Below are 57,671 nucleotides of genomic sequence, written 5' to 3' on the forward strand. Positions count from 1 at the left end.
GGATTCCACAGGATTATAATGTAAGTAGTCTAAATTCTTTTGGATCGCTTTATTGCTCCACAGTTCAATAGGCTTGTTGTGATGCTGCCAGAACTGCATTTTGTTCTGAGTTGTAGCATTTCTTTTTGCTGCCAACTCCATAAACCAAATGTATCTTTCCCTTTTACTTTCTTGTGGATGCCTTTTGATGAGTTCAACCAGTTCTTTTGCTGTTGAGCTTTTAAAGCTTTGTAGCAACCTTTGCGGGTTATTTTCCTTAGCAGAGAATATCAGGTGAATATGGTTGCTCATAATGATCCGGGCTCCCAACACCATTCCTTTTGCTTCAATACAAAATTTTAAATGTTCAACAATACAATCTTTGTAGATTCTTCTGGTAAAAACGCTCAACCAAAAAACTGTGGCGAAACTCACGAAATACTATCCATCAGGATTTTGAAACTTATAATTCCTACTCATAGGAACCTAAAATAACAATCTCTGTCCAATTAAACCACCATGCAAAGCATGGCGGGAACGGAGGGTACTATTCTATTCAATACTATGCCCATAGCCACCTGTGGCATCGTCCAACACTCGTTTAAATCACATTAATCCGCTTCCTAAGAATTAATCTCCAGCCTATCTTGGATTAACGTGGATTTAAACGCTAATTTGTTATCGGCAATCCCTGCCCAGTACAATCATGATCAAGTGGCTTAAGTACATATGGAACGAAACTGGCAAAACTAGTTTCTTGATTCGCTTTCTAATACCAATCTTCGGAGCAATTTTCACATGGCGATTTTTCGGACTAGTCTACGTAAACAACCTTGAACTTTCTGAATTCCAAAAATCAACTGGGACCGTATCCAATATCTGGATCGCAGCTGAAGAAACAATTGGAAGATTCAGCAGAACTGAACACAACCTCAAAATAAAGCTTTCCGACAGTGATGAAGAATTTCGAATCTATGACCGTTTTGAATACAGGTTCGATGAACTCTTTGAAAAATTGCCAATTGGAACAACGGCAACAATTTACCATTTAGACCATGATGAAGCAATGTTCTCAATGTTGAAAGCTGAAGACTTATATCGAATTGACTCGAACGGAGAGACACTCTTCAAATTTGAGTGGATGAAGTATAAGCGAACACGCGATATGAACTCCTTTGCTTTTCTAACTATAGCATGCTGGGCTGCATTTGGAATCTACATCTACCAAGAACGAACTAAGAAAAAGAAAGCCGATAATAGTCGCTAGCACGAATGCGCCAACTGCCACTTTACAAACTTCAGTGCGAACATCCCCTTGTAACCTTGTTACCGCCATGCTTCGCATGGTGGTAAGCGACTGGCTCACACCATTAAATTAACCTCTAGCATTCCCTTTCCTCCAACATAATCAATCGCTGAACTATAAAGATAATGCTCCGGCTCTGCTACCTCTCCAGATTCCACAGGATTATAATGTAAGTAGTCTAAATTCTTTTGGATCGCTTTATTGCTCCACAGTTCAATAGGCTTGTTGTGATGCTGCCAGAACTGCATTTTGTTCTGAGTTGTAGCATTTCTTTTTGCTGCCAACTCCATAAACCAAATGTATCTTTCCCTTTTACTTTCTTGCGGATGCCTTTTGATGAGTTCAATCAGTTCTTTTGCTGTTGAGCTTTTAAAGCTTTGAAGCAACCTTTGCGGGTTATTTTCCTTAGCAGAGAATATCAGGTGAATATGGTTGCTCATAATGATCCAGGCTCCCAGCACCATTCCTTTTTCTTCAATACAAAATTTTAAATGTTCAACAATACAATCTTTGTAGATTCTTCTGGTAAAAACGCTCAACCAATAAACTGTGGCGAAACTCACAAAATACCATCCTTCAGGATTTTGAAACTTATAATTCCTACTCATAGGAACCTAAAATAACTATCTCTGTCCAATTAAACCACCATGCAAAGCATGGCGGGAACGGAGGATAGGGCATGTTAGATTTATTTTTCATCAATTGGAGTTATCGTATATCTAAAATCTTGCATTCGCACATGTGCTTCATTAGCTTTCTTCAAGTCTTCATCAAAAAAGAAGATTATAGGAAGAGTGTCCTCAGGTTTTCCTTTTTTGAGTAGAGTCTTTCTTGGCTGTATAATATTGTTGATCAAATTAGATGCAACATGAGTTAGAGCCATATCTCTTTCAGGGTCAAACTGTTTTGTTAAAAATTCTCTGACACCAGTTTTCTTGTTGTGGCTGTAAATAGTGACAGAATCGTCCATGTCGAATTTAATCTTTTCTTTAAAAGTTTCAGGTTCCGCCAGAATCAGACTTTTCATAAATGGAATGCTCCTTAGTCCATGCTTATAACTGTTCAATTCTTCTCTATTTGACAGTTCCTGAGCGAGTATTCTTAGAGCATCTTCAATGACTGGTAAGCTTTTCTCAACGGACTCAACTATCTCATCTTTCCATAAGCCGAAATAAAAAATATGACGCAAGAAAGGTGCTTTTCGACCATTATTGAAGTTGATGTTTTTTTTAAGCCAATCAAGTTTACTTTTTTCTTTCTTGTTGAATTTTCTGATTTCTTCATAATATGGCTTCTTCTCTACCAGTCGATATATTAGCGTCGCATCATTGATTTGATTTTTTTCATTGGGCAAAAGGCTAAATATTAATTCAAAAAGAGTTTCAATTGACAATAGGAAAGTTAGCCTAATGTCGCCCTTGACACTCCGTAAAAATTCTTCTTTTGACCCATTTACAACAGGTTGAATTAGCTTTTTGATTTCTTCATCAGGTAAGTTGAGTAGAAACCTATTGTTCAGCTGTTTATAATCAAAATGGCTTACTTGAAACCCATGATAAAATTCTTCAGGTCTATACATCATGAGTGGTAGAAATTAAATCTAACGCCAAGCTAGCAGGAGTGCGCCCCGAGCCTAGCAAGTTCCGATAAAACTAATGAATATGCCGGTGCTTCCAAAGTGTGTAAGTGGCACTGCGTTCAGAAAGTCACCCATCCTGCGTAACTCACTCAGCAGATAAACACTCCCTTTCCCAGGGCTGACTTAGTGGTCAAGTTGCAGATAAAATGGCTCGAAAGTAGTATAAAGGCCATTCGTCTCTATCCAATGTTATCTGTCGTCCTTAATTCCCTAAGCGAAAAGGTATCGGTACAGAGATTTTTGATTCGATTAGCCTAGGTTTTTCACCTTCTCGTGCAATTGTTGCAGGAATCCAAGTTGGCGATTTCTTTATAAGTCGAATAGCCTCTTTGTTAAGGAGTTCGCTGGATGACTTTACAACAGTTACTGAGTTTTCGTTAACAGTTCATCAGTGAGAATTTCAAAAGATACAATTACTTTCCCTTCAATACCGGCAGTTCTAGCGGCAATTGGATAATTTAAGTTTTTCAGCAGGTATTTGTAAAATGCTACTTGACCGCCTGGAAACTGGGGAGTGGTTTCCACGTATGTCTCAGAGACAGAGAAAGTATCTGATGGTAAGAGAGAATCTAATTCTACAAAGAGTTTATCCAATTCAGTTGTATCTTCATCTTGTGCATATATGCTACACGTAGAAAGCAAAAGAATCAGTAAAGTGATGAAATTTTTCATTGCGCTGATGCCAGATAACATCCAAATAATAATGCATTTATACACTATAACCTATTGTACCCTTCGAAGGTAATGGTTTTTGAACAATTGCAAGTACCTAAACTATTAAACCAAAGCAGGACCAAACCCGGCCTTGTATACTTCACCTGGGATTAATGTAATCCAGGTAAAGTGCAATTAGGATTATCATTTATCATTGTAAACCATTATTAGAATTAAGTAAAAACCTGTCAAGTAATTTTAGGACGGGTCCATGCACGAGTGTAAAACTCAATTGCACGGGTGTTAAAGTCAATTGTACGGGTGTAAAAGCCGATTGCACGGATGTAAAAGTCAATTGCATGGGTGTAAAAGTCAATTGCACCAGTGTAAAAGACGATTGCATGGGTGTAAAACTCAATTGCACCAGTGTAAAACTCAATTGCACGGGTGTAAGACCTTAATGCACGAGTGTAAGACCTTAATGTACGAGTGTAAGACCTCAATGCACGAGTGTTTACCTCCACTTTGGGATGACCCAAGCCATCCCCCCTACCAGCTCCTAATCAAATGCCACAGTCAGGGCGTCACCCTGGAAGTCTACCGTTTTAGTAGTGCCTCCGATCATTTCTACCTCAAACGTCATTGGCGCCTGAGCCAGGTCCAGGTAGTCACCCGCACCTTTTTGGATGGTCAACGCTTTTTTAGTTTCGTCATACGAAAGCGCTATTTCTGAAAAAGCCCCTTGCTCATAAGCATAGCTCAGGTTGTCGTCATAGTACAGCGTAAATGTGGCATCCGCTCCCGGATAGATTTTGAGTGTGGTAGGTGCGTCTGTCTTCTGAGTGGCATACTGCACCTTCGGGCCAAATGGCACAATGGAGCCCGCTTTCACAAAAAGTGGGGTTTCGTCCAGAGGTGCATCCACAGTAATGTTTTGCGCACCCGATACCTGCTCGCCAGTCCAGTAGTTGTACCAGCTGCCAGCCGGCAAATACAGCGCTTTTTCACGCTCCTGATATTCTGTCACTACACCTACCAGCAGCGACTCACCAAAGAAAAACTGATCTTTGACAGCCCAGGTATTGGGATCGTCCGGATAGTGGTAAGCCAGCGGAGCCATCAGCTGACGGCCATTTTGTGTGATCTGCCATGCCTGCGAGTAGATGTAGGGCATGAGCTGGTAGCGCAGGTCGATAAACTTGCGTGCGGTGTTTTCAAACGCCTCATTGTATCGCCAGATTTCGGTCTCCGACACATAGCCATGGATTCTGAAAATAGGGCTAAAGGTGCCAAATTGAAACCAGCGTGTGAGCAGCTCAATAAACTCCGGGTTGGTATACTGGCTGTCAAAGAGGTTGTTGATGGACTTTGAATCTCTAAAAAACCCACCGATATCATGCGTCCAGTAGGGTACGCCCGCCATGGTGAAGTTGAGGCCGGCGGCTATTTGCTCTTCCAGCTGCTCCCAGGAGGCCTCCGTGTCGCCCGACCAGGACGTAGCCCCATAGCGCTGCTGCCCAGCATATGCCGAACGAGTCAGATTAAATACCCGCTCTTCTGGAAACTCTGCCCGCCTGCCTTCATATACCGCACGGGTCACCTCCAGCGAATAGGTGTTGTGCACCACTTCAAATGGCCCCACTGCTGTCATGGCTTTTGCGTCTTTCACACCTTCCGGCTCGGTACCATCCAGCCAGATGGAGCTTACCCCCCACTGAAACATGGAGTCACTCAGCATCTGGTAAAACCGATCCGCCACACCTTCATCATAGATATCGATGTAATTGCTGCTCGGTATTTTGGTGAGCGCATATTTTTCTTCCAGCCCTTTGTTTTTCACCTCTGGCCAAACGGATACCATCAGCTTCATGTTCAGGTCGTTCACTTCTTTGACCATCGCCTGTGCATCCGGGTATTTGTTGCGATCCCACTCCGGTCCTTTGGTGCCCTTGGGCCAGTAAAACCAATCCTGTACGATGTAGTCTACAGGGATTTCTCTATTGCGCATTTCGCGGGCATTTTCCAATAGCTCCGCCTGATTGTGATACCGCTCTCTACACTGCCAGAAGCCATAAGCTTTCTTGGGAAACAGTGGCGTTTGCCCCGTCAGCACGTGATTTTGGGCAATAACCTCACCAGGGTTTTCTCCGGCAATAAAATAATAGTCGATGCTGCTGCCCACAGCACTGCTAAAGACGGTTTTGTTGTAATCCGGCTCATTGTAAAAAAGCCGGCCGGGAATCCTGGCACCACTGTTTTGAAAAACCACTTTATAGGTTTTGCCTCCTTTGAGGTATTTCCTACCCGAATACCTTCTCGGCATCCAGATGGTAGAGTAGTTGATCACCTCATCGCCATCTATGCTCACGATGATCTCCCCACGCATACGACCGTCATTGTCACTCAAAGCCAGAAAGGTGTATTCTCCTGTTTTCTCGGGTGTAAAAGTCGTTTCGCGGATGTTCTTTTTCTCGGCTTCTTTGCTGGCATAGGCTGCCACATTTTCTTTTTCACCTCCCTCGGGTACCACCTGCTCCTCGCCTCCCGTAGCTACTTCTGCTTTGGTAGCAAACTGTATCTCATGCTGAGGTTCGTTGATATCCGTCAGGCTGTAGTTGTGCCAATAGATTCCATATCCTTTGGTAGACACCAAAAAGGGAATCGCGATCTCCTGGTTGTACTGCTGCAAGCGAATGGGTACATTTTTCCAGTTCATAATGCCGCTCTGAAACTGTCCCAGTCCATACAGTGCCTCCTCTCCTGCCACAAATGCCTGCGACACGTCATTGCCCTCAGCACCCGGTACTATGTAAGTCTGCTCCCGGGTTTCGGCGAGCAGCTCATTACCATCAGCGTCCGCATACCGAATGATCCCAGCGCTGTTCACCACCACTTTCATTTTGGAAGTAGCCAGGGTGAGCGCATCGGCAGATTCGGTCACCTCCCACGCCACGTCCTGTGGCTCCAGCACCGTTACATAGTCGGGCAGCTTGGACTCAGTACCCCTTTGTGGCGTTTTAGTCACATGAATGATGGCTTCATTCATCACGGTAAGCTCTATGGTGAGGCTGTCATGGTAAATAGTAAGCCCATTTTGGCCCTTATTATACTTCAGTGAGTAAGATTGCCCACAGGCGCTGAGCGCCATCAACATACAAATGCCAACAGCAGCACACAGGTTTTTCCAGTTAGGTTTCATGTGAATGGTGTTAAACTCGATAAATGTTTACTCGTCTACTTTCGTCAGACGGTACACTTTAAAGTTGTCCAGGGTCATGTGGTTGTGGACGGTTCGTAGCCCAAAGTGGCCTTCGGTATAAGGGTTGGGGTCACGATAATCGTAGATCAGCTCGCCGTTTCGGTAGTACTGAATGACACCATCGTAGGCCACCAGGCGAATTTGCTTGAGCTGGTTTGGGGTGATCAGGTATTTAGGATCAGAAAGGTCATGTTCCGGGAGCAGCGGCTTTTCGCCATTACCAGAGTACCTTCTAAAGCGGGTCTTGGTATTGAAGTGCCCACCCATGCCCGTGTAGTACAAGCTCAGCGAATTGTAATTGGTAAACTTCCCAGACCGGCTTTCGGAGTTGGCAAAAAGGTTGTCCGGGTTTTCGCTATCAGTAGCCATCCAAAAGCAGTTGAGATCCGATGCCCGGTCATAGATACCGTCTTCTTCCTCGCTCTTGGTAGTATCCTGAAGCACCACCGCATCGTATTCGATCATGATGGGCCCCTCCAGCTTTTCTTTAAACCACACCGTACACCCACGCCAGTCATTTACCTCCAGTTTTCCATCCTTATGGTACACGCTCCCTTTGGGCATTTGCTCCACTTTCCAGTTGGAGATGCCTTCCGAAAAATCGTCACTATGAATCAGCTCCGCTTTCACTTTCAGGTCATCCGTAAGCTGGATGATCCGTGCCTCTTTTTGCTCTTGGCAGCCTATGGCAAAAAGGGCTACCAGGCTCACAGTCAGTGTACAAAATTTTGTTCTCAGCGTTGAATAAGGTGTCATTGCTTTTTTTGGTTTTGACTAAAACGATAAAGTGATTTTTTCTATGATGGGTTTGGAATCGTTTTCGGTAGCATCCGTGATCATTACTTCAAACTGGAATCCGTAGCCTTCGGGCAGGTTGCTTAGGTCCAGGCGGGCGGGTGTTTTGGCTACTTGCTTCGAAAAACCCTCTACGTAATCGTAGGATTCTTTCACAGGTTTCCACGCCGACCAGTAGTCAGCCAGCCCGTCGTTATCCGTATCTATGCCTACGCGGATGTCTACATTTTCCACCCATGGTCCCGGGCTCACAAAATCCAGGCTTTGCTGTGTGGCCAGGTAAAACTGGCCTTCTGCGAACATGATATCCGGATCGGGATGCCCCTGACCGATGTTTCCACAAAAGGTAAAAGGCTCGTTGATATCCGATGAGGTAAACCATGCCACGCTCATGTCCTTGTTGCCATGCCCCTCTGCCGGATCAATATCCCCAAACAAATAATACTGCCCTCCGATGGAGATAGCCGCCCAGTCGCCGAAAGCATGCTGAGCGGGCTCGTGTATTTCATACTTTCCAAAAGCGCGCTTCTGGCCCTTTTTAATCCTATGCTGAGGGACATCCTCTTTAGCTTCCCTGGCGGGAAAGCGATCCGGCGCCTCTGCGTGCCAGTGCGGGTGTGGATATTCGGCAAACTCACCCGTAGGTGTGGTGCGCTCGTCCACGGGAGGGTCCAGAATCTCGAAATCGCCATACCCTTTGGTGCCCACCGCATGCATGGCCAGTGGAGAATCCCACCCGTTTTTGGACGCATCGATGGGTGACCAGTCTTCCAATATAAGATGAAACTTGCCTTGCATATCCCGGATGATGGCACAGTCAGAACCGTGAGAGGGATCCCAAAAAGCCATACCGATGTTTTCGCCAGGCTTTCCATCGGTCAGGTCCTCATCGATGTAGAGGTGTGGATCCTGATCATTGGGAAAGTCATAGTAGAGGTAAAACTTGCCGTCTACATACTCTGCAGAGGTCATCCAGCGTGAAGCATATTCCGATACGGGGCCATGGTGCACCCAGGTTTTCAGGTCTTTGCTCTGCCACGCGTGGTAGCCTCCCAGCGAAGGATTGAGCCCGCCCGGCGCATCGTACTGCTCCGGAAAAGGCGTGGTTTTGAGCGGCACGTCATACCCTTCGAGGGTGACTGGCTTACCTTCAAAGTCTTCCTTTTTCTTTCCTTTTGGAAATTGGTAGCGCCCAAACATCCAGTAGTCGCCTGCTTTGGTGCGCAGCATGATGGGCGCATCTCCCAGGTTGGAGGGCCCGATGTTGGCCACCGGCTGCCAGTTTTGCCATACGGGCGACTGCTCCACCACGATTTCGCTGGCAGCCCGCTTCGTAGCAAACCGCTTGAGCCTGCTGGTGTAAGTAGCCTTCCGGGCTGTAGGCACCGCCGCACCGTTTTCAAAAGTCAGGTTAGTGGTGTTGGCCGCCTGCTCCTGCCACTCGGTTTGTGTAGCGATCACCCAGTCTTGCCCAACCGCAGGGGTGCTGCAGGCCATCACTCCCACGGCCAAAACCATTTTTTGTATCCAATAGCGCTTCATGCTTCGCTTTCTTTTGTTCATTCGTTTTCAGTCCATACATGACTTCCCGCTAGCAGGGCATCATATTCACTTATCAGTAGCTGCTTCATGGCCGTCAGTTTTTCCGGGTTTTTATTAGCCAGATTTTCGCTTTCGCTGATGTCGGCGGTGAGTTTATACAGCTCAAAATCCACCAAATCTGCTTCTTTGATGGTATTGATGTTTCCGGGGTACACGTTGGTATAGCGCTGCAAGTAGCTCGTGTCCGTCTTCAGGCGAGCGAGGATTTTCCAGTCACCATCACGCATGGCCACCCGATGCTCGTTGAGGGCATTGTAAAAAGCCCACACCAAAGGCTTTTCGCGGTTGTAATCTTTAGCCTCTAATAGCGGTACAATAGACTCACCATCCAGCGTGCGGCTGGGCAGCTCGGCACCCGCCAACTCACAGAAGGTAGGCATGAAGTCCAGCGATGACACCACCGCTTCTGAGGTACCTTTCGGTAACGATTTTCCTAGCCAGCTGATGATGCCCGGCACACGAAAGCCCGCCTCGTACGTCCAAAGCTTCATGCCACGCAAGTCTCCCGGCGAGCCGTAGGATCGCTTGGCCCTGTGATAGCGCATGAGCGTTTCCGGACCATTGTCGGAAGTAAACACAATCAGGGTGTTGCCTCCATGCTGCGCTTTGAGGTAATCCACCAAACGGCCTACGGCCAGGTCTACATTTTCTACATTGGCGAAGTATTCCGCTTCTTCCAGTGTGCTGGCCTGTGGACGGTATTTGTCTACCAGATCCTGCGGAGAAGCTACTGGCTCGTGTGGCTCATGAAAAGTAACCTGAAGGTAAAATGGTTGCTCTTTCTTTTGCTGCTGTAGCCAGCTGAGTGCCTCATCTACCACAATCTGGCAGCTGTAGCCTTCGATCTCCCCTACATCTTCGCCATTCCGCACAAAGTTCTTAGGGTTTTCGTGGCTGGGTGCGGCGTTGTTGTGCGTGGCAAACCAGTGGTCAAAGCCAAAGTGATCGGGTGTCGGTTGCTTTTCAGGTTGATTGAAATACGAGCTGCAGTGCCACTTCCCGGAAAGACACGTGGCATAGCCTACGGATTTCAGCCTTGCCGGGATCGTTTCTTCATGAGCCTGCAGGTGCACCATGTACCTTAGGTTTTCGGTTTTCTTTGGTCCGGGTATAAAGTCATAAATCCCCGCACGATTTGGGCTCCTGCCCGTAAGAAGTCCTGCTCTGGACGGAGAACACACCGGTGCTGCTGAGTAAAAGCTGGTAAATTTCATTCCTTCTTCAGCCAGCTGATCCAGATTGGGCGTTTGGATCACGGGGTGTCCATAAGATGACAGGTCTCCATAGCCCAGGTCATCACATAGTATCACTACGATATTGGGTTGCTCGTTGCCCTCCTGGCAAGCCACAAATGCCATGGCCCACACCAGCAATATTCCTATTCTAAACATTTTCATTTTCACTACTTAGTCGTTTCTACTCTACTTGAATTCAATGTTTTTTACAAACTCATTGGCCTTCACCTGATCAGCCTCCACTACTTTTCCATCCAGCACCACATTATCAAAAACCACACCCTCTACGGTGTGCGTAGCATCAAAGCCCGTGAGCAACATGCTGGCATGGTCACGGATGATGTAGGGTTTCCAGTCAGGCCCATCCTGAAATCCCGTGAGCGTGGTATCTATCGGTGCTGAGGTGGCAAAAATATCTTTAAACACCACATTGCGCACATTTCCCCGTTCCACTGATTCTGTCCAGCGGGTCTTCCCGATCCAGCAAGATATCAGTCTGCGCGCTTCTTCTACCCGGATGTTTTCAAAATACACATCCCGGATCATGGCATCATCGCAATGATAAACCCGCAGCGCCGTTTCGCGCCCCACATCGTGGATCACGTCACAGTCCTCGAAGCGTACGTTGGTCACATCTTCGTGAATTTCCGCACCGATGCTAAACGCATGTGCCAACTCGTTCCACACCACACATTTACGGGTGTGGATGTTGCGCACGGCTCCTTTGCCGTCAAAAGACTTGATCACCACCGCATCGTCCAGCGTTCGCATAAAGCAGTTTTCCACCAAAGCATTGCGGCTATTGGAGAGATCTACTCCGTCAGAGTTTCCACGCCAGCCGATGATTTTCACATTGTCTACATGAATGTCTTCTGATGCCTGGATCGGGATGGTCCAGTGGCTGGGATCTACGATTGTTACGCCTTCAATTTTCAGGTTTTGAGTGTGCTGAGCAAAAATGGTATAGCGCCGCTTTTTCTTGTGGATCCCCGATTGATCAATGATACCACGACCTCTCACGGTGATGTTTTTGCCTTCCAGCAAAAAGGTAGGCGGACGTTGGTTTTGGCCGATCAAATGCTCCAGCTCCTGTTCATCGGTAGCTGTACCACAGCGCAGGTAGGCACCCCCGGCAATATAAACCGTAGTACCATCTTCCACTGCCACATGCGTCACATCATGTACACCCGGTCCGAAATACACCACATTCGGATCGTCAGGATTCGGGATGTTCTCCTCGAATGGATTGGCGAAAATATGGAGCGATTCGTGCCAGTCACCATTTACTTCTATGGTCAGTTGACGTGGCTTTTCCAGCGTAAGTGTAATTTGCTTTCCCTCTACCTCAGGCACAATACCATAGGATGTAGGCAACACTTTCACTTCCTGAACTTGCTCCGGATAGGTGACCGTTACCATTACTTTTCCATTCATATCAAACGACGCATAAGAAGCAAAGCCAAATTCGGATCGCGAGTGATTGAGCCGTGGGATCGGGCTTTTCGGTGGTATTTTGGTTTGGTATACGGGTACCACTTGCCCATTAGCCGTTACGGCATAGGCCGTAGACTGCTCAATTCCTTCTGGCGCGGGGTAGACTTTTACCACTTTTTGCTCTGCAGCTTTTGGCGTACATGCCACCATTAATAGCATCACTGCCGTCAATACGCACATGGTTTTGTTCATCGCTTTTTGCATCAGTTTTTTGCCTGTGTTTGGTTCCAAAGTCTGTAGGGATCGTCGTGCAGTTTCATTTGCTCCAGTAGCAAAGCCTCCATCTCGGCCAGCTGATTTGCATATTTCGGATTTTCGGCCAGGTCTGTGAGCAACTCTTCTTCTTTCTGGTGTTCTGGAAGATACTCCAGCGGATTTTCAGCCAAGTTAAACAGCTGCGTTTCCTGCACTGCACCGTCCAGCACATCGTATTTGATGAGCTTCCAGTCCCCTTTTCGCACGGTGCGCATGCCCGGCTTGGTACCACCGCAGTACACGGCATACTGCACGTCACGAATGACTTGCTGCTCACCGGTCAGCACCGGCTTGAAGCTCTGGCCCTCTACGGTCTCCGGCACACGAATGCCCGCCAGCTCACATAGCGTAGGCAGCACATCTAGCAGGTAGATGTTGCCCGCCACCCGCTTGCCAGCCTGTACGCCCGGGCCCTTTACGATAAAAGGCACCCGCCACGTGTGCTCATACAGGTTTTGCTTGCCCTGAAGGCCATGCCTCCCGATGGCCATGCCATGGTCTGACGTATAGATGATGTAGGTATTGTCCAGCTCGCCCATGGCTTCCAGCCGATCCAGTACCCTTCCCAGCTGAATGTCAATGTTTTCTGAGCACGCAAACTCCCGTCCCAGCTCATTGCGAATGGTGTTTTCGTCTCTGCGCTTCCAAACCCCTTTTACCCGGTCTTCATCTCGCAGGTTGGGGTGTCCGTGGTGAAAAGGATGCGCCGACAAGTAGTTTTCTGGTATCGCAGGCTGCTTTGGATGGAGCGGCGGCACCGTGTCTTTGGTCACCTCATTGGTAGCGCCATATTTCTCCAGTAGCTCCGGTGTACCATTCCGTGGATCATGTGGGTGTGAAAATCCCAAATAAATAAAAAACGGATCTTTTTGCTGAGCAGACGCTCGCTGGCCTAAATAGTCCAGCACCTGCTCGGCATGCCAGGCACTGCCTGTCTCAGCTGTACCACCGCGTTTGGTTTTGTCTTTGATGATCGAAAACTGGCGGTTGGCTCCCGGATACGAGTTGTTGGCCTTGCAGGTACGCATGGTACTGTAGCCCGCCCGGTTGAAAATAGCGGGCATGCTCATAGTGTCCAGCGGATGGAAGTCCGTTTGCTTTTGAAACTCCGCACTAGGTGGCAGGTGCCAAAGGGTGCGCCCGGTCATGATCATGTGCCGTGATGGTGTGCACACTGCTCCGTTCATACTCCCCATGTGTCGTGCACTTTCAAACACCATTCCTTCACGAGCCAGTCTGTCGATCACTGGGGTTTCCAAAATGGATTTGGCATTGTATACCTGCAAATCATACGGCGATTGGTCATCCACCAGTACAAAAAGAAAGTTTGGACGCCTGGCCTCTTCCTGGCAGCTGGTGCCGAGCATGGCCACCGCCAGTAATACTACCTGAAACAGAATTCCTTTCAATCGTATCATTAGCATCTTTATCGTATTAATCGAGGAGCACATCATTTCCTGCAGGATAGGTTTTCGCTTTTCCTTTTTTCAATCGAATGATTACAGGCTGGTCGGCGCTGTAGTATACCTGATCTCCTTCAAAACGCAGAGAGGCACTTACGCTTCCTGATACCGCTTCCAGGCTCACTTTGTCATGCTTGAGTTTTTGGCCATGGCCCAGATACAAATACTCCAGGTCCTCCCCTTTTAGTGAAATCACTCCAAATACGCCCTGAAATTCACCGGACTTGCCTGTCTTAAAGACAGCATCCTCAGTAGCGTTGTAGATCAGCTGCGTTGAGTTACCCGATTTTACCCGAAGGCTTACGAGATCGTCATGCAGGTTTAGTTTTTCTATGGATTCTACCGATTTCTCCTTACCCTCATAGGCTTCAAATACCGCTACAAAAGGATTTTCAGCGCCATTGTTGTCCGTCTGTCTTACCAGCAAGGTAGGTGTGGTCTGCGGTGCTTTGTTGACCTGCCCGGGCGTTACGTCGTGACGTAGCGTGGTATGCGGTGCCTCCATCTGGTAGAGGGTACGCCCTTTTTGGCCAGCCATCCACATATAGGAGTTCAGTGCTGGGCTCACCTTGTTGATGGTCCAGATAGCCTGAAAGTCCCCCTGATGCGCTGTAGCACGAATGTTTTCGAAGAACGAATACGCATCGTGTGGAGGGTTGGCAATATCCGCGTCGGCCAATTGCAGCGGCTGCCCGGTTTCATCCATCAGCACCATTTCATCTCCCAGGTTGTGGTGCAGGTAGTCGTTTTCTTCGAGATCTGACCGGAATATGTCCACATAATAGCCAGAAGAAGGCGATGTGCGAATCATGGCAATCAACCTACGTTTTTCATCTGCAGAAACATCGGCAAACGAGCAGTTTTCGTTAATCACCACATCGTTGTAAAACTGTCCTTTAGGCACTTCCGGGTCCATGGCGTTGATGGTAATCTCCCCTTTGGCATAACCCTGAACGATGGTATTGCTGGCTACGGGACCGCTATAGTAGTGCATGTCTGGTGTCCAGTAAGACTCATATCCGGCACCATCAGGAGCGAGTGCCCAGCCTTTGCCGTAAAACTGCCAGGCAAGCCCATTGGCGGAGAGGTGGCTTCCTTTCATGCCTCCATAGAGGGTAAACATCATGCCATTATTCTCATCATTGCCATTGCGCATGATGAGGTGACGATGAAAGGGTGAGTATGCAGCTCTGTTGTAGGGCAGTGTGCTGTTATCAGTTTGTAAAGATTGGTTGAGAATGAGATCTTCCCAGCTTGCTTCGTTGCGATCGTACTGACCAGAGCGGATGCCCTTATTGATCACTGCTTCAATCTTTGCGGCATCTGCGTCATTCCCTTCCCATCGGTAGTAGGTAAGCAAACGCTCAAACACTTCAAAGTCCAGAGGACCTCCACGCATATCGCCAAACACCACCAGATTGCCTCGCGCATCCAGCCAGCCCAGATTGGCCATGGCTGCTTTTTGGATCATGGGATTGTCACCGATAGTGTTAACCCCAGCGCGGTAGAGCGGCATAGCCATCTCCAGCAAGGCACCAATCATACCCGAAGCATAGCCCGGTGATTCGGGCCAAAGCCCCGTGTCTTTGTCGTAGTTTTCGATGATTTTAGGGAGGGCCGCATGGTGCTTGCGCGAAATCTCGGTGTAGTAAGGAATGTAGTGTTCGCGCCCTTTACCATCTTCATAATAGTCATTGGACTCCAGTACGAGAATGCTCGGGATGATGTGTCGGTAGCGGTTGACGTTCCAGTTGCCTTTGGCACCACCGCGCACCAGTCCTATTTCGATAAATCGTTTAAATACAGTACCTGCCAGGTCCGTGGCAGACATGTCCAACTGCTGCAAATGGGCATGCGGATTGGCATTCATGTAATCATGCAAAAAGTCGTAGGCCTTGGCTGCCGGCTCCTGACGATCATCGTGGATGACTTCATAATCATAGTAGCCCATAATGCCACCTGGGGCATAGCCTCCAGGACCTTTGGTAGACTCTGAAGGATCTAGCGGTGGCTCCATGTAGTAGGTGCCCAGCAGCCAGGTCCAAAGGATATCAGAAGAGAATTTGGCATATTTTTCTTCCTTCGTGATGAAGTAGGCAAAGGCTGCTTTTTCTGCCAGCTTCAATATCTCCATGTTGTTTTGGCGGATCATGTGACCGGATTCCTTGTAAGGCACCAGCACTGGTGTAGGGTCTCCGGATGATCGGCTTACGCCCCACATGTCTCCCGTTTCATTGTATGGGGTGCGGTCTTCGAGCGGCCCATTGTAGTAGTCGTTCCACTTGCGCATGCCCGGTAGCCGTACCGTGGGCACGGGAGCGTTACCCTCGCCATAGTCCCAATCCTGCCCGGCGATGTAGCACTGGGTGTAGCGTTCACCATCTTTCCAGTACATGGCAAGCCGCGATACGATCCATTCAGGATCTGACTGATGTCTGTCTACGTGGGGGTTGATTTCTTCCAGTAGGGCCTCCCAGCTCTGCCTGGCCCAAGATTCGTTTTGTATTTTTTCGATCAACTCCTCCCGGTTTTCTGTACTGGTATAGAGTACCGGGTGATTCGTATTGGATTGGGCTGTGAGCGAAATGCTGCCCAGCATTACTACTAACAGGCAAAAAATTCGAGTCATATATTCTATCAATCGTTGGGAAAATTTATGATCGCAATATCGAATAAGCGCCTGGCAATGTATATCAATTATGATTCGCGAAGGATGAATTATGATTCATATCGCTGACTCACCAACTGACTACCCACACATTGCCAGGCGCACTATATTCACAGGTATTGATAAATACCGGTTAAGCTAAGCTATTTCTTAATCACTTTGAAGCTCTCCATGGTTTCCGGTCCTTGCAAAGTAATCATGTAGACTCCCGGAGCTAACCATGACAGGTCAATAGCGACCTGCTTGCTATGCTGTGGAAGTGGTTTTTCCAGGAGAACTTTTCCGCCCAGGTTTTGAATTTTCCATGAGCTCAAAGTGGCTGACGACTGATCGATGGTCAGCGTACCCACCACAGGATTGGGATATACCTGCACGGACAGTGCACTGGTATTTAAGATAATAAAATCTGACTCCAAATCTGTGGTGTCTGCGTTATCAAACCTCCATTGTTGGTTTTCGCTGGCAAGGTTCAGGTAGTCCAGGTATACATTGTCCCCATTCAGTCGGCCATCACCTGCATCGATGACTAGCTCAGAGTCTTTGCGCAATAGCGTGTAATAGTCATCACCTCGCACCATTTTCACCCACTGCTGACCTGGAGCTTCCTCACTACATGGCTCCAGAGTAAGGTCTGTACCGCTTTCTGTTCCTGTGCCTCCATCCAGGCACAGGTTGGTGTTTGCTTTTTGGTAAGCGTAATAGCCTCCTGGTCTGGGCAGTTCTATCCAGGTACGATTTTCATGATTGGAAACCTTGTGAAGCTGTACGGAGAATCCAGCCGAAGCGTCATATGACCCACCATCTATGGCATAAAACTTAGCACTGCGCTTCACCATCTGATAAGCACCCCCATCACTGGGAGCTTCTCCAGCAAACACTTCTACTTCTGCCAATGTCAGCTGTCCGGATTCGTTGAGCTCTACTTTTACCAAGCTTCCTTTGCTCCCCTGTGCATCCAGTGTGAGCGAAGCCCCGTCCAGTGCTTCTATGTTTTGGCTAAAGGTAATTTCGCCGTTTGCTTTCATGATACTCACATTGAAATTAGCCAGGCGATCAGCACAGCAGGCATCCGTACGGTTGTATATTTTGATTTGCCCCAGAGTGTAATCTTTATCTAAGTAGACTTTCCACCAGGCATTGCGCTGATCACTGGTGTGCGTCACTGAGTTTTTCGAGTACGCTCCGTCTGTATTGCCGTCTACTGCCCGCGATGACACACCACCGTGCGCTGTAGAAGATTGTGCCGTTTCGCGCATATAGGCAAGGTTTGGGATGTCCTCAAATGGGATTCCATAAACGGTCAGTGCTGTTTTGGCAAGAGCGTTGCTTTCATAAGACACTTCGAAGGTAGCATCACCATTTTTTTGTACTTGTACCACTTCCAGCTGATGGTAGCCTGCTTCCAGGCATATTTCACCCGAAACTTCAGCCAAAGAACTTGCACTTTCACTCAGGATCACTTCTTCGTCTCCTATGGTGAGTGCTGCAGCATCATCGGAGTTGATGTAAAAGGTATAACGACCTGTGGCTGGTGCATGCACATAGCCATTGAACACCACAGCAAAAGCCGCCATGCTGTCTGCTGCAGAGTGTGACAAGTCCGCTACAAGACCTGAAGCCACAGGCTCCTCATCCTGAAGGTCAGGCAGCGTGCTCCAGTCGCCCTGATAGAGTTGGTAGTTGATGCCTGAGGTGGCCAGAGTGGGTAGCTCCACACCTACTTCGTTGATGCAGGCTGTGTCACAGGAAACCAGTTTTACTGAATTGTTTTGTCCATTGTCTGTGATGGTACCACAAGACTGCCCGGATATGTTGTCACTATCACTGGTAAGCTCCACCGGGTAGCCGGTAAGGTTTTGGATTGTCACATTGGTAGGTGAATGGTTGTTTTGCGAAGGGTTGCTTCCCTCCAGCAGTCGGATGTTTTTCAAAAACCCACCAAATTGTATTTTTAGATCTGGGTTGGCGTCTTCCGGATTGCCTTTAAACACCAGGTTGTGACCACTACCACCGACGTACGCCACTACACCTGCACCATTGTAATATTCTTCACTAGGCGGCAGAATGGTAATCTCAGCATTGTAATTTTTGTCTGAGTCGTAAGTGCTTTTGTAAACAGGACCATATACCACGTCTGCACTACAGTTGGTCACCGTGCCACTTCCTATCGAAAAGCCGTTTTCACAGGCAATAGCCGTACACCCATCTACATATTTGGTACCGGAAGCATGCGCTAGTGTTACGCCTGTTCGCATGTATTTGATCGTACAGTTTTTTACCGTGGGGTTTGATGTCCCTCTTTGGTATTCTACACTATCTATGATGGTACGGCCGGCATTGTAAGCACGGATGCCCGCCTCGCCAAGACTCAGCATATAGCCCGCTGGCAAGCGATAGCCCCATACCGTCATAAAGTCCACTTTGTCAGCTGGGGAACCTGTGCCTTCTTCCAGCAACATGTCATCTGTAGATCTCACTTCACCTTCCACGTAGCAGCCTTCAATGATCGGGTTGCTAGCAGCCTGCATGAAGATACAGTGTCCGTAGGATTTGTGAATAAACGTACAGTTTTTCACGTGATTGGACTCCCCTCGCACCAGGCATGCACTGTGTTTGCGGTGACCGATCACTGATTTTCCGCCTTTACCGAAAACATCACCATAGCCATATGGGTAAGACCCTTTGATGGTTACATGAAAACCTTCGATGCGGTTTCGTGCGCCATCCAAACAAATGTTTTGAGCTCGCTTGGCCGGAGCATCATCTACCGAGCCATCATCGATCATGGTCAGGTTTTTCAAGACATTGTCATTGCCTATTACCTGTATTTCCCGCACTTCATAACCGCCAAATGCTTTGAATACTCCAGTTTGGATTTTGAGGGTAACGTCTGTAAAATCATAAGTACTGTTGTTGCCCTGAAACAATAACAACACTTTTACATGCGCTCCACCAACATGTGTGGTAGACGTATACTTGTCGTTTTCGATATCTTCTACCGTAATGGTATAGGTACCGGGTGCCATTTTTACGTGTGTATTGCTTTCCTTTAGATAGGGCTGCAGTTCTTCCAGCGAATTTACCGTAACCTGAGCGGTGGCTCCCAGTCCCACCAGCATCAATGCCGTGTAAATAATCAATCCGTACAATCGCTTCATATTCTCCATTTTCAATTCCAAATCTTTAAACTCGTACTAAACACCAAAAAAGGGTGAAGTCTATACACCTCACCCTTTTTTGCAATTCAGTTATTAAAACTCACTAACCAATCTTAGTGATTTTCAGCGAAGGCTTTGAGGTCTTCTACTGTTTTGAATGTTCTCACCCAATCGGCTCCCCAAACGATTTCTCTATCGATATCTTCTTGAGGAAGCGTATTCCACTGGAAGCCAAAGCTATCCCACACGATCAGGCCATCTTCATTGAAGTCAGCAGGGTCAGCGTACTCACCATGTGCCGGGCTCGAGCAATCCCAGTAAAGAATCTTGCCATCGTCCAGATAATTAGCTGTTTCCTCTCCCGTATCTCGGATTTGGTGTCCACCGTTTTCACCTTTTACGTCTCTAAAGTATCTGCGGAACACTCCTGATTCAGGCTTGTCTACCAGACGGATTGCATAGATCGGATACTCAGGGCTATATACCCATGGCTCACGGTATCCAGGATCTCCAGGCTGAGCACCGTTGGTACCAGGACTGGTATAGCGGAACATGTGATAAAAGCCTGCTCTATTGGTTCCTGCAGGTTTGGTGATGATCACTTTACCATCTTCCTGCACTTCACCGTCCGACTGGTGATCTGTCCAATCCAACAATAGCGGATCAGTTGTTTCCAGGTCAAACTCGTAATAGTGTTCACCAGCATCCAGATTGTTTTCTACGTGCTCTTCGAGCAGTTCCATGGTTTCGGCAGAGATGATGTAGTCTACGCTATACTCCGTCTCGTTAGATCTGTTTTCTATTTTGAAGCCAAGGCTCTCGAAGAATGTAGGATCGTCCATAGACATGGTAGTCGTATTTCCACTGTCATCCACAAAACCTGCCGTAGTGAGGTCCCAGTAGAATACGTTGCCATGAAGTATACCAGTGTACTGATTTACATCGCCACCAAATACTCCAAACTCTGAAACCAAAGACAAATCAAAATCACCTAATCTGGTCATACGAATGGCCAGGTAAGGGAATGAACTTGCAGCGATAGCTACATAGCTTTCAGACTGTAGTGTAGACGATTTGGTACCATCGGCAAAAGCAACCGTCAGACGGCCGTCAGCCACGGTGGCCGTTCCACCTTGCTGAGGTTTCCAGTTTCCATCATCAGAAGAAAATCCCTCATCTACTCCAACAAATGGATACGTAAACGTAGGTCCTGCAATGGTTTCAGGCTCCACATTAAGCGTAATGGCACCTGTGATACCGCCCACTGGAATCTCCACTTCGATTTTTGTGTCTGCTACAGTAAGTACCGTAGCACTTACAGGTGCATCGATTCCGGTAAACTCCACTGAAACGTCTTCTTTTACCGTACCAAAGTTTTGGCCATAAATGGTCATTGTTCCACCCGGAGCACCCGATTCTGGTGAGATAGAATCAATAGCTGCGCTAGGCAACACCGTGAAAGCATCTTCGCCGAAAGACTTTTCGTGCGTCCACACCTTAACTTTAACTTCTCCAGATACTGCACCCTGAGGCACTCGCACCTGAATCTCCTCATCAGCAATGCTTTCGATCCCTGTGGCCTCTACTCCACCAAAGGTTACGGTAGCTGCTTTATCAAAATCACCAAAATTGGAACCAGTGATCGTCACCAGTGTATTTGGCTTACCTGATTTTGGTGAAAAGTCAGCAATAGCTATTTCTGGATACTCGCGTACTTTGGGCATTTCAGGCTCAAACCCACACCCAACGTATATTCCTGCAACCAGCACCATAAAGATGCCGGTTACCATATTCTTTATTGAAATGTTCTTCATGTTTTTTCCTTTAAAATTTGAGTCAAACAATTACCACTCAGGATTTTGCAGCAGCTCAGAAGTGAGTTGCAGTGCCTCCAAAGGAATGGAAAACAAGTAATTCTTTCTGGTAAAGTTTCTCACTGAATGATGATCCAACACCACAGTCTCGAGCTGAGAACCGTCACCTACTGTGATCTCCTCTGCCGGGAATAGATAATAGTCAGGACTGTAAAGGCTGGCATCCGTCTCATACACGGTACCTTCGATCACCGGACCATAGATGGTTTCACTCAATACTTCCTCCGCAATAGCCCAACGCTTAAGGTCGAGGTAACGGCTGTTTTCTGCATACAGCTCGATAGTACGCTCTCTGCGGATCTCCTCCAGCATGTCCAGTCCATTGGCAGTCACCAGTGCATTGGTTAGTGGAGCTATTCCAGCTCTTTCTCTAGTCTTGTTGATCGAGTAGTTGAGGTCTGCATCACTCAGTGACCCATCACGCTCAAACTTCGCCTCCGCATAAATCAATAGCAATTCTGCTAGTCTCATATACGGGAAGTTTTGGGACTCCTGACCCTGTGCCCGGTAATTCGGGTAGTCGAAAGCCTTGTGCTTTTGTGCCTGTATACCCACACCGGCATTGGAGCCAGACTGAGCATTGAGAGCTGGTGAACCATTCTCAGGTATGTTTCCAAAGTAAGACTGCATTCTAAAGTCTCTATTTTGCAGTTCATCATACACAGTGTTATACCCTTGAAACTGTGAAGACTGAGAAATCGGAAGACCGTCTCTACACAAGAACATGTCGAGCATTTTTCTACTAGGAGCAATACGTCCCTGCACTACGTGGCTGATGTTTCCACCTGATCTACGCAAGTCAAAATCGTAGATTCCCTGAATGATAAACTCGCGGTTTGAAGACTTGGTAAGTCCAGCCGGGTTTGAGCCATCCCCATCGATATTAAACAGGTAATAATTACTCATGTTGTTGAGCTCATCGTTATGGTTCCACAGTTCGTAAGGGCCATTATCGATCACATCTGTAGCCAGCTCGATCGCCGTGCTAAGCATCTCATCGATAGAAGGATAGCCTTCGGGCTTAGCCGAACCGGCACCTACTGTTACGCCATCACCATCGGTAGTAGTACCTACATACTTCTCCCAGGTAGCTTCAAAAAGCATCAGTCTCGCCTTGAGGGCTTTTGCTCCTTCTTTGCTGATTTTACCTTTTTCTCCATCGCTGATTTCAGCTTCGAAAGGCAGGTTTTCGATAGCGGCATCCAGGTCCGCAACGATCTGCGCCACTACTTCGTATCGGCTGTTTCGCACACCTGTATGCAGCAACTCATCATCCAAATCATATACCTGCAATGCAAGTGGTACTCCACCGAATCGCGTAAGCAACTCATAGTGGTGGTATGCTCTGAAGAAGTAACCTGTAGCGAGGTAAGGCGCTATTTCTGACTGGTCGCCAGTGTATTCTTCTCCTTTTTTGATGATCATGTTGGCATCTCTCAGGAAGTAGTAGTGACTCTTCCAATAAGGATCTGAATTAGATACAGTCAGTGTACCACGACCTTCGTCCTGCGCAAGGGCAGTGAGGTCTGTGCCAAAATCCATCCAGTCAGCAAAGGCTGTACGGTATTCATTCGGAAGTCCTGCTCCTTTGATTGCGCTCCAGCCTACCAGGTTGGTATGTAGCTGATTGGAAGCATACTCAAAATGCTCAGGTGTAGTAAAATAGACTGCCTCGGTTATCGAATCCTGAGGATCAAGATCAATAAATCGGTCCTGACAGCCGGCTGCTAATGCTAGCACGCCAGCCAACGCTATATTTCTTATATTTTTCATTTTTCTTAGTCTCATATGTTCTTAAAACTTAGCACTAATACCCAGAGCATAAGATCTCATGAAAGGATATACTGACGTACCACTGGTACCCATTTCCGGATCGTAACCGTCATCCAGGCTGGTAGCCTCCCACAGGTCATTTCCTGCGAAGTACACTCTTACGTTTTCAAACTTGATTTTGCTAGTGACACTCTTAGGGATGGTGTATCCCACGATCAACGTCTTCAAGCGGATGTAAGCGTTGTTTTGAAGTCTGTAATCGTTATTGGCCCAGTTGTAGCTAGATCTGCGAGCATCGGTAGTAGCTCTTGGATAGTCAGCGTCAGGGTTTTCTTCAGTCCAGGTTTTACCCAAAAACTGAGGTGTGATGTTGGCCCAGTGCGCTCTGAAAGGATACGCCAGGTGACCTACTCGCTGAATGTTTTGCTTCAGCACGCCATTGAAGTTGGCAGTGAAGTCAAAGCCTTTCCACTTCAAGCCAGTATTGATACCGAAGTAGTAATGAGGCGCAGCATCTCCCATGTATTTAAGGTCTCCACCTTCATCTGATGTAGCACGGATTTCTCCGTTTTTGTCAAGGTCTACTTTGATTACATCACCAGGGCGCAGTTTAGAGTTGCCTGTAGGCACTTCTCCTCCAGCATATTCTTCATAAAATGCATCTACAGCTGCCTGATCTGGGAAGAAACCGTCGGTTTCATACATCCAGTAAGAGTTTAGCGGGTAGCCAACACGCATGTTACCGCTGCCAGGCGAGTTAAGACCTGGCACCCATTTCTCAGCACCTTCGAGCGCTAGTAGCTCATTGCGAGCATCACCCATATTTACAGAAACATTGTATTCTACATCACCAACTCGGTCTTTCCAGCCCAATACAGCTTCCCATCCTTTGGTTCTGAGATGTCCGATGTTTTCGTTTGGAGCCTGACCACCAAGCAGTGCCCAGTAGTTTTTAGACGCCAGCATGTTCGGGTTGTCTTTGATGAAGTAATCAAATGAACCTGTAAGTCTGTGGTTCAACATCGAGAACTCTGTACCGAAGTTGGACATGCTGATACGTTCCCAGGTAAACTGGTTGGTAGTGATGGCGCCTACTCTTGCGGTAGGGTGGAAACTCGGGCTGTAGCCGAAGACTGTTTGTCCGAAACCGATGGTAGAGATGTACTCGTGGTTTCCGATACCTGCAGTACTACCCATCTGAGCGTAGCTGGCTTTCAGTTTTAGGAAGTTGAGCACCGGGTTGCCTCTCAGGAAGCTTTCCTCGGTAAGTACCCATCCTCCAGAAGCGGAGTAGTAGCTCTGCCACTTGTAACCATCTGCAAATCTTGAAGATGCATCTGATCTACCTAAAAGCTCTACCAGGTATTTGCCCTGATAGTCATAGTTAAATCTACTCATGTACGAATAGAAGCCCCAGTTTCTGTTGTTGTTACCAGAGTTTCCAGAGCCTACAGTTACCTCACCATTGGCCAGGAATACATTGTATACGCCCAGGTTTTCAATGTTTTGGCGCTTCACCTGCAGCTGTCTTGAGCGTGAAAGCTCAGCAGTGATACCGCCCATGATCTTAAAGTTGTGACCGGCACCTATCGTCTTGGAGTAGGTTAGGTAACTGTTGTACAACTCATAAAGGCCGTGATTACTTCTTTCTTCGATACTCGGATTCGGGTTTGCGCTTTGCACATAGTCACCGTCCCAGGTGTAAAGCGGCACTTCCAATATGTACTTTTGGTACTGGTTGTCCGTGCTTCTGATAGAAGCGAGGAATCTGAAATCCAATCCTTCAAGAATGTTGGCAGTAACACCAAGGTTTAATTTGGTGATGTTGTTGTTTGATGATTCTCTTCCACCATCTGCAAGCTCTCCTGTTGCATTTCGGTTACCAATACCAAAGTTGGCATAGTACTGTCCGTATGGGTTGTATGCAGGGAAGATCGGAGGATCGTTTCCTATAGCTTTCCAGCTAAACCCAGTAGATGGGCCTTCTTTTTGGATGTTTTGATGTGAAATACCTACATCTACTTTCATCCAATCATTTACCTGCTGATCGAGGTTTAAACGGAAGGTATATTGTTTCATACCATCATAGGCCACCTTGAGCGCACCCATGTCATCAGAGAAATTCCCAGAAAGACGGTATTTAGTTTTTTCGGTAGAACCCGAAATAGAGATCGTGTGCTGCTGTGAAAAAGCATCACCATACAGTTCATCAAATCTGTTGGCCGGGCCGAGGTATACATCCCCGTCATATCCCCATCCTGCTACAGCAGTAGAATAAATTTGTCCAAGCCCCTGAGACATATCGATCAATGTCTGCTCAGAACCCCACTGCTTATATACAAAGATTTCATTCCCTTCTTCGTCGGTTCTTCCTTCTGCTCTTACAGCATCCAGATAGGTAGCTCCGTATTCAGCCATAGTAGGAGCCGGAGGACGGATACCGATTTTCTTCTTTCGGAAGCTTCCGCTATACTCAACAGACATTTTACCAGAACCTTGCTTGGTAGTAATTACAATTACTCCATTTGCAGCTCTGGATCCGTAGATAGCTGCCGCACCATCTTTCAGTACCGATACGGACGCTATATCATCCGGGTTCATGTTGTAAAACTCCGTTTTGCTGGAGATCACACCATCGATTACATAGGTCACAGACCCACCGTTGATAGAGGTCACACCACGAATGGTTACATCCCCTGAGCTCTCACCACTTCCAGAAAATCCAGGACGTCCTGTATTTCTAGTTACCAAAAGTCCAGGAGTTTGACCTTGTAGTGATTGTACCGGGCTGTTTACGGCCTGGCTTTGGAATGCCTCGTCTTTCACTACCTCTACAGCACCAGAGAGGGTTTGCTTAGACTGCTCACCATATCCTACCACTACTACTTCTTCGAGGCTGGCTACGTCTGCTTCTAGCGAAACCTCAATAACAGCTCGGGAACCTACAGTAACCTCTTGAGCTGTATATCCCACAAATGATACTACCAGCACAGGATCTTCACCCTGGGTGGTCAAGCGAAAGGCACCGTCAATGTCCGTGGTTGTTCCATTGGTAGTACCTTTTTCCATAATGGTGGCACCCGGAAGGCCCTCACCAGTTTCATCAAGCACTTTACCGCTAACAGTTTGCTGAGCGAGTGCCAGACTAGATAGCCCTAAGGCCATCAGAAAAATGAATAGTTTCATTTTCATCATACATCGTTTTTTTAAGTTGTCCAACAGGCGATTAGGTTGAGAATATTTCACTAAACACCTTTTACTTTAAGTTTTGCTCCTCTTTAGAAGCTCTGTAGAACTAATAGGTGAAAATCGCTCTGAGACGATAATTACCTGTCTACAATGGTAAGTAAGCGGGCAAGCGGAGGCTATGACTTATGATCCATTTGGGTAAACTCATGGCTCAAAGTGGCCTTCTAGCTAACTCTGAGCCATGTTTTAAACTCGATGAGTTTTATTTTCCCTTGTTGGACTCCATAAACTCGTTAGGAGTCATTTCGAACAGTTCTCTAAAGGTTTTGGAGAAGTAAGCTGTGGAATTAAATCCAGATTTGAAGGCCACTTCTTTGATGGTACAATTATGCTGTTTGAGCAGCTCCGCGGCATATTTGAGGCGAACCGACCGAATAAAATGACTTGGATTTTGTCCAGTGAGCGATTGGATCTTGCGGTAGAAATGCGAACGACTCACCCCTACTGCATCCAGCATTTGCTTGAGGTTGAAGTCCGAATCGCTGATATTATCCAATACTACCTGGGTAGCCTTGTCCAAAAACTGCTCATCTAAAGTGTTTGTAGTCACTTCACTACTCGGCAGGATATTGGTTTGCTTCATGAACTTCTCTCGCATCTTGCGCTTGGCTTGCAAGAGGTTTTTGATTCGCACTTTGAGTACGGTGATGTTAAAAGGCTTGGGAAGGTAAGCATCAGCTCCTATGCTATAGCCCTCGGCACGATCTTCTTCCAGGCTGCGGGCAGTCAGCAGTATGATCGGAATGTGACTGGTTTCAGGGTCACCTTTTAGCTCACTGCACATTTCGAACCCGTCCATCTCAGGCATCATCACATCACTAATGATGATATCTGGAAAAAACTTTCTTGCTTTTTCCAGACCTTCTTTCCCATTGCTTGCCCCTTTGATGCGGTAAAGACTGCCTAGTTCATTCTTCAGGTGCACGCGCAGTTCGTTGTTGTCTTCCACGATGAGCACTGTCTGCACGGCTCCTCCTCCATCTACTTCTTCGTCCACATCGTCCTGCGCAGATATTGCCAGGTCATATTCGAGTGAAAGCAGGCTGTTTTGATCAAAATCATTGATTTCCTTGCGAACGCCCTGATTCGACTTAAGGGCTATATCCAGCGCGGCATTTTCTGTAGGGATACTCACCGTGAAGGTGCTCCCCTCCCCATACTCACTTTCCGCAGTGATCTCACCTCCATGCTGCTCTACCAGACTTTTGGTATAGTGTAACCCTATGCCCGTGCCAGTCATGGTGTTGTCTACGTGGAAAAATCGATTAAATACCGCCTCTAACTGATCTTTTTTCAATCCTATACCAGAATCACGAACAATGATCTCTAGTACATCAACGCTGGTTCCTCTTTTGGTGCCAATATTTATTTCCAGTGAAATCTTGCCCCCATCACCGGTAAACTTAATGGCGTTTGAAAGCAAGTTTCCTAGTATTTTTTCCAGCTTATCTGGATCAAACCACATGAAATATGATTCCCGGTTGGTAATCAAATCAAACTTGATGGATCGGGAGTTGGCCAGTTCTGTAAAGAATCTATGGATGTCTTCAGTAAACTTTATGATATCTCCTTTTACAGGATCTAATGGCGCCTGTCCCATGTCAAGTTTTCTGAAATCGAGCAGCTGATTTACCAAATTCAGTAGTTTGCGCGCACTTCGCTGTATGACTAACGCCGAACTTTTGACCACTTCAGGGTTGTCATAGCTACTTAGCAGTTTGTCTACCGGATTGAGAATAAGTGTAAGCGGTGTACGAAACTCATGACTCACATTCATAAAGAAGCGCAATTTCATCTGGTCTAGTTCGTGCGCACGCTCTTCGTTGATCCGATAGGCGTAAAACCGGAAACCCTGCCAAACCACCACCACAAAGAATGTAAGGTATATCATGTAAGCCCACCAGGATTTCCACGGTGGTGGCAACACCTCCAGATTGATGGTAGTGATACCCGCAGCATCCCAGTCTCCATCCAATGCTGCCATTACCTCAAAGGTGTAGTCCCCTGCCGTAAGGTTTGAATAGCCAGCACTGCGTCCGTTTTGAATGTGTACCCATTCATCGCTAATTCCCACCATACGGTGTGCATAAGACACACGATTTGGGTTGGAATAATTAAGCGCCACAAAATCAAACTGAATGAACCCTTCATCATAGTAAAGTTTAATTTTTTCGGTTTCTTCCAGACTGGTTGAAAGTACAACACGGTCAGAGAGTGTGTCCCCCACATGGATTTCCTGATTATGAATCTTGAGCGCCGTGAGTCGGGGACTGACCGTCTTATTTTTATCGGCTATTTGACGGGGATCAAAAATATTGAGCCCATTGATCCCTCCTGCGAGTATATGCCCGGAGGGTGTCAGGTCTACAGACTTGCTTTGGAATTCGGACCCCTGAATTCCATCCTGAACATTAAAATTTTTGATTTTTCCGGAAGGAACATCCAACCTCGAAAGTCCTCCTTTAGAGGTCATCCAAATGGTGTTTTCGTCATAGGCCACCACTCCCACTACCAGGTTATTGATGAGTCCATCGCTGGTAGTATAAGACCTAACCAACTCCAGCTCGTTGGTAATGTGATACAATCCCTGATCTGTACCGAGCCAAAAAGTACCGTCTGCTGCCTGAGTGATATGTGTCACGCGAAAGCCTTCCAGGCCAGATTTGGAAACATCCACCATGGGCAGTTTCATCCCCGATGTTAATTCGTCTATGGCGTTGATATCTACAACCTGCAAACCATTTCGAGCTCCAATCAGCAGTCGGTTGCTGCGGTCTACCATCATGCCAACGATCATGTTGTTTTGGATACCACTTTCTTCTGATGCAGGAAACCTATAAAAACGATCTTCTTTAGGTACATAGACATTGATACCGGCGGTATTGGTACCTAGCCAGGTTCTTCCTTGTGCATCGGCAGCCGCGCATGAAGCGGTATTCTGACCAATGGTAGTTGGGTCATTGGGATCATGAAGAAAGACTCTGCTGGTGCCCGTGGCAGGGTCAAAAAGGCTAAGCCCACCATCCCAGGTACAAACCCATATTTTATTTCCATCTCCCTGCGCCAGGTAGACAACCTTGTTTGAATTGATGGCTCCGTTTTCTTCAGTGAAATACTCAATTTTTTTGGCCCCGTCTCGCCATAAGTTGAGTCCTCCACCATCTGTTCCTATCCAGATATTTTCATGCTCATCCACCAGCACGGACTGGGCAATTTCCGAGCTTAGGCTCATGGGGTTGCCTGACTCGTAGCGTATGTGACGAAAGGTAGATTTCTCCAAGGACAGCTTACATATCCCCCGGTTGTAGGTAGAAATCCAGTAGATGCCATCCCGGTCTTCAGTAACCCTAGATGGCTGGTTATTGGGTAAGGAAAAAGGATCCTGAGGATTGTGCGTAATGTGCTGCAGGAGCGACATATTTTCATCCAACAGGTAAAGACCAAAACCTCCCGTAGACACCCAGGTTATTCCATTTTTATCACAATGAAGGTCATTGATCGGTATCTTTTGGGAAGTGATTTTTACAAGTCTGATCTCATCGGCCTCCCTGTCCCAGTACGAGAGCGCCTCCAGGTTATTGCCTATCAGAAAATTCCCTTTGCTGTCCAGCATCAATAGCTGGGGCAAATGATTGAGGATAAGCTCCTCTGGTAGTTGGTGTTTTACAACCGAAAAGCTGTTTGAAGATTGGTCATAGCGAAAGATGTTGGGTCCATAGCCTGCCGCCCACAAATCACCACTTTTATCCCATTCTAGCTGAGCTATCTGCTCACCTTTCAGGTAGGTGTACTTTTGCATCTCATAGGAGATATTCACTTCATCTTTGAGATACAGCAGATACAGCCCCTGATCAGTAGCTACCCAAAGCTTGTTTTCCAGGGAGTCATACTCCAGGTCGTTGATAGCTACCTCCAGGCCTCCTTTGACTTGCTTTAGTCTGATTCTGGCAAACTTATCCGTAAGTGGGTTGTACATATTGAGACCATTGCCAGTGCCTACCCAGATATGACCTTCCCGATCTTCTTCAATGGACAATATGCGGTTAGAGCTGATGGACTCCCGATCGCCAGGCATGGGTCGATAAATTTTGAAGTCGTACCCATCGTATTTATTCAGGCCATTGATGGTACCAAACCACAAGTACCCTTCAGAGTCTTCGAAGATTTCCAGACAGGTACTGCTAGAGAGTCCCTCCAGCGTAGAAAAGTTTTCGAACTTCAGGTTTTCATACTGCGCAAACGCAGTAATCCATCCAAACACAGATAAAATAACGCAAAATACAGGCTTCATCATCAATTCACTCACATTTGTAAAACGTCAACACAACCCTTCGCCGGAGCCAGTAAATGATTAAAATAGGATAGGTGGATGACCAAATATAACATGCCAGAATGAATTTTCTCAGTTATAATTTTCTCAATTTACCCACCCGTTATACCTGCATTTTTTACATATTCCCAATCAATCACTTTATTCACTCCAATATCACTAATAAAATAACGAATGGCGGCAAGTAGAATCATTAGCTATTTAAACCCTGAGTCTATTTGCAGCATTAAGACTGTGCATTTATCAGATTGCAGCCCGGAAGGTCCCCTACCTTTTCACAGCAGAGTTGCTCCATCACTTGCTGCAGTTGGGTTTTTAGCAACCCGATAGCATGATCACCTCCTTTGCTACCCAAGGCAGCCACGCTATACATAAACGTCCGCCCCAAAAAGGTAAACGCGGCACCTGCAGCCATACTTCTAGCGATATCCGGACCACTACGTACGCCGCTATCCATCATTACTTTGATCTGATCGCCGTATTTCTCAGCTATACGCGCTAGTGGTGCTACTGTAGACTCTCCAGCGTCAAGTTGCCTTCCGCCGTGATTGGAAACTATAATACCGTCCAAACCTAAACGTATAGCGCGCTCGGTGTCTGCTTCGCTCGCCACACCTTTCAGTACTATCTTACCTTTCCACATATCTCGGATAGGCTTGATCTTCTCTTCGTTGAGCCTACCGGAAAAGGTTTGGTTCATGAAGAGTCCCAACTGCCTCAGGTCCAGCCCCTTCGGCATGTATGGTTTCAAGTTTTCAAAGTTTGGCTGTCCGTTGATGAGGGTACGCAACGCCCACTCTGGCTTACCCATGATTTGCAAAATGTTTTGCAAGGTCATTTTTGGCGGCATGGCCAGGCCATTGCGGATGTCTCGTGGCCTAAAGCCAAATGTGGGTACATCACAAAGCAATACCAACACCGGACAGTCAGCAGCTTCCGCCCGTTTGAGGATATCATCGCGTAGGCGGTTTTCTGCCGGGTGATACAACTGGAACCACGCCCTACCCTCGGTGAGCTCACTCGCCTTTTCGATACTCATGGTGGTCACCGTACTGAGTATAAAAGGGACGTTGTGCTCCAGTGACGCCTTGGCCAAAATCTCTGGTGCTTTAGGCCACATAAGGCCCTGCAACCCAACAGGAGCTATACCAAAAGGCGCATCGTACACATGACCAAACAACTCAGTAGCCATGTCTGAATGCGTGTGCTTACTCAGGTATTGAGGTACCAGCCGTACTTCACGCAATTCTTCAGTGTTTCGATGCAGGTTGACATCTTCGTTGCATCCGCCATCCAAATACTCAAATGCAAAGCGAGGAATTTTTCGTTTGGCTCCTTTGATGAGGTCATCGATGCCTGGGTAGTTGGTATTATAGTTCCATTTACTCATAGTTCAAATATTTTATTCATCAGCACCCATTTTTCATTTGGCCTGGCAAAGGGCAAACGCTCCTGGTAGTTATCCATAAGCTCTTCCCACTTTTGCACGGTTTCGTTGGCAGCGTCGGCAGCAGCTTTTTGCTCAAATGAAAACGATTCGTTTGTTTCCATGATCATAAACAGTCTGGTGGCTACATGATAAATCTCCATCGAGGTGATGCCCGAATTCCGAATAGAGTCCACTATTTCCGGCCACACCTGCTCGTGATGCTCAATGTACTTTGCGATTAGCTCAGGGTCGTTCTTTAGGTCGAGTGCAAAACAATATCTTTTCATAGTGAAGGTACTGATGGAAATCTAAGTGAGGTTTTTAGGCCATCGCCCTGTCAAGGTGAACATAGCCCCCGTCTACATATAGCCACTGTCCGGTAGTATGACCACTGCGATCAGAAAGTAAAAAGACGGTCATGGCTGCAATCTCCTCAGATGTAGTCATGCGCTTTCCAAGCGGGATACGACTAGTGATCACTTCCAGGCTTCGTTCTTTATCTTCAAAAGAATCAATCCAACGTTGATATTGGGGGGTCATCACTTCGGCTGGTACAATGGCATTTACACGTACGCCATGCTCGGCGAGCTCTACAGCCCACTCGCGAGTAAGTGCCAACTGGGCACCTTTGCTGGCAGCGTAGCCAGATGTACCTCCCTGACCAGTAAGTGCCGTTTTAGAGCTTACGTTTACAATGGCCCCTTTGGATTCGATCAGGTATTTGATGGCATAATGTACCAGGTCGTAGTAGTGCGTAAGGTTGGTAGTCACCGAGTTTTTAAAGGCATCAGGGTTGCCCTCAATAAGTCCCACACCATCGTTTACTCCGGCGTTGTTGACCACACCGTCTATTCTGCCAAATGCCTCTACCGTCTGATCAACAATGGATTTACAAATATCCGATTGTCCCAACACTGCATTGACCACCAGGCTTTTACCACCTTTAGCGGCAATGGTTTCTGAGAGTTCATCAGCCTCCTTTTGGGACCTTCCTACTATGACAGGTATGCCCCCTTCCTGAGCCAGTTCTTCCGTGATGGCTCTACCAATTCCTTTGGCACCACCGGTCACGATGAATACCTTATCTTTTAATTTCAGCTCCATTACACTATTATAAATTGTAAAATTTCTTTGCGTTTAGTCCGAGGATTTGTGCGCTCTCGGTATCACTCAGCTCCTGACAAAAGCGTTTGATGTGCTCCACGACCTGATGGTAACTGGCTGCCAGTGTGCATACCGGCCAATCCGAGCCAAACATTACTCGCTCTGGTGAGAAGCAGTCCAAAACCACCTCCATGTAGGGCTTTAATTGCTCATAAGTCCAGTTTGTCCAGTTGGCCTCTGTCACCATTCCTGAAAGCTTCACCATCACATTTTCATGTGTTGCCATTGCTTTCATTTTAGCCTTCCAATGATGGAGGTCCTCCCCCTGGTGATGCGCTATGGCTGGTTTGGCCAAATGATCAACAACTACTGGCAGGTCCGGCAGCTGACGGACTAAGCGTAAAGCTTCGTCCAGCTGGTTTTCGTAAATCAATAAATCGTAAGTATATCCGCTGGTGCTCAGGGTTTTTAATCCCTGAATAAATGATGGCTGCAACATAAAGCCCTCATTTTCTGCCTGAAGAATATGTCGGAAACCTTTTAAGTAAGAAGAGGTGGTGAAGATGTCCAGCGTTCCTGCCAGATCTCTGGACATCAAATCCACCCAACCGACCACACCACTTACAAAGGCGTGTTTTTCTGCTAAGTCTAGCAAAAACTTAGTTTCTGTTAACGACTGATCCGCCTGTACGGCCACACAGCCTTCCACTCCATTTTCCACCATCAGCGGATGCAGGTCTTCAGGCATAAAATCCCGCTTTAAGACCTGCATGGAGTCATCTATCCAGCTATCGCGAACAGGGTCAAACTTCCAAAAATGCTGATGAGCGTCAATCATGAGAATTATCCTTTGTAGGCCACTACTTCTTGTCTGGCTTCACCCAGACCTTCGATGCCTAGCTCTATTACATCACCCTCTTTGAGATACTTTGGTGGCTTAAATCCAAAGCCTACACCTTCTGGTGTACCTGTAGAGATAATATCTCCAGGCATCAGACTCATAAATTCGGACAAGTGCGCAATGACTTCCTGCACATTGAAAATGAAATCATTGGTATTTCCATCCTGCACCTTTTCGCCGTTTAGCTTCAGCCACAGGTTTAGGTTGTTGGGATCAGCTACTTCATCTTTGGTAACCAGGTATGGCCCTAGTGGCGCAAACGTATCTGCACTTTTGCCTTTCACCCACTGTCCTCCGCGCTCCAGCTGAAAAGCACGCTCACTCACGTCATTATGCACCACATAACCTGCCACATAATCGAGCGCTTCTTCTTTGCTCACATAGTTGGCCCGCTTGCCAATCACTACACCAAGCTCCACTTCCCAGTCAGTTTTTTCACTGTTTTTAGGAATTATTACCTGATCATTAGGCCCTACTATAGAAGAAGTAGCCTTGAAAAATACTACCGGCTCCTTGGGCACTTCCATACCACTTTCTGCTGCGTGCTTTCTGTAATTTAACCCAATACAAATGATTTTACCTGGGCGTTTCACAGGTGCTCCCAGACGTGCATCAGCAGGGATTTCCGGCAGGTCATTGCTGGCAATTTCTTCAAGCTTTTTCAGGCCATCATTGGCAAAAAAGTCCTCATCATAATCAGCCACCAGATGACTTACATCATATTTTTTTCCATCAAGTTCTATCCCCGGTTTTTCTTCACCGAAAGCTCCAAATCGAATTAATTTCATATCTATTAGTTCTTGTGTTAGTTATTTAATGTTACAAACCCGCCATCGATAGGAAAGTCGCTACCTGTGATAAATGACGCTTCATCGGCACAAAGATACAGCACGAGAGCACCCACTTCCTCCGGCTTGCCCATTCTACCGATCGGCTGAGATTTTGACAGCTTGTCAAAAATCTCTTCTTCCTGTCCGGCATAGTTTTTAGCAATAAATCCGTCTACAAACGGTGTATGCACACGTGCTGGTGACACGGTATTGCAGCGAATGTTCTTATCCAGAAAATCGCGAGCTATGGACAATGACAAGGCATGAATAGCGCCTTTGCTCATGGAATAAGCCAAACGATCTGCTATGCCTACATGTGCGGCTATGGAAGATACATTGATGATACTACCACCTCCGGTAGTTTCCATGCGCTTTACTGCTTCCTGGGCACAGTGAAATGCGCCTTTTACATTTACCTGATATACCTTATCCAGATCTTCACCAGTCGTTTGGAGAAGGTTGCCGATATGCGCTATACCCGCATTGTTAATCAGGATGTCCAGTGAGCTATCTCCCAATAGCTGAGTAAATGTTTCGGCTACATGATCAGCATTGGTAATGTCACATACACCATAGCTGGATTTACCTCCATCTTTGGCTATTGCTTCGCTCAGCTCTTTGGCATTCTCTTCGTTTACATCCAAAATGATAGCATGTGCACCATGCTGTGCTAGCTTGGTAGCTATCGCCTTTCCTATACCACTTGCCCCTCCCGTGATGATGGCTGTTTTGCCTGATAAATCAAATGTTTGCATAGCTCTTCTATGGAATATTTTTAAAGTGAAACCCCTCTTTTCCAGGGGATAAAATCGTTTTGTTCTAATTGCATGGCTTTGGAAAGCTCTCCGCTAGCCACACTGATAATTTTTTCTAACATGACCTCAGCAGCATCCTCTATGGATTGCGTACCCTCGATCACACCTCCGGTGTTTACGTCTATGATGTCATGCATACGCTCTGCCAGTTTGGTATTACTAGCTACCTTGATCACGGGAGTCACAGGGTTTCCTGTAGGTGTGCCCAGCCCTGTAGTGAATAAAATAACATTTGCGCCAGATCCTGCCAACCCTGTAGTAGACTCCACATCATTGCCCGGAGTACACAGTAAGTTTAAACCAGGTTTGGTCACTGGCTCGGTATAGTCCAGTATATCTGAAATAGGAGCCGCGCCACCTTTTTTGGCTGCACCAGCAGATTTGATGGCATCTGTGATGAGTCCATCCTTGATATTGCCAGGTGAAGGATTCATATCAAACCCACTTCCTACAGCTTGTGCATTTTGCTCATATGCGCGCTGTATCCTCACAAACTTCTCTGCTAGTTCCTGCGTTTCGCATCGGTTGATGATGTTTTGCTCTACACCATTCAGCTCTGGGAATTCACTGAGAATGGTCGACGCTTTGAGGGTAACAAGTACATCCGAGACATAACCCAGGACGGGATTGGCTGAAATGCCCGAAAACCCGTCAGATCCACCACACTCAAGCCCTACTACTAGCTTATCCAATGTTGCAGGTTTTCGTTCTATTTCATTGGCTTCCTTAAGGGCGTCAAGTGTCTGTGTAATGGCTGCAGAGATCAGCGCATCTTCTGAGGCCATCTGCTGCTGCTCAAAATAAAGCACAGGCTTCTCGCTATTAGGATATAGCTCTTTTTGGATAGATTGAAACCAATCGGCCTGCGCATGCTGGCATCCCAAACTCAAAACTGTAGCACCAGCAACATTGGGATGGTGCACATAGCCCGCCAATAATCGCAGCAATGTTTCGGCATCTTGTCGCGTACCGCCACATCCTCCGTGGTGATACAAAAATTTGATACCGTCGATATTTTCAAATACTCTGTCCGTAGCGTAGGTAGTCTGGGATTGAGTACCCGAAAGCACCTCACTTACAAGACTTTCGTATTGATTGGGCTTGTAGTATCCAAGCTGCTTGACCAACGCCTCCTCTATTACCTTTAGGTTTCTGTTTTCACAAAACACCAAAGGCACGAACAACCAATAATTTGCAGTACCTACTTTTCCATCTCCTCGGTGGTACCCGTTAAAAGTCCTTTCTTTCCACTTACTCACTGCTGGAGGTGTCCAGCTATAAGGCTGTCGGTTTTCCAGAGCTAGAGGCTCCGCATAATGTTTGGTATTTTCGATGGTGAGTAAGGATCCTGCCGGGAGATTTTTGAGCACTACACCTACGGGCACCCCATACATGATTACTTGCTCCCCTTTTTTCAGATCCGCGAGCAATACTTTATGCTTTTGTGCTATCGGCTCACGTACCTCCAGAGATCGCCCCTGATAGGTTACAGTGCCAGGAGACAGCTCTTTTAGAGCTACCCACACATTGTCCCTGGCATCTATATGTAATACTTGATTTTGTTCCATATTTCACTTTTTCTCTCCTAAGAGCACTACATATTTAGCCAGACTATGGTGTGAATCTCAACTTAATCTACTTATAATTGCTGTGCACACAAGTGCACACACTGTGATATGGCCAAGTACATCACCATAAAAGAAATAGCAAAGCAACTAGGGATGTCGCATTCCACAGTGTCGCGCGCCCTTAGTGACCACCCACGTATCAGTGCCAAAACCAAAGAAAAAGTAAGAAAACTGGCTGGCGAACTTGGCTACCAGGCCAATATCAATGCTCACTCTTTTAGAAGTAGCAGCAGCCGTCTTATTGGCATTATCGTACCTGACTTGAGCATTCATTTCTTTGCTCGTGTAGTACAGGGCATGCAAGAAGTCCTGGCTGATAAAGATTATGCACTTGTACTTTTTGATACCAAAGAACAATTAGAATCCGAAACCATGGCTGTGGAGCGGTGTCTCCGGTATCGTGTGGACGGTATTCTGGCAGCTATAACGATGACTACCGACAAGTTTGATCACTTTTCGCACCTCATCAAACAAGAAGTTCCGCTCGTATTTTATGACCGGGTGGCCAATTTTTTACCCATCCCAAAAGTGGTAACCAATGACTATCAGGCCGCCTACAATGCTGTGCAGCATCTCATCCAGCGAGGCAGAAAACAAATTGCCCACATAACAGCCAGCATTAATCTAAACAATAGCAACAACAGGCTATACGGCTATATGGATGCCCTGAAAGATGCTGGTATGAATGTAAATGAAGCGTTAATTCTATACTACAAGTTTGAGCCAGCCGCAATAGAGACTTTTATAACGAAAGCCCTGAAAGATTACCCTGACCTGGACGCAATTTTTGTATTTAATGACTATGCGGCCAACTACTCAGTGAACGTACTCCAGAAACACGGCAAAAGAGTACCTGAAGACGTGGCAGTAATGGGCTTTTCGGATGAGCCAGTAGCTACCCACATGACTCCACAGCTCAGTACGGTAAAACATGCTGGAGAAAAAATGGGACAGCTAGCCGCCCAAAAGCTGCTAGCTGTCATTGAGAAAAAAGAACCTCTGGAAAATGAAAAAATCATCATAGACCCGGAGCTCATCATAAGAGAAAGCACCTAAGTCCCCTACTCGGTTTGCACCTGGATTTTTGCTCCTTTTAACCCTTTTGATTTTGCTGTTAGTGTGATAGTACCTGCCTTTTCTCCTGAGTTTAGGATAGCCAGGGCCATTCCACTGAAGGCCTTTCGTTTGGTATCCTGGAATGACTCCAGGGTAGCAGCATTACCATTGTCCACAGCGATCAACTTACCCGCACCACGAACATCAAATGTGACAAGATTGTCAGCATTGGGGCACAAGTTGCCGTCCTTGTCTTCTATGCGCACAGTTACATACGCTAAGTCTCTCCCATCCGCAGCTATGCGATTTCTATCCACCGAAAGGCGCACTTTTGCAGGCTTCCCAGCTGTGCGGATAACTTTTTCACTTACCTGGCGGCCATCTTTGTAGCCTACAACTTTTAGCTCACCAGCCTCATATGGCACTTCCCAGCTGAGTCTGTAAGGTGACTCGAAGGTCTTTGGCTCATAGCGAAAGAAATCGATAAGAATGGTCGTTTTGTCTACGCCTTTTACTTTGCGGCCCAGCGATTTACCATTCAGAAACAGCTCTGCTTCATCACAGTTTGTATATGCATAAACCGGAATATTTTCGCCTTCCATACCTGCCCAGTTCCAGTGAGGCAATAGGTGAATCATGGGCTTTTCGGTCCACTGGCTTTGATACAGATAAAACCGATCTTTCGGGAAACCGCAAAGATCCACTGCGCCAAAATATGAACTGCGTGCGGGCCAGTCATCGTTCCAATAGCCATTGGTGGAGTTGTCTCGTCCCCCATAAGGCGTAGGCTCTCCCAGGTAATCAAATCCTGTCCAGATAAACTCTCCCATGACATAAGGGTTCTTTTCCTGAAAGTGAAACTCAATATCTGGAGGATAGGCCCACCCTGGACCAATCAGGTCGTAGCTCGTCACTTGTAGAGACGGGTGTGTTTTGTACTTTTCGATAGGCAAATGATACACCCCACGGCTACTTGTACAGCTACTGGTTTCAGAGCCGTAAATAGGCAAACCCGGATAGTTTGAGCGCACCTCGCTGTACCTACTAGGCTTGTAGTTCATGCCCACGACATCTACCTGCTGAGCCATGTTGTTGTCATAAGGAGCCGGATAGTAATTGAGCCCTACAGATGTGGGCCTGGTAGGGTCCGTTGCCCGGCAGACATCATGCAATTTTTTGGCTACAGTCCAACCATTCTTTTTATCTCGCTGTTCGATGATCTCATTCCCGATACTCCACATCACGATGGACGGGTGATTGCGGTCACGCACAATCATATCTTTGAGATCAAGCTCTCCCCACTCCTCAAAGAACAGGTTATAGCCATTGGGCACTTTCTCCATTTTCCACACATCAAAAGCTTCGTCTTGCACCAGTAAGCCGAGCTCATCACACAGTTCCAAAAATGTTCGGGATGGAGGGTTGTGACTCGTTCTAATGGCATTGACACCCATTTCTTTCATTATTTGAAGTTTACGCTCGTCGGCTCGTCGGTATACCGCAGCTCCTAGGGCTCCATTGTCATGATGCAGGCACACCCCATTGAAGCGCACCTGTTTTTCATTGAGATAGAAGGCATCACGTGTATAGCGTATAGACCGAATACCAAATGTAGATCTATAGGTATCCGTCACTTGTCCATCTACAGTAAGAGTGGTCACGGCAGTGTACAAATGTGGTGCATCTAAATCCCACAGTTTTGGGGATTCAATAATGGTATATAGTGCGGACGTGCCCGTTTGCCCTGCAGGTATTTCCAGATCCTCCTTGGCTGAGCCTACTTTTGTCCCTGAGGGATCCAGATACTCATGCGTTACTGTAATCTGCTGATTATCTGCAGACTTATTTACCACGTTTGTTTCTATCTGAACGGTAGCCTTCTCGGGAGTGGCGGTGGGTGTTGTGATATAGGTACCCCATTGGTCTACATATACCGGATTATCGATTTTTAACCATACTGATCGGTAAATACCCGCACCAGGGTACCATCGTGATGAAAGATCCTGCGGTGTGAGCCTTACAGCCACTACATTGTCAGAGCCATCATATTTGAGGTACTCCGAAATATCAAATTCAAATCCAATGTAACCGTAAGGTCTATTCCCTACCAAATTTCCATTCACCCACACATGCGCATTGTACATGGCTCCTTCAAACTCTAGTCGAACGACTTTACCTTTTGCAGTGGCAGGCATGGTAAAATGCTTGCGGTACCAACCTGTGCCGTGTATTGGCAACCCTCCATAGCGGGCGTTGTATTCGCTACTAAATGGACCTTCGATGGCCCAGTCGTGGGGCAAATTAACTTGTCGCCACTTAGAGTCATCCAGTTCAGGTTGTTGCCCGTTAGGGTTTTCATCATTGTAAAAAAGCCAATCCTTGTCGAAGTTTTCGCCGGGCTCATATTGTGCCCAAACAGAAAACCCTGAAAGAATAATGGTAAAGGCAAACAAGACTCTTTTGAAAGCTGTCATTTAATCAAATCAATTATTCATCAAACCAATAAAAAAACAGGGTCCTATTACCCCAAAAGGACCCTGCACCCCATGAGAACTGTTTATTCCAGCTCCATTTTAAAAACGTTGGCAATTGGGCTAAGCTCAGTGTTTGGCACAGTAAACGTGTAATATCGCTCCGTTTTCTCCCAAACCACAGGTTTTCCAGATTTCAGCTCAGTGATTTGCTTCACAGGGCTGGCCGGCCCAAAGCCAATGTCGTTGAGTTTTAATTTCACTTCCTTGCCCGCTTCCGGTTTACCCAAAAGGAAAACGTACATGGATTTTTTGTCTTTGGAACAAGTAAATCGCACATCGCTGGCAGAATACTCCACCTTAGCCGACTGTCCGCCGTGTTTGCCATCTGCTGCTTTGGCCATGCCAAAACCGTAAGTATGAAAAGGCACTGTGCCATAGACAGCCTCACCATAGACATCCATCCACTCTCCAATGCTCAATAGGATATCACGCTGTTCTTTATTGATCGTACCGTCTGCTTTCGGTGAAATATTAAACAACACCACTCCATTCTTACTCCACACGTCGATCATGTTTCGCACGATCATTTCAGGCGTTTTATACACCTGTCCTTCGGTGAAGCACCAGCTGCCTTTGTCACTAATCGTCACATCGGTCATCCATACTTCATCAGATACATCTTTCTTACCACCTTGCTCAATATCCAGAACACTCATGGTCTTTGGAAGGTCATCGTGTTTGGCAATGAGCACGCCCTCTTGCCCCGTTTTTTGAGTGTGATTGAGGTAATAAGCAGCCATCTCCTTGATTTTGTCCTCTGACACATGATTGAGCCACACGTCGTACCATAGCATATCTGGAGAGTATTTGTCCACTACTTCATTCACCTGATCTAGCCAGTACTGGTCAAATTCCTCTTGAGGCATGTTGCCATAAAACTTACGAAGGTCCGGATCTTCGGAGGATGTAGGATAGTCTGGGTGGTAGGCGAAATGGCTGTTGTAGGTATCCCATTTTTCAGGATTTCCTTCATGCCTTTGGCGTAATCGAGCGTGATGAAACGACGTAATGGTTTTCAAGCCTCGCTTCTTCAAAGCTGCCAGCATCTCGCCAGTAATGTCTTTTTGAGGTCCCATGTCTGCAGCATTCCACGGGTTGATTTCACTGTCCCACATGGCAAAGCCATCATGGTGCTGGGCGACAGGTCCGGCAAACTGAGCTCCGGATTTCTTAAACAATTCTGCCCAGTCCTCGGCATCAAACTGTTCCGCTTTAAACATCGGGATAAAATCGTGATAGCCGAATTCTTCTAACTTACCATATTTCTTTTCGTGATACTGCTTGTACTCCGGAAAGGCATCAGTCCTATACAACCTATACGGATACCACTCCGAGCCAAACGCCGGTACGCTGTATACGCCCCAGTGAAAGTAGATGCCAAATTTGGAGTCTTTGAACCACTCGGGGGCGGCATTGTGGCGCGCCAGAGATTCCCAGGTGGGTTCATAAGTAATTTCTTCTTCGTTAGTTACTTCTTTTGCCATGGGCGCAGTGCATGACCACACTGCAACGGCCAATCCTACAAACAATATCAGTCTTGACATTTGATACATAATTAGTGAAAAAATAGCTTGAACATTTACGGTTCAAATGTCCGGTATAGCACTAAGATCAATCGTGAAAAATTACATTGAACAAAGGGGGTAAATTGACTAATCCATAAAAATAGGCGTTGACCCGTGCTGTTTTATCCAAAAAAGCGGGGGGATTTTTTATTTGGTCCCCATTTTCTTTGATGCAAAAAACTTTTGAGCAGTTGTCTGCTTATGAGGTCAACGCACCAATGACAATCCCCAACACCCCGGTGGCCAATATATAGTATATCGTTGGGATGATCGTTTTGCGAATGGTCTGGCCCTCCACTCCGCTCAATCCCACAGTGGCTGAAGCCGCTACCACATTATGAATGGCAATCATATTTCCAGCCGCTGCACCAACGGCCTGCAAGGCTACCACCCAGGCTGGATTCAAGCCGGTCTGCATGGCCATGGTATATTGGAATTGAGAGAAAGTTAAATTGCTAATGGTGTTGCTCCCGGCAATGAACGCACCGAGCGCGCCCACGGCGGGTGCGAAAAACTCCCACATCACTCCAGCCCAACTAGCCATGGCTTCTGCAGCGACTATTGGCATGGAGGACAACTTACTGCCATTTTAGTCAGAATTGATGTAGACCCTGACCAAAGGCAAAGTAAACACCAATACCACCGAGGCTTTCAGTAGTGAACCAAAGGATGTTTGAATGGCAGAATAGACTCTTTGAGCGTTTACCCGATACAACAACACCGTTAAAATTGCGGCAAGCAGCATAAAGGTACCGGGCAGGTACAAAGGACTGGTACTGGCCGCGATTTCCGAACCAAAGATTCCAGCCCATTTTAAGGAAAGCCCTTTCAAGTAGGCCCCAACCCCAAATTGAGGTATTCTCGAAAGCACCAGCAATAGGGTCATCACAAGATACGGAGCCCATGCCTTTATCAAATTTCGATTGCCAGAAAATTCAGAGACTTGCGGGTTTTCCTTAAAAGTCAGTGGACTTTTGGGAAGTAATATTCCAGATTTCGTCAGCGCAACAGCCAGTAACAGACCTACCCCTGCTCCCAGTAAAGAAGGAAACTCAGGACCAAGTAATCGAACCGTTATATAATAAGGAACGGTAAAACAAAGACCACATATTACCGCATAGGGAAGTATTTCCACACTACTGCGCCAGCTTGCTAAGCGGTTATAAAATCGGTTGATCATGGTCACCATCAAAAAGGGCATCAAAGTACCAATAAGCATGTGCAACAAGGCGGCGTGGTTGGTGACTTCTTGCAAAAAGACAGGTAGCTCTCCGGGCGGAAGTTTTACTCCTCCCGTCACGCCTACCAGGATCGGTGTACCTATGGCGCCAAAAGTCACTGCCGTACTCATGGTCATCATGGCCACCACCAGTGCTGCCCCTACCGGGAAACCTATGGAGACTAGAAGTGGTGCCACTATGGCTGCCGGAGTGCCAAACCCTGAAGCCGCTTCGAGAAATGAGCCAAAAAGCCATGCTATGATAATGGTCTGCACTCGATAATCCGGACTGAGATGTACAAATCCCTGCCGGATGGCATCCATAGCTCCGCTTTGTACTAGCATGTTGAGCAGCACCAGGGCGCCGAAAATAATCCACAGTATATCAAATGTAATGAAAAGGCCCTGCACGATACTCGCAGCTACTGTATCGGCAGGCATCTGCCAGTAACTCCATGCTATAAGCACAACCAACAAAAGGCCTAGTGGCATCACTCGAGCAGCCGACCATTTAAAACCCACGATCAAAACGGCAACTACAAAGAGTGGCAAAATGGCAAGCACTGCCGGGAGTAAATCGTTCATATCTAAAAAAATAGAAAAATGAGTTAAGGAATGTAATTGAAACTGGACTTACAATCATGAAAATGACCCAATCACTTAATCGTTACGGCCCGATAAATCAAGATTCGAACTACCACGTCAGCTACTGAGTAGGTTATTCCAAATAATAATACACATCAGCTCGCAGGGCATTGTCATTGTGGCTAAAGCCTCCGCCGTTTTCTCCTTTGGTAAATAATAGCGCCGGTGTCCGTGGACGCTCAAACCAGAAGCCATGCTCAAGCGCAGGTTGCCAGGAGGCACCTGCGGTTTCTGCTACAACCTTTGGCACGCTCAGCGTCTGCACTTCTCCATTTTCCAAGCTCACCCAAAACAATTCCGTAGAGGGATCTCCATAGGGAATAATGGATTTACCTGTATCATCGGCTATTTGCAAAATGATATGAAACTGACCGGACTGATCTAGGGATAGGGTCGACTGAGGATGTGCCCGTTTGCCTTTGGGGATCAGCTGCGTCAGTGGAGTAGTCTCCCAGCCGTTGGGTTTGTGGTGATAAAAATCCACATCACCAGTAGACAGGTTTTGCACCACCACTGCAGGATTCTCTTCTGAATCTACCTGCAGATTGGAAAGCATCAACTGAAAGTAGCGGTAATGTGAAGGGCCGGGGCGGTTAAGGGCAGTAGTGTCTGCCGGGGTTAGTACGGCAGTACTTTTGTCAGTGGTAAAGAGCTGTAAATCTGAAGAATATACGGGGAAATCAAGTTTTTCCTTCCTGTCAAACTGCTTCCAACTGGCACCTCCATCTGCACTATAGATATGACCCGCTCCATGATTTATATTGCCCAGGCTGTCAGCAAACACGGATGCAAAAACCAAATGAAGTATTTCCCCATCCGGATCCAAAGCAAGTGAGTTGGTCCAATAGATATATCCTTTTTGAGGGGATCTGATCAGCACATTGGGTTCTGACCAGCCATTCTCAGGTTCATACTTCCTGTGGTGAAGCTCCCATCTACCAGCGTACTCGTCTATGGTCTCCCGGTAGGTAAGGTGGAGTTCGCCATTGCTACCAGCCACCAAAGCCGGATAGGTGCTGTAGGCTTCAAGTGTACTGACCTTAGTCCACGCGATGGTTTCGGATTGCGCGGCTAGCAGGTAATGATCCATAGCAGACCAGTGACCACCCAACACCATATGTATGGTACCATCTGGAGCCTTGGTTAGCGTGGCTCCACAATGATTATCTGGCCTGGCGTCACCTACACTCCCTTGCTCTATTATGACCCCATTGGGGTCTATGAGTGCCCATTGGTTCACTTTATCTGCGCCGAGCCAGGTTATGAGCTTGTTTTCTCCTCTGCTCACGATTTTGTTACTCATAATGTAAGCAGTAGCCCGATCTCCCCCCTGCTCGCTTATCAGGATGGGTGCATCGGGAGCCTTGCTGGTCTCGCATCCTACTGCGAACAGCAGACTCCACACGCAAGCGCACCAAACTTGGATAGACATCTTCATTAGTCTGGTCATTAGTCTTCTACAAATAGTCGCTCATGATCCTCCCAGTGTGCGATCATCAGTTTCATTTTTTTTCGGAGTTGTGCCACCAAATCAGGACCCAGGATACGAATGTCTTCCTCTGCTTTGGTATCTGCCAGATGTAAAATCGGCTCCTCAGTAGACTCCAGCAACTCGATGAGGGTAGCTGCATTGTCCAGCTCCTGACGGGCTATGGCCATCATACGCGTGCGCTCGGGCACACTCAGGTAGTGCCAAAGGCGCTCCATGGGGCGATGCTTCAGGTTCCACTCCTTGCTTACATCTACAAAGTACTGGTAGCTCACCGCGTGGATGCAGTTGTTGACGATGCACTCAAAGGCATGCAGCCTTTTGTCTAAAAGCTGTAGTTTCCCAGCGTCACCCGCCTCCGCATCGATGATCACCTGTAGGTTTTCGCGTGCCGTACCTATATACCCCTTTAGGTGTTGCAGAATCCGGTCATTGAGAAAATGCCCTCCGAATCCCTCGAAAAAATAGGTGGACTGAATCTCTGCCAGTGACTGTGCGCGCTCCTCCGAACGGGCCTGAAACAGATAGGGCCGGTAGTAACTGACCTCTTCTTTGGTGAGCTCCTCTGGAAACGGCACGAACGGCCGGGTAAGCCAGCGCTGGTGCACCGATCCGATGTAAAACCAATAGCCCCCCTGATTGTACTGCCACTGATGGGTGTGGGCTTCATAGAGGTTGCGCCATACGTCTAGTAAATGATCTGCGTGAGCCTCTCCCACTTCTTGTGCTGCCAGTGTCCGCAGCATGTTCATGCGCGACAGGTAAGTGGTGGTAGACTGCTCCTGAAAGCGATCATAAAGGTCAAAATAAAGGTCTGTATTGAACCGGTCACCCATTAGTACAAATAGCCGGGGTGCAGGGTTTTCTGCTGCCTGCTGCAGTTCAGTGAGGAAGCGAACAGGAAAAGGGATTCCCCTGACCGGATAAAAGACATAGTCGTAATCCAGCAGGAAACCTACCGTGTTCTTGTATTTGGTAGCATCTGGTCCTTCCAGATTTTTCAGCGCCATGCCCGGCTTAAGTTGCTGAGCGATGTATTCCGGGTTTTGCTCACGTACCCACTCGGCATCTATTTCTATGGTGCTGCCCATTTCTTTGGCCCCTTGCTGTATAGCATTGAAAAAGGCAAAGTACCGAGTATGCATCGGCTGATCCTGATACAGGGTATTGCCATTAGCTCCCGGATAGAGCCCCTGGCTCCAGCTCATGCCTGTACCTGAGTCGTTGGTATGCAGGGAGATAATCTCGATTTCAGGACACCTTTTGAGTAATATTTTGATGGACTCAGTATAGAGCTGCTGCACCTCCGGGTGCTCTACTGCCGGGGTGAAGCGTGGAGCGATGGCTCGCAGAGGGTGCTCTACTTGTGGCCCTCGCCACATGGGGTACTCCTCATACACCGACTCGGGCAACATCTGCGGCTCAAAGGTGGTAAAAGCGGCTTTCAGCCCCAGCTTGCGAAGTACTTTGCAGCGAGCTTCCAGGATGCCCAAGACTTCCTCCGCATAGTCTTGTGGGATGTGCGGCTTGATCACGTCCGGCGTGGCGATTTTGAGTAGGCCTACATTGGAAATGGCCCAGGCCGGATAGGGATCTCCAGGTGTGTCATACTGCCAGCGAGCCCAGGGAAGATCCTCAGCAGTGAGTACAATGTGTGTAGCTCCAGACTCACGAGCTCTGGTGGCAAAAGCTTCAAATGCTTCTAAATCTTCTGCATAGCAACCAAAAATGACTTTTTGGGAGGGTTGAGCCCAACAAAACAGCGGTACAAACACCAGAAAAAACACAATCCTTGTTAACATCTTCTAAGTTATTTTAAATTAAAAAAGCATATTCAAGCCCTAAAAAAGCATCGGAACCAGCCATTCTATTTGTGACTGGCTCCGTACGTTCATTTGATTGGATTAAGAGGTCATTTACCTGCAAACGCTCTTTTACTCACAATTGGCTATTGTTTCAAAATGCGCTGGGTGAGGCATCCTTTGTCTGATTTGACGGTTACGACATAAATGCCATTAGGCAGGCTCGTAAGCACTATTTCGTTGACACCCTTCTGCGCCTCCAACTTCCTGAAAGGTTTTCCGCTCAGGTCAGTTATTTCTATACTGCCACTCTCTTCAAGTTGTACAGTCAATGCATCCTGCACTGGATTTGGATAAATATTTAATTGGAAAGCAGGCTCCATAGTAGTTGTCTGACGAGACCCTGTGGAGCTTACAAACTCCCATTGCTTATCGTTACCACTCGTGCCACTGGTAATGTTCGTATTCCAGCCTGTAGACGAGTCATCAGCGTCGGCATACATATTAGAAGAGTTGGATACCCGTAGCCTGTAGTGCGTCCCATCACCCGTATCTTCTACATACCACTTGCTGTCTGCGGTGATGCAGCATGAGGAAACTATACCGTTAGAACTGGTAGTAGATCGCTTCATATAGCGACTGTCCCATGTATTTTGAAAGGCCCAGGTGCCGTCACCCTGATCCAGTGCCGTCCATTCGCTATATTCATTTTGGTAGCCTGACGTCACGACATTGTTTGCCGTGGATGTAGACATTTTCATATAGCGGCCATACTGCCGATTTTCGATATAGTATTTTTGATTGTGTGTCACCGGACTCCCACCTCCACCTGAAGATGCCGTGATATCCAACCAGTCATAGCGCCCCATTTCACCGGTATTCACATTGCTCTCCAGTCTGATGTAGTCTCCATTATTGATTGTGACGTTGCTAATGGTACGCGTACGCCAATCGATGGTGCTGCCGCCTGTATACTGGTTGGCGGTCCAGCTATCCACTAAACTGCTGTTTACGAATACTCTGAACGAAGAAGCTCCGTCAGGCTCATCTCCATAGCGGATCTCCAGGTCATAAGATCCGGAGGTTCCGGTAAAACGCCCCTGAGCCGATCCATAGTTGACCGTGTTGGCCATGATTCGCCCCTGAGCTGCTTCCACTGTATATCCCATCAGGTCGAGGTTTTCAGCCTGTGTCTGTCCCGTGCCCAATATCACGTTTGCCGGAACATATCCTGCACTGATTCCCGAGTTGTTTTGAATAGCACTATTGGAGCTTACATTATTGGTAATTTCATTGTTGCGCGCCCCGATGCCTGTTTGCTCATGTATAAAAATCGTAGTATTTGATATGACATTCTGATCGGTAGTATAAAACTCCGTATAGTTATCCATATAAATACCAGCGGTAGTGTAGGTACCGGTCACCCCATTGTTGATAACATCTGATACATAGTTTTTATAAATATAGCTAGCATACTGCCTTGCCAGGGTGTAGATACCACCACCATCATCATGCAGCTGATTGGTATCATAGATCCTATTGTACCTGATCCGGTTATTAGCCATTCCATTGTCCTCATAGGTGGTGTTTTGGTTACCAATATCCATCCCTGAATATGGGCAATCGTAAATCTCATTGTGATCAACAATTAGTCCTTCGATAAAATGTGCCTGAATACCATCGCCATTCGTATACTGTTGGCCTACTTTATGAATTTCATTGTTCCAGATATGCACATCATTACACTGTAGTGAAAGCGAAGGGTTCTTGGTTTTGTCTGCACCTACTTCTATTCCATTGGCACCGATATCCACAAACTCATTTCCCTGAATGTCTATGTCATCACAGCCAGAAAACAACTGAAGGGCTGTAGCTCCAGCACGCCTAAATGTACAATCTTTGAAAGTAAGCCCTTCAGCATAAATCACTTTGACCATTCCCTGAGTATAGTTGAGGTCGTCTTTGCTTCGTGTGGTCCCCTGTCCGCTGATCTCATAGGGTTGCACACCCTGAGTGGCTGCAAGACCTATTTCTGACGGACGTGTCCATTTCGAATACTGGATAGTGATCCCTTCAAATTGCAAGTTTTTGACTGGGCTTGATGAGGTACCTTCGATTTTAATTACATGCGTCAGGTTGGGGTGAGAAATAGATACGGTGCTCATGTTTTCTCCAGCACGTGGCTTGTAATAGATGTAGTCATTGATGGTATCCAAAAACCACTCACCTTCGGCATCTACAAAATCGTAGGAATTTTCAAAATAGTATCCAAAGTTGTAATACGATGAGTTTTTGTTGAAGAGCTTATCTCTGTAAATGTCTTTGGGCTGTACCCAAACAAAGCTACCGTCTATGGAAGCATTGTCAAAGAGGGCATTGTCATGAATCCAGTGGCGCTTCACCACTATTTCCATGGCACTTTTGTTAGCACTGGCGGCTTTGGCATCCCAGTCACTTTTCAGGATTTTATATTTCTCTGTACTGGTATTAGCTCCCTGCATGGTGTAGTACGGACCGAAATCTACGTCACTCGTTCGGTTTGGGTGGCGGGCTCTAATTGCACGGATATAATTTACGTAAAGTGTTCTGAAGTTTTCCGAGCATGACGTCCTGTAGATGTTTTTGGAAGCATCGTACAGTGTCCACCCAGTAAGCTTTTTATGGCCACTAATCACTGGAGAGTGTCCCGAAAGTGCTTTGTAAATCACTTTGTGACCATTAGTACCACCGTCCTCTGCATCAAAATTGAGTGTTGAAGTTTGGGTGTGCACACCATTCATCAGGTAGACCGTAATATCGCCAGACATATTATTATTGTTGGCATTTACAGTGGTTTTGGCTTTGGTCAAGGTTTCAAAAGCTGCACCAGAAGAGGTGCCGCTGTTGCCATCGCTCCCATTGATGGGATCTACGTAGTACGTTTGGCCCATAGCTGCGTTTGCCAGCGCTATGCAAATGCCAAGCATCATCACTTTTAGTTGTTGGTTCATCATCTTTATATGGTTTGTTGGTTAATATGCATGGGTTAGTCCGAGAGCATTCATCATTCTTCAAGGTCTGTATTTAGACCTGATGATTCCTAATTGGGTCTATTTTGAATCCCCTCTCTGAGGTGGTGATAGGGTTGCTCAAGTCCGGCATTAAGTCGGATTTCTTTTGCAGCTTCAGTTTCTACAGCATCCTGAAACGTATGGGTAGCCACGGTCTGAGATCCAGGTCGTATCCGCTCCTCAGAAATATTGGTATAAGTGCTATCGATCGCATTAGCACCAAGGCTGTTGACATGCAACCATCTCGAGCCACCGTCGGTCACGTTGTTGGTAATGTGGTAATTGTCTGAGCCTTCATCGGGGTAAATAGATCCATACGGATTAAAAAGGTTTTTTAGGTAATTATCACGGATCAGGCTAGGCCCGCTGGTAAGGCCCAGCGTATAGATGTGCCCACCGTCATAAACTTCCCTTGTCACATCGAAGATTAAATTGTTATTGACCGTCACATTGCGTGTAGGAGTCGGGCCATCCGTGGAAATACCTCCAGTCTTATCCGCAACATTGCCGCCTACATACTCCCATCCCCAACCGATATGGAGGCCCGAGTACGGCAAGTTACCGATCTCATTGTGCGCTATGGTGAGGTCTACCGGGTAGGCCGCCCCTATACCGCTGGCTGAGCAGTATTCTTTGGCCACATCATGGATGTAGTTGTTGGTCACCACATGCCCCTGCTGCAGCAGACGCTCATCAGAAGGGTAAAAGTCCTCCCGGTCCCCCCTGTTGTAATCGTCTCCGAGCTGGATAGCCGTGTGCGAAATGTCCGTAAAGCGATTTCCTATAATACGGCACTGTTGAGTACCGTCCAGGGTAAGTATGCCGATGTAGCCGAGCTGATTAAAGGCACACCCCTCGAAATGGATACCGGTAGCATTTTTGATCACCACGGCTCCATTGGGGTCAAGGTATTCGATGTACTTCGGGTAATCCGTATACGTCTTGGTTTCGCCCATGTAAGTACTTCCGTCTACCAAAAACCGCTCCCTGAGCACACCATTTTGTGCATCAGGAAAGCCATTTCTACTCGGGTGGAGCCAGGTAGTATGTTGAAAAGTAATGCCTTGAAAGGTGATATTTGTTGCGCGTTCATCGAGGCTGGCCCCGGCTATGCGGATGAGCGTTTCCTGCAAAGGAAGTATCGCTGCCACCTCGCTCATCTCTTCGCCTTCACGTGGCAGGTAGTAGATTTCGCTGGTAGATTTATCCAGGTAAAACTCCCCGGGATCGTCTAACAGTTCGTAGGCGTTTTCGATGTACCACGGCCCGTCTATTGGTGAAGACATGCCTTTGTTGGTGACCCAAAAGTATTCCGGGTTTTTCATGTACACTTTTGCCAATCCGCTACCGAAGGAAAAGATTGAATCTACATGGGCGCGTGGGTTGGTCCAGTTGCGTTTAAAGACGAACTCAATGTCTTGTTTATTTTTCCACCGGGCCATATCGGCCCATGTAGTGATAAAACCCATGTTTACAAAGCCCTGATCATCACGGTAGGGATGATCGGTTCTTCTGAATTTCATACGTTCTACTCCGTGCAAACCTCCTACACTGCGTGCACGAATAGCACGCTTACCATTTACAAAAAACTGGCGACTATCGGTTCCCTGTGGCAACTGAGCTTTCCAGATATTGAGCTCCGCACTATAGATTTTCCAGCCCTCTACCTGCATACCTCCGGAAATCACTGGGTAGGCTCCGGGTGCAGCACTGAAGACCACACGATGGCCATTGCCTCCGCTGTGGCGCTCACTGAGATGTAGAGGTCTGTTGAGGATATACCTTCCTTCCAACAATCGGACATGAATATCCTGAGTTTGATCTTCACCTGCCAGATTGGGGAGTAGCGAAACTGCATAATCGAGGCTGCAAGGTTCATTCTCATTACAGCGGGTACCAGAACCAGTTGATGACACGATTAGCTCCTGCGCATGAAGAGATGCTATCCGCAACGTACTCATCACGGAAATAATCGCCATAATTAGTAATGTCTTATGTTTTAGAGGCTTCATAGTCTAACGGTTTATTTTTAAAAACATCACTTCAATTTTCTGATGGGTATTGACTCTATGGGGCTGTCATCACCTGCCATACCCCAGACGAACGCATAGGGCGAAGTGCCTGCAGCACAGTGCATAGACCATGGCGGGGAGATCACGGCCTGCTCGTTGCCAATCCAGAGGTTGCGGGTCTCTGACTGAGTGCCCATGATATGGCATACCTGTCGGTCTTCGGGGATATCAAAATAGAAGTACACCTCCATCCGCAACTCATGAATGTGAGGGGGCATCGTATTCCAGGCAGCCCCAGGCGCCGGCTCTGTGATGCCCATCATCAGCTGGCAGGTTTCCACGGCCAGGTAGGTGATGGGCTGGTAGAGCCTGCGCTTGCTGTTCTCCTCCACTGACCCCAACTCAATGAAAGGTGAGTCTTCGATACGAATAAGTTTGGTTGGCAAGGGTTTGTGGGCAGCTGCCGAATTGAAATAGAATTTGGCTGGCTGCCCGGCATCTTCCGAAGTAAAACTCACATTTTTCGCCCCCTGACCCACGTACAGGGAGTCTCTATTCTTTAGGATATACACCTCATTATCCACCGTCACCACACCGGGGCCTCCCAGGTTGATGATCCCGACTTCTCGCTTCTGCAGGTGATAGTCCACAGCCATAAATGGGTCCACTCCTAGCTCCAGGGGGCTTGTGGTAGGTACCGCACATCCCATGATCAGCCGATCGTAATGCGAGTACACCATGTGGGTCTTTCCTGACTCCACCAGATCGGTCACCAGAAACTCCCCACGAAGCTGAGCCGTGTCATAGGACTTAAAATCGTTCGGATGATGTGTGTAGCGTACTTTAAAGGTCATTTTCTATTGTGTTAAAAATTTTAGATCTCTATCCTGCTAGCTCCCGATATTTACCACCAGGTACAAGAAGCCAATAATGGCCACCACCACGAGCAAAGCCAGTATAAACCCAACCGTGTCGGTTTTATTCCACTTTAATATCTCCCAATCCGTGTTCGGAAACATAAGCCTGCTGGTAAACTGATTTGGATTTTGGCTAGCCGAATGGATGGCTTTTTGGTCGGCCTCAGGATCTTCCTGTACCGGCGTTTTCATTTTTACAAAAAAGGCATCCAGACCGGCTTTCTCTTTTGATGATTGACTGAATCGGTAGCTGAGCAAAATCAGTAATGCAAATGGAAATAGCGTGCGGATCAGTACACGAATCGTTTCATTGAGCGCGTATGAGTTTTCTGTTAAATCAAAGCCAATACGCTGCAACAAGACCAACTCCAGGCTCAGCAGCCCATGTCCATGCAGCAGCCCGTCCTCGGCAAGCTCCACTCCTGATGTCCAGAATATGGACTTTCGTGGTAGCTGATAGGTCTTTGTAAACGTCTGACCGACTGCCAGTGCTGCTGGTGGCGCTCCCTGACACTTCCACTGAGCTATCTGCTCGCTTCGCTGGTTTACATCTGCCTGATTGGCGGTGTAGACCCGCTCGGTCACCACCGGACGGGTGCGAAGCGTCAGTGCCTCATGGGTGCGCAGGGAGGGAACCATACTGGTGAGCACTATGGGCAGGAGAAAAAACAGTGACAATGATGCACCGATCGTTACCCAGGCTGCCCGAGCATTGGCCTTGCGCCACAGTATGCCCAGCCAAAATGCACTGGAGAAAATCACGCCAAACTCCCACCACAACTTGAGCTGCCCAAGGATGCTGTCACTATATATGCTCATCAGTGCCGCACCGATCACTACCACACCACCCAGCACGCGTCCTACGTTGAGGTAGTGCTGCTCCGATCGATGCCTGATCAGCGAGCGGTACACATTCTGGGTGAGCAATGCCGAGGTGGTGATCATCAGCATATCTGCCGTAGACATGAGAGCTGCCATGAGTGCGGCTATCATCAGGCCTACAAGCCCGACATTTAGCGGGCCGAGCAGCTGCATAGAGGCATAGCCCCAAAGCAAGTCCGGATCGGCGATCTCCTGGCCAAACAAGAGTACAGCGGCCAGTGCAGTTAGTCCCCACAGTACCGTGGTAAACCGCTTGAGGTAGCTACCGAACGTGAGGCCAAATCTAGCGGCGTACTCATTGCTAGCTGCTCCGGGGGTCACAAAATGATTGGCCTGTGCCGACACGTTGATCAGCGCCATAAAGGCCACCGCTCCTATGTAATACCATGTGAAATCAATCGTACTTGGCGAACCAAACACCTCGAAAAAAGAAGCAGGAAGCTGTTCGTGCAGATGCGTAAAGGCCTGCATCATACCACTGCCACCGAAACGGTCGTTGATCTCCGAAAAGGCAAATGGCACCAGCATAAAAGAAAGAATGATGATGAAAATACCCTGGATCAGGTCACTGATCAGCGCGGCTTCCAACCCTCCTGTGATGGCATAGAGGCATACGATAATGACGATGGAAAAAATCAGCCCTTCTTTGCTAATATGTGAGAAAATTTTCGACGGTTTCAGGGCGGTAAGTCGGTCCAACTCCTCCCGCTCACTGGAAGACAAAGCGCTATAATCTCTCAACTGTAGGACATCCAGCCGCTCAGCCTGCTCGTATTCCGCACGCTCTGCCACGGTAAGCTCTTGCGCGTCTTTAGCAGTCATTACCATGACTGTTTTGGTGATGCTGATCAGCCCTATCGACAGTAGGATCATGAGCCCCACACTGGAGATCATCGCATAGGTCGCCGCCAGTGACTGGCTGCCAAATCGCTCTTTGAAAAAATCACCCATGGTAACGATGCGCAAGCGCCTGTACCAGACTCCTGTAAACCAAAAAAATGGTGTAGCAAAAAGCATCAACAAGGCACTCCATACCCCTGCGGCTCCATTGTTGTATGTGGTGGTGGCCACCGAAGGACCACTATCTGATGAGGTGGCCTGACCAAAGGCTGCAAAAACCTGAATGAGCTTACCAAACCGTCTGCCGCCCATAAAGTAATCCTCTTGCCCGCGGATCCGGCGCATAGACCATATGCCAATGGCTATCATGCTAATGAAATAGCATGCAATCACGATGATATCTGTAATGTCTAATCCGTACATTGAAACTTTCTTTATTCAATGTCTTTTAGTTAAGCTCCTACACTCCCTCTTCAAAGAGGGTGTAGGGAGATGTTTATTCTGAAAATTTGCTTAACTAAAGGACATTTCTTTATGCGTTCATTTTATATCTATACTCCCCTACTTCCAAACCCAGGGATCAAAAGGCTCCAGGTCTAGCATGGCCATGCCGGCCATCAAAACCGCACCTATTCCATGGGGGTCGTCTGGGACTGGTGGTATCCGGTAATAGAAGGGCAAGTCTGTGCGCAGGTTGAAGCCCAGGCTGATACCATCTACAGTGCCATCGGCTCTGATCTGGTCGGTAAGTCCCTGCCAGGCAGCAATCACTACCGGCGTATATAAGTTGTCCAACCACCCCTGGTGAATGGCTACGGCCATGGCATAGCAAAACATGGCTGTCCCGGAAGACTCCAGGAAGCTGTCCTGCTTATCCAAAAGCTGATGCCACATGCCTCCAGCATCCTGATAGCGAGTCAGACCTGTTAGGTGGCGGTTAAAATTGCTCAGCAACTGATCTCGATCAGGATGAGTCTTGGGCAATGCCTTCAACAACTCTGTATAAGCCATCGCCACCCATCCATTGGCCCGCCCCCAGTGGGCTACCCCATTTACCCCCAGATCGGGATAGTAGCAGTGATAGTACAGGCCTTTCGATTCCTCAAAAAGATGCTTATGGGTATGGAGCGCCATTTGCACCGCATCCTCCAGCAGTGCATCCTCTCCCGTTTGTTGCCACCTACGCACCAAAAAAGGAATGCTCATGTAAGCGTCATCGGCCCACACGCTGCGCCTGCCCTCGCAGGTGCGACTAAAGGTGCCATCGGGAAGTCTGTCCTGTTGTTTGGTAATGTACTGGGTGACACGCTCCAGCCGTGATTCGAAGGTTTTCGTATGCTTTAGCTGACTGGCTGCGATGAGACCGGCATCCATGGCTCCACAGTCGTCCAGGCGATCCAGCCTGAAAAACTGGTGCATGCTCCCGGAGTGGTTGCCTGATACATATTGCTGCTCGAAAAACGCCTGATTACGAAAAGTAAATTCGTAATTGGCCAAAACGTACTCCTGATAACTGGGTGCCTTAAATCGCTCTGCCAGTTCTAAAAACGCCAGGTGAATGACCCCATTCCAGTATTTCCAATCGTTGAAGCCACTGCGAATTTTGACAGCTTTCATGTCTGCCGACAACTCCGCAATTCGTTCCCCTGATTTGGATTCAAAATCAAAACTTGTAGCATCCACTACCCGATCAGCGATCTGCAAGAGCAGTGCCTTTACACTCCTGTGGTCTGGCAGCTGATCCAGCCGGTTGGTTTCAGCCATCATCTGGTGATAAACCTCACCCATGCGGGTATGACTGTCTTTTGCTTTTGTCTGTGTAGTGCTCATAATTCCCTTTATCTTCCCATCCATCCTCCATCTACTGTAAGGATGGTTCCGTTGATATAATCTGATGCTCTGGAGGACAGGAATACCACCGGCCCTGCCAGGTCTGTCGGTTGTCCCCACCTGCCCTGAGGTATACGCTCCAGTATGGCGCCGTTGCGTAGCGTGTCTTTTCGCAGTGCCTCGGTATTATCCGTGGCGATGTAGCCTGGTGCTAAAGCGTTCACATTCAGCCCTTTGTCGGCCCATTCATTGGCCAGGGCTTTGGTCAACTGACCGATTGCGCCCTTGCTCGCGGCATATCCGGGCACGGTGATGCCTCCCTGAAAGGTGAGCAAGGATGCGGTAAATATGATTTTGCCACTTCCTCGCTCCAGCATGTCCTTGCCGATT

General features: G+C 47.4%; 35 protein-coding genes and 1 pseudogene (1 of these 36 only partly in view). 2 read left to right on the plus strand and 34 right to left on the minus strand.

The features are described from left to right. Positions 1-414 (minus strand): transposase (locus tag C7460_RS02630; RefSeq protein WP_115866529.1); only part of this gene is annotated, 414 nt, incomplete at its 3' end. Between the two features lie 271 nt (positions 415-685). On the opposite strand from C7460_RS02630, the gene C7460_RS02635 reads away from it, so the two are divergent. After that, on the plus strand, positions 686-1,246 hold the full coding sequence (locus C7460_RS02635) for a hypothetical protein (RefSeq protein WP_115866530.1): 561 nt from the start codon (positions 686-688) through the stop codon (positions 1,244-1,246). A 95-nt stretch (positions 1,247-1,341) separates the two neighbouring features. Here the strand turns inward: C7460_RS02635 and C7460_RS02640 are convergent, their stop codons facing one another. From C7460_RS02640 to C7460_RS02745, 22 genes are all read right to left on the minus strand, one after another. Then, positions 1,342-1,893, minus strand: coding sequence for a transposase (locus tag C7460_RS02640; RefSeq protein ID WP_115866531.1), 552 nt, complete (start codon positions 1,891-1,893; stop codon positions 1,342-1,344). A gap of 80 nt (positions 1,894-1,973) precedes the next feature. Further along, the gene (locus tag C7460_RS02645) at positions 1,974-2,867 is read right to left on the minus strand and encodes a hypothetical protein (RefSeq protein WP_115866532.1); all 894 of its coding nucleotides are present in this window, start codon (positions 2,865-2,867) and stop codon (positions 1,974-1,976) included. 420 nt (positions 2,868-3,287) lie between these two features. Then, on the minus strand, positions 3,288-3,596 hold the full coding sequence (locus C7460_RS02650) for an energy transducer TonB (RefSeq protein ID WP_115866533.1): 309 nt from the start codon (positions 3,594-3,596) through the stop codon (positions 3,288-3,290). Positions 3,597-4,137: 541 nt separating this feature from the next. Next, entirely contained in the window at positions 4,138-6,777 is a 2,640-nt protein-coding gene (locus tag C7460_RS02655; protein WP_115866534.1) for a glycoside hydrolase family 31 protein, read from the minus strand. Between the two features lie 27 nt (positions 6,778-6,804). Then, positions 6,805-7,593 (minus strand): DUF6250 domain-containing protein, encoded by a 789-nt coding sequence (locus C7460_RS02660; protein ID WP_115866535.1) that lies wholly within the window; start codon positions 7,591-7,593, stop codon positions 6,805-6,807. Between the two features lie 18 nt (positions 7,594-7,611). Next, a complete protein-coding gene (locus C7460_RS02665) occupies positions 7,612-9,174 on the minus strand; it encodes a hypothetical protein (RefSeq protein WP_115866764.1) in 1,563 nt (520 codons plus the stop codon). Between the two features lie 17 nt (positions 9,175-9,191). Next, positions 9,192-10,631, minus strand: coding sequence for a sulfatase-like hydrolase/transferase (locus tag C7460_RS02670; protein ID WP_115866536.1), 1,440 nt, complete (start codon positions 10,629-10,631; stop codon positions 9,192-9,194). Between the two features lie 24 nt (positions 10,632-10,655). Then, positions 10,656-12,194 carry a glycosyl hydrolase family 28 protein gene (locus tag C7460_RS02675; RefSeq protein WP_221409431.1) on the minus strand — a complete coding sequence of 513 codons (1,539 nt, stop codon included), beginning with the start codon at positions 12,192-12,194 and terminating at the stop codon, positions 10,656-10,658. After that, the gene (locus C7460_RS02680) at positions 12,167-13,636 is read right to left on the minus strand and encodes a sulfatase-like hydrolase/transferase (RefSeq protein ID WP_115866538.1); all 1,470 of its coding nucleotides are present in this window, start codon (positions 13,634-13,636) and stop codon (positions 12,167-12,169) included. The genes C7460_RS02675 and C7460_RS02680 overlap by 28 nt, the downstream gene beginning before the upstream one ends. Positions 13,637-13,652: 16 nt before the next feature. Next, entirely contained in the window at positions 13,653-16,310 is a 2,658-nt protein-coding gene (locus C7460_RS02685; RefSeq protein ID WP_147302833.1) for a hypothetical protein, read from the minus strand. Positions 16,311-16,492: 182 nt separating this feature from the next. Further along, positions 16,493-19,507: an RICIN domain-containing protein gene (locus C7460_RS02690; RefSeq protein WP_170147857.1), complete on the minus strand. Its 3,015-nt coding sequence runs from the start codon at positions 19,505-19,507 to the stop codon at positions 16,493-16,495. Between the two features lie 113 nt (positions 19,508-19,620). Beyond that, positions 19,621-21,321, minus strand: coding sequence for an IPT/TIG domain-containing protein (locus tag C7460_RS02695; RefSeq protein WP_147302834.1), 1,701 nt, complete (start codon positions 21,319-21,321; stop codon positions 19,621-19,623). A gap of 30 nt (positions 21,322-21,351) precedes the next feature. Continuing rightward, the gene (locus tag C7460_RS02700) at positions 21,352-23,154 is read right to left on the minus strand and encodes a RagB/SusD family nutrient uptake outer membrane protein (RefSeq protein ID WP_115866542.1); all 1,803 of its coding nucleotides are present in this window, start codon (positions 23,152-23,154) and stop codon (positions 21,352-21,354) included. A 21-nt stretch (positions 23,155-23,175) separates the two neighbouring features. Next, the gene (locus tag C7460_RS02705) at positions 23,176-26,340 is read right to left on the minus strand and encodes a SusC/RagA family TonB-linked outer membrane protein (RefSeq protein ID WP_170147858.1); all 3,165 of its coding nucleotides are present in this window, start codon (positions 26,338-26,340) and stop codon (positions 23,176-23,178) included. A 265-nt stretch (positions 26,341-26,605) separates the two neighbouring features. Further along, a complete protein-coding gene (locus C7460_RS02710; protein ID WP_245986157.1) occupies positions 26,606-30,697 on the minus strand; it encodes a hybrid sensor histidine kinase/response regulator transcription factor in 4,092 nt (1,363 codons plus the stop codon). A gap of 262 nt (positions 30,698-30,959) precedes the next feature. Next, positions 30,960-32,123 carry an alpha-hydroxy acid oxidase gene (locus tag C7460_RS02715; RefSeq protein WP_115866545.1) on the minus strand — a complete coding sequence of 388 codons (1,164 nt, stop codon included), beginning with the start codon at positions 32,121-32,123 and terminating at the stop codon, positions 30,960-30,962. Further along, a complete protein-coding gene (locus C7460_RS02720; protein WP_115866546.1) occupies positions 32,120-32,449 on the minus strand; it encodes an L-rhamnose mutarotase in 330 nt (109 codons plus the stop codon). The genes C7460_RS02715 and C7460_RS02720 overlap by 4 nt, the downstream gene beginning before the upstream one ends. A gap of 34 nt (positions 32,450-32,483) precedes the next feature. Then, a complete protein-coding gene (locus tag C7460_RS02725; protein ID WP_115866547.1) occupies positions 32,484-33,266 on the minus strand; it encodes an L-fucose dehydrogenase in 783 nt (260 codons plus the stop codon). Between the two features lie 7 nt (positions 33,267-33,273). Further along, complete coding sequence (locus C7460_RS02730) at positions 33,274-34,104, minus strand: amidohydrolase family protein (protein ID WP_115866548.1); 831 nt, start codon at positions 34,102-34,104, stop codon at positions 33,274-33,276. Positions 34,105-34,109: 5 nt separating this feature from the next. Further along, on the minus strand, positions 34,110-34,955 hold the full coding sequence (locus C7460_RS02735) for a fumarylacetoacetate hydrolase family protein (RefSeq protein ID WP_115866549.1): 846 nt from the start codon (positions 34,953-34,955) through the stop codon (positions 34,110-34,112). Between the two features lie 17 nt (positions 34,956-34,972). Next, positions 34,973-35,752, minus strand: coding sequence for an SDR family NAD(P)-dependent oxidoreductase (locus C7460_RS02740; protein WP_115866550.1), 780 nt, complete (start codon positions 35,750-35,752; stop codon positions 34,973-34,975). A gap of 20 nt (positions 35,753-35,772) precedes the next feature. Continuing rightward, on the minus strand, positions 35,773-37,380 hold the full coding sequence (locus C7460_RS02745; RefSeq protein WP_115866551.1) for a UxaA family hydrolase: 1,608 nt from the start codon (positions 37,378-37,380) through the stop codon (positions 35,773-35,775). Positions 37,381-37,488: 108 nt separating this feature from the next. Between C7460_RS02745 and C7460_RS02750 the strand changes: the two genes are divergently transcribed. Beyond that, entirely contained in the window at positions 37,489-38,496 is a 1,008-nt protein-coding gene (locus C7460_RS02750) for a LacI family DNA-binding transcriptional regulator (RefSeq protein WP_115866552.1), read from the plus strand. Positions 38,497-38,501: 5 nt separating this feature from the next. On the opposite strand, the gene galB is transcribed toward C7460_RS02750, so the two are convergent. The 11 genes and pseudogenes from galB to C7460_RS02805 all read right to left on the minus strand — a co-directional run. Further along, positions 38,502-40,970, minus strand: coding sequence for a beta-galactosidase GalB (gene galB, locus C7460_RS02755; protein WP_115866553.1), 2,469 nt, complete (start codon positions 40,968-40,970; stop codon positions 38,502-38,504). A gap of 83 nt (positions 40,971-41,053) precedes the next feature. Then, positions 41,054-42,574, minus strand: coding sequence for an alpha-L-fucosidase (locus C7460_RS02760; protein WP_115866554.1), 1,521 nt, complete (start codon positions 42,572-42,574; stop codon positions 41,054-41,056). A 220-nt stretch (positions 42,575-42,794) separates the two neighbouring features. Continuing rightward, a pseudogene (locus C7460_RS02765) lies at positions 42,795-44,399 on the minus strand (L-lactate permease). A 133-nt stretch (positions 44,400-44,532) separates the two neighbouring features. After that, positions 44,533-45,897, minus strand: coding sequence for a BNR-4 repeat-containing protein (locus C7460_RS02770; protein WP_221409432.1), 1,365 nt, complete (start codon positions 45,895-45,897; stop codon positions 44,533-44,535). Positions 45,898-45,908: 11 nt separating this feature from the next. Continuing rightward, complete coding sequence (locus C7460_RS02775) at positions 45,909-47,750, minus strand: hypothetical protein (protein WP_115866556.1); 1,842 nt, start codon at positions 47,748-47,750, stop codon at positions 45,909-45,911. 146 nt (positions 47,751-47,896) lie between these two features. Next, positions 47,897-50,743, minus strand: a complete 2,847-nt coding sequence (locus C7460_RS02780) for a T9SS type A sorting domain-containing protein (protein WP_115866557.1) — start codon at positions 50,741-50,743, stop codon at positions 47,897-47,899. Between the two features lie 86 nt (positions 50,744-50,829). Further along, positions 50,830-52,812 (minus strand): right-handed parallel beta-helix repeat-containing protein, encoded by a 1,983-nt coding sequence (locus C7460_RS02785; protein WP_115866558.1) that lies wholly within the window; start codon positions 52,810-52,812, stop codon positions 50,830-50,832. A 26-nt stretch (positions 52,813-52,838) separates the two neighbouring features. Beyond that, a complete protein-coding gene (gene kduI / locus C7460_RS02790; protein ID WP_115866559.1) occupies positions 52,839-53,666 on the minus strand; it encodes a 5-dehydro-4-deoxy-D-glucuronate isomerase in 828 nt (275 codons plus the stop codon). Between the two features lie 36 nt (positions 53,667-53,702). Beyond that, entirely contained in the window at positions 53,703-55,874 is a 2,172-nt protein-coding gene (locus C7460_RS02795) for a sodium:solute symporter family protein (RefSeq protein WP_115866560.1), read from the minus strand. Between the two features lie 138 nt (positions 55,875-56,012). Then, positions 56,013-57,305, minus strand: coding sequence for a glycoside hydrolase family 88/105 protein (locus C7460_RS02800; protein ID WP_115866561.1), 1,293 nt, complete (start codon positions 57,303-57,305; stop codon positions 56,013-56,015). After that, positions 57,290-57,671, minus strand: partial view of an SDR family NAD(P)-dependent oxidoreductase gene (locus C7460_RS02805; protein ID WP_115866562.1) — the 3' portion only. 383 nt of this gene lie beyond the right edge of the window; the window shows 382 of its 765 coding nt (coding positions 384-765); the start codon falls outside the window, past its right edge — the gene reads right to left on this strand; it ends in the stop codon at positions 57,290-57,292. Before C7460_RS02805 ends, C7460_RS02800 begins: the two co-directional genes overlap by 16 nt.

The sequence above is a fragment of the Marinoscillum furvescens DSM 4134 genome (assembly GCF_003386095.1).
Classification (GTDB): domain Bacteria; phylum Bacteroidota; class Bacteroidia; order Cytophagales; family Cyclobacteriaceae; genus Marinoscillum; species Marinoscillum furvescens.

What these genes read in the sequence shown, in the direction of transcription:
- galB (WP_115866553.1), bottom strand. Translation starts at nt 40,970, where the DNA reads ATGACAGCTTTCAAAAGAGTCTTGTTTGCCTTTACCATTATTCTTTCA.
- C7460_RS02645 (WP_115866532.1), bottom strand. Translation starts at nt 2,867, where the DNA reads ATGATGTATAGACCTGAAGAATTTTATCATGGGTTTCAAGTAAGCCAT.
- C7460_RS02720 (WP_115866546.1), bottom strand. Translation starts at nt 32,449, where the DNA reads ATGAAAAGATATTGTTTTGCACTCGACCTAAAGAACGACCCTGAGCTA.
- C7460_RS02685 (WP_147302833.1), bottom strand. Translation starts at nt 16,310, where the DNA reads ATGACTCGAATTTTTTGCCTGTTAGTAGTAATGCTGGGCAGCATTTCG.
- C7460_RS02695 (WP_147302834.1), bottom strand. Translation starts at nt 21,321, where the DNA reads ATGAAGAACATTTCAATAAAGAATATGGTAACCGGCATCTTTATGGTG.
- C7460_RS02710 (WP_245986157.1), bottom strand. Translation starts at nt 30,697, where the DNA reads ATGATGAAGCCTGTATTTTGCGTTATTTTATCTGTGTTTGGATGGATT.
- C7460_RS02665 (WP_115866764.1), bottom strand. Translation starts at nt 9,174, where the DNA reads ATGAAGCGCTATTGGATACAAAAAATGGTTTTGGCCGTGGGAGTGATG.
- C7460_RS02770 (WP_221409432.1), bottom strand. Translation starts at nt 45,897, where the DNA reads ATGAAGATGTCTATCCAAGTTTGGTGCGCTTGCGTGTGGAGTCTGCTG.
- C7460_RS02785 (WP_115866558.1), bottom strand. Translation starts at nt 52,812, where the DNA reads ATGAAGCCTCTAAAACATAAGACATTACTAATTATGGCGATTATTTCC.
- kduI (WP_115866559.1), bottom strand. Translation starts at nt 53,666, where the DNA reads ATGACCTTTAAAGTACGCTACACACATCATCCGAACGATTTTAAGTCC.
- C7460_RS02735 (WP_115866549.1), bottom strand. Translation starts at nt 34,955, where the DNA reads ATGAAATTAATTCGATTTGGAGCTTTCGGTGAAGAAAAACCGGGGATA.
- C7460_RS02725 (WP_115866547.1), bottom strand. Translation starts at nt 33,266, where the DNA reads ATGGAGCTGAAATTAAAAGATAAGGTATTCATCGTGACCGGTGGTGCC.
- C7460_RS02650 (WP_115866533.1), bottom strand. Translation starts at nt 3,596, where the DNA reads ATGAAAAATTTCATCACTTTACTGATTCTTTTGCTTTCTACGTGTAGC.
- C7460_RS02800 (WP_115866561.1), bottom strand. Translation starts at nt 57,305, where the DNA reads ATGGATGGGAAGATAAAGGGAATTATGAGCACTACACAGACAAAAGCA.
- C7460_RS02795 (WP_115866560.1), bottom strand. Translation starts at nt 55,874, where the DNA reads ATGTACGGATTAGACATTACAGATATCATCGTGATTGCATGCTATTTC.
- C7460_RS02730 (WP_115866548.1), bottom strand. Translation starts at nt 34,104, where the DNA reads ATGATTGACGCTCATCAGCATTTTTGGAAGTTTGACCCTGTTCGCGAT.
- C7460_RS02635 (WP_115866530.1), top strand. Translation starts at nt 686, where the DNA reads ATGATCAAGTGGCTTAAGTACATATGGAACGAAACTGGCAAAACTAGT.
- C7460_RS02760 (WP_115866554.1), bottom strand. Translation starts at nt 42,574, where the DNA reads ATGTCAAGACTGATATTGTTTGTAGGATTGGCCGTTGCAGTGTGGTCA.
- C7460_RS02690 (WP_170147857.1), bottom strand. Translation starts at nt 19,507, where the DNA reads ATGAAGCGATTGTACGGATTGATTATTTACACGGCATTGATGCTGGTG.
- C7460_RS02740 (WP_115866550.1), bottom strand. Translation starts at nt 35,752, where the DNA reads ATGCAAACATTTGATTTATCAGGCAAAACAGCCATCATCACGGGAGGG.
- C7460_RS02670 (WP_115866536.1), bottom strand. Translation starts at nt 10,631, where the DNA reads ATGAAAATGTTTAGAATAGGAATATTGCTGGTGTGGGCCATGGCATTT.
- C7460_RS02750 (WP_115866552.1), top strand. Translation starts at nt 37,489, where the DNA reads ATGGCCAAGTACATCACCATAAAAGAAATAGCAAAGCAACTAGGGATG.
- C7460_RS02775 (WP_115866556.1), bottom strand. Translation starts at nt 47,750, where the DNA reads ATGTTAACAAGGATTGTGTTTTTTCTGGTGTTTGTACCGCTGTTTTGT.
- C7460_RS02660 (WP_115866535.1), bottom strand. Translation starts at nt 7,593, where the DNA reads ATGACACCTTATTCAACGCTGAGAACAAAATTTTGTACACTGACTGTG.
- C7460_RS02655 (WP_115866534.1), bottom strand. Translation starts at nt 6,777, where the DNA reads ATGAAACCTAACTGGAAAAACCTGTGTGCTGCTGTTGGCATTTGTATG.
- C7460_RS02715 (WP_115866545.1), bottom strand. Translation starts at nt 32,123, where the DNA reads ATGAGTAAATGGAACTATAATACCAACTACCCAGGCATCGATGACCTC.
- C7460_RS02700 (WP_115866542.1), bottom strand. Translation starts at nt 23,154, where the DNA reads ATGAAAAATATAAGAAATATAGCGTTGGCTGGCGTGCTAGCATTAGCA.
- C7460_RS02680 (WP_115866538.1), bottom strand. Translation starts at nt 13,636, where the DNA reads ATGATACGATTGAAAGGAATTCTGTTTCAGGTAGTATTACTGGCGGTG.
- C7460_RS02640 (WP_115866531.1), bottom strand. Translation starts at nt 1,893, where the DNA reads ATGAGTAGGAATTATAAGTTTCAAAATCCTGAAGGATGGTATTTTGTG.
- C7460_RS02780 (WP_115866557.1), bottom strand. Translation starts at nt 50,743, where the DNA reads ATGATGAACCAACAACTAAAAGTGATGATGCTTGGCATTTGCATAGCG.
- C7460_RS02705 (WP_170147858.1), bottom strand. Translation starts at nt 26,340, where the DNA reads ATGAAACTATTCATTTTTCTGATGGCCTTAGGGCTATCTAGTCTGGCA.
- C7460_RS02745 (WP_115866551.1), bottom strand. Translation starts at nt 37,380, where the DNA reads ATGGAACAAAATCAAGTATTACATATAGATGCCAGGGACAATGTGTGG.